The sequence below is a fragment of the Deltaproteobacteria bacterium genome (assembly GCA_016210005.1).
In the GTDB taxonomy this organism is placed as follows: domain Bacteria; phylum Desulfobacterota; class Binatia; order HRBIN30; family JACQVA1; genus JACQVA1.
Window position 1 is genome coordinate 1 of record JACQVA010000216.1, and the last position, 55,438, is coordinate 55,438.

Consider the following 55,438-nt stretch of genomic DNA (forward strand, 5'->3'; position numbering starts at 1 on the left):
CGAAAGCGGGAATCCACGGCGCCGTTCCGTTTGCTGGCCAGGATGTAAACGCAGAACTGCTTGTCCATAGCGCCAAACGCCAAACTGGATTCCCGCTTTCGCGGGAATGACGGCCATAACACCGAACCACGTTACCCACAACTTTGTCGCGCACCCTTGGCATTTGCGGATAATCGCCGCAGCGGACACCGGCACCACCCGGCGCGCTGCTGCTTACGGTTGTGGTACGCTGCCACGGAGTCTAGGCGAGGTGCTCATGCTCCATCTCATATATTGTTTACGCCGTTTGCCCCATCTCTCGCGCGCCGAGTTTCAACGCTATTGGCGCGACACCCATGCCCCGCTGGTCAAGCAGCATGCGGCGACTCTGGCGATCAGACGCTACGTGCAGGCGCACACGGTGGCGCCGGCGCTCTCCCTGGCAATCGCCGCCGCGCGCGACGCCCCGGAGCCGTTCGACGGCGTCGCCGAGCTGTGGTTCGACCTCGAAGAACTGACCGCGGCCGTGCAGACCCCCGCCGGCAGCGAAGCCGGCCGCGCACTGCTCGAAGACGAACGCCGCTTCATCGATTTGGCGCGCTCGCCAATCTTCTTCGCCGCAGACTACCCGGTGATCGACTTGGCGTGAAAGATCGCCGGCGATCAGAACAGCTCAGCCGCCAACGGTCTGTCCGCTGCCGCCACATGCGGTGCCGTCACAAATACAAGCACGCCGGCCGCGGTTAGAAGCAAGCCGATCCATTGTTGAGCAGTTGGCACCTCCCCCAGCAGCAGGAAGCTGGCTGCCAGCGACAGCAGCGGAATGGACGGCACCACGATGGCCGTGGTTCGCGCCAGGTCTAGCCGCGCTATGGCCTGGTACCACGCCAACGTACCGGCATAGCTGAGCACCACTCCCTGCACTGCCAGTAGCGGCAGCTGGCGCAAGAGTTCGGTCGCCGCCGGCAGCGAAGACACCCCGCCACTTGCGAGCCACGCTAGCGCCAGCAGCACGCTGCCGTTGATGTAGCGCGCACCGGTCAGCACCGACGGCGAAACGCCGGCCAGCCCGCGCAACACAACGAGGTGCGAGAGCTGCCAACACAACGGCGTGGCCAGGAGGATCCACACGCCACTGGATGGCGCTGCTCCCACGCCGCCGACCGCCAGGGCGATCCCCAGCAGCAGCATCGCGGTGGCAGCGAGCCGCCGCCGCGACGGCCGGTGCCCCAATGCAAGCCACGCCAACAGCAACGAGTACGCCGGCTCAGTTTGCAAACACAGCACGGTTTCGATCGCGCTGGCTCGGCGCGCACCGAGAAAGAACAACAGGTGCGCCCCGGCAGTCCCTAGCGCCCCGACGAGGAGCAGACGCGGCCCAACCGTGCGCCGTACCAGCACCGTCACCTTGCCCTGCACACTGAGCACAACCACGGCGCACAGGCCGGCGAACGCGCTCGTCATCGCCGCCACGAACAGCGGCTCGGCACGGCCCGTCGTCAGCTTCGCCAGCGCCGGCACAAAGGCGCCGTTGACGGCGCACAACGCCGCGAACAGCAGCCCCAGCTGCTCCTGCTGCCGGGTCATCCGCGCCTAACCTTCTCGGCTTGCACCGCCATTGCCGGCCGGTGTATCGGCTCGGCCCTGGCGCTGCAACCGCCGGCGATTTCACACCCGTCAGCAATGGCTAATGCACTCCTGATTGCTCGGTGCACCCGGCTGAGCTACTGCCTACCCACGGGCGTACAGGCAGCAGGCGGCGATGCAGTTCGATAGCGTTCAAATCGGCGTGCCAGAGCTGACGGTGGCGGCGCGTGACTACGCCTTGCTCCTGGGCGTGACTCCTGAACCCGCCGGGAGTGAAACCCGCCGGTTCCAGCTTGGCCATGGGGCAGTGGAGTTGGAGCTTGGCGAGCCCGCTACGCGCTCGTTGTGCTTTGTGGGCGGGCCGGAGACCAGCTGGCCGAGCGGCCGCGAGTCATTTCACGGGCTGGATGTGCGGGTAGAACCGGCCATCGGAGTCCCACCACCGCGCACATGCGCCGCAGCGGGGGTGGAGGCAATCGATCACCTCGTGATCCATTCGCCGGATCTGGATCGGGCGATTGAGTTGTGGCGCGACCGCTTGGGCATCCGCCTCGCCCGCTCGCGCGAGTTTCCTGAGCGCGGCTTACGAATGGCGTTCTTCCGTAGCGCGGGCGTCACGCTCGAGTTTGTCAGCTCGTTGCCGCCACCAGCCCAACCGGCCGGGCCTGACCGGCTCTACGGCATCGCCTATCGGGTGCCGTCACTGGCAGCGTGCCGGGCGCGGCTTATCGCAGGCGGCGTCGATGTCGGCGCTGTCCGTCCGGGCCACAAGCTCGGCACGCTCGTCGCCAGTGTGCGCTCAGGTACGGCCGGTGTGCCCACCTTGCTGATAGAGGATCCCAGCCGGGTCAGTCACTCACCGTGAGGCAGCGCCGTTACGCGGCCCGCGATCAGCAGTTGCGTTAGCCTGCGGAATGATGTCACCTGGCGTCGATTCGTAACAGCTGCTTCGAGGAGAAGGACGATGCCGATCGACAAGGATCAGTTCCGGCGCGTGCTCGGCCACTTGGCCGTGGGTGTCACGGTGGTCACCACACGCAGTGCGGAAGGTACGCCTCATGGCCTGACGGTAACCTCGTTCACCTCGCTGTCGCTGTCGCCGCCCCTGGTGCTGGTGTGCATCGACAAGACCGCGGAGAGCTATGATCATTTCCGCTCCGGCGTATTTGCGGTGAACTTGCTGGCGGAGGGCCAGGATGTGATCTCGCAACGATTCGCCAAATCCGGTGGTGACAAATTCAGCGAGACCGATTATCGCTGGGGCACAACCGGCGCGCCGATATTGGCGGGCACCCTCGGTTGCCTCGAGTGCCGCATCGCGCACGCATACGAGGGCGGCGACCACACCATTTTTGTCGGTGAGGTGGAAGCGGCTAACGCCAGCACTGGCGAACCGTTACTGTACTTTCGCGGCGCTTATCGGCGACTGGGTTGAGCGCTGGCCGCTATCAGCCGGCGGCCGCAGCAGCGCTCGGGTGTGGGTAGGCCGATAGACAGTCTCACTCCATCTTCTGCATCCACTGGTACGTTGGATGGTTTGTCCAGGCCAATTTGCGCCGCGGGTTGCTAACCACTGACACATCGGCCAGCACTCGGGTCTGGCAGGCCAAGCGATACTCGGGGCCTTCCCAGCCGAGTTTGGCTTCCTCCGCCGGAGTCCGCTCCGACACCGCTCGCAAGTCGTCAACCTTGACACGGCAGGTGCCGCACAGCCCGTTGCCGAAGCAGTTGATCAGGTTGTTGGGGAAGACCTGGAGACCGATCCCGTGCTCGATCGCAATCCGGCGCAAATTCGCACCGGCGGGACAGTGTAGGGACTGGTTCTGCTTGACGAAGTAGACGGTCGGCATTCGGTTGGAGCCCTCCTTGGCGGCGAGGTGCATAGCAAAGGCGGCCTGCCGCTGCAAAACCCCCCATCGCCCTTGGTCCGGCACAGGACCAGGCAGGTGACTGGTAGCGATTGGTAGGCGCCGAGTCGCCGATTCCCGCTTCGGTGTCACGGCTCAGTCGTAGTCGCCCAAAAGCGCTAAACCGTGACGCGGCCTGTGAGCGTATGACACCGCGAAGCTGTGCGTCCTCGCCATCGCCGAAGGGGCATGTGGGTTGCTCCAGGTTAGCAGCGCCATGACAAGGTATGCACGCCTTCGTTCCCGGCCTGGCACCTCGCTGGCCGACTGCTGGGCCAGTCGACTGCGGTGTCAGCGCGGCTTTACGCTTGCCGACTCACTGGTGGGATGCCTGCTGATCATGATCAGCGTGGCGGGCTTGCACACCGTGGGCATGACGGCGCTCAATGGCAACCTGCTCGCCAGACAGAACGACCAGGCCGCTGCTCTGGCCGCGCAAAAGATCGAAAACATCAAGCAGAGCGGGTACGACGCCGCGACCACGGGCACGACTACGGAGTCCAACCTCAATGCTCAAGGAAACACCCCCGGCCCGTTTGCGCGCACTACCGCCATCACCGCCGGGCCCATCGCCAACACCAAGCAGCTACAGGTGAGTGTGACCTGGAACAACCAAGCGGCACGCACGCTGACGCTGACAAGCTTGATCACTTCGGCCGGCTAACGAACTGAGGCAGAGCTGACATGATTCGAAAACGCACCAGGCAACGCGGCAACTCGCTGGTGGAGCTGATGGTCGCCACCGTCCTGCTCACCATGCTGCTGGGAGTGATCTACTCGGCCTTTGCCTCGCAGGGCCACACCTATGCCGCCCAGACGCAGTTGACTGAAACGATGACCGGTGTGCGAGCGGCACTCCAGGTGATGACGGATCAGATCGCCCTGGCGGGCTACGGCGTGCCGTCGGCCAACTCGCCGTCAACGGCAACGAAACTTGTCACCGCTACCTCCTCGACGTTGACCTTCGTGGCCAACATCAATTGCGTGCAGAGCTTCCTGAGCGCCGGCGCCAGCAAGAACGCCGGCAGCATCCAGCTGGTATCGAGCGCCGGCTTCGAAGTGCAAGATGCCATTTACGTCAGCGACGGCTCCAACTGGTACTCCGGCGCCGTCAGCTCGATGAACGGTAACACACTGAACGTTACGCCCGCCCTGACATTCGCCTTTGCCGCGGGTACACCGGTCAACCCGGTCAACAGCGTGACGTTTCGATTTGAGGATGGCCGGCTAAAACGCAACGATCAGAGCGTTGCCGGCAACGTCACCGGGATCACCTTCACCTACGACTCGGCGCAGCTCTCGGCCATCCGCCGCATCGGCGTGACGCTGTCAGCACAGACCCGTTCGCTCGTGGGCAGCAACGGCCAGCCACTGGCGGTGAGCTTGAGCACCGAGGTGGCACCGAAGAACTTGGGGCTCTGATGCGCCCGCGCCACCACCGACAGTGGACCAACCAGCGGGGCTCGGCTACCGCAGTTGCCCTCGGCATCAGCACGGTCTTGTTGGTCGTCGGGGCCGGCACCGCCGGCTACGTGGTCGATCAACTGCGGGCCACCGGCGCCTCGCGACAACGCGCGGCCGCCTTCTATCTGGCCGATGCGGGAATCGCGCAGGCCACCGCTTGGTTCGCCAACCAGAACTACACCCTGCCCGCCACCGGAACGTCTCTCAATAACGTCGTGCCGGTGACCCTTGCCGGCTCAAACACCGCGGTGGTGTTGCCCGCCACCCACCCGAACTCGTACACCGACTACGCCGGGCAGCAGCAGTCAGACGTGGTCACGAGCTACAACAGCACCGTCACCGGCCAGACCCTTGGAGCCGGCAGCTTTTCCGTCACTGCGACGTTGATTTCGTTGCAGCCGGAGCAGTGGGAACTGCTCGCTACCGGCCAGCAGGGAGGGGCACAACAGCGGGTCGGAGCGCTGCTGCGTCGTGACCCGGCCAATCCCTTCAGCAATGCCTTGTTCGGTCGGCAGTCGGTGACATTGAACGGCAATGCCGCCACCGACAGCTACGACTCCACACTCGGCAATTACGGCGGCGCCAACGTGAGCCAGAACGGCCACGTGCGCAGCAACGGCCCGGTAACGCTCAACGGCAATGCGACGGTCAAAGGGAATGCGATGCCGGGGCCAAACAACGTGGTGACGCTCAACGGTAATGCCGCGGTGACCGGCTCGACCACTGCCGCCAAGCAGCCGATGACGCTCGGCGCCGCGCAAGTCCCGGCCGGCACCACCTATCTCGGCAGCATCAATCTTTCGGGCAACAGCGCCATGACGCTCAATCCCGGCACCTACACCGCCGCCAGTATTTCCCTGAGCGGCAATGCCAGCCTGACGATCAACAACGCCGCCGGCCCGGTCTACCTCTACGTCACCGGCACCGTGAGTGCCTCGGGCAACGGTATCGCCACCGGCAGCAACGACAGCACCCGCTTCATTCTCTACCAAATCGGCGGTTCCAGCGTAGCTATCGTCGGCAACGGTCTCTTCCGGGGCGGTGTGTACGCTCCTGACTCCAACCTGGCGGTGAGCGGCAACGGCGATCTCTACGGCTCCTTCGTCGGCAATCAGATCAGCATCAACGGCAATGGCGGCATCCACTACGATCAGAAGCTGCAAAGCATAACCGGCCCGCCGGGCCCGCTGCTGACCGTGTCGTGGTGGCGGCTGCCCGGTTGATCGCCAAGCCCGCCGGCCTGGCCCCGCCGTCGCAGCGCATCAGGCCACGGCGGCGGCTCTCGCCCCGGTTCTTTCCCGGGTAATGCTCGGGCGGTTGACCGTCTTCCGGCTCAGGCTATAAGATTCGCCCACCTTGGATACCAATAGGACACTCGGGGCGATTGTGATGGCCGCCGGCCTGGGAACGCGGATGCGCTCGCGCGTTGCCAAGGTCCTGCATCTACTCGCGGGCACGCCGCTCATCCGCTACCCGCTGATGGCACTCGCGGCGTTGGACGCCGAGCCCGTCGTGGTCGTGGTCGGCCACCAAGCCGAGGAGGTGATGGCGGCCTGCGGCGCACCGAACACCCGCTTTGCCCGCCAGCGCGAGCAACGGGGCACCGGCCATGCAGTGCAATGCGCAGCCGCGCAGTTGCCGGGTTTCGATGGCGACCTGCTGATCCTGCCTTCGGATTTGCCGTTGCTGAAGGCCGAGACGATCGCGTCGCTGGTAGCCGCGCAGCGAACCTCCGGGGCGGCGCTCTCTTTGTTGACCGCCACGGTGGCGGAACCGGCCGGCTTCGGCCGCGTTGTGCGCGACGCCGGCCGAGTGACGCGCGTGGTCGAGGATCGCGACGCAACTGCGAACCAACGCGCCATCCGCGAAGTCAACGTCGGCGTGTACTGCGTCGCTTCTGCTTTTCTGTTCCCGGCCTTGGCGCGCTTGCGGCCGGATAATGCGCAGGGGGAGCTGTACCTCACCGACATCATCGGCGAAGCGGTTGCGGCCGGCCAGGCGATTGCCGGCGTTCCGGTGGCCGAGGCCGAGGTGGCGCAAGTCAGCACGCGTGCCGATTTGGCACGGGTCGAACGGGCGCTGCGCGCGCGGACGGCCGAGCTGTGGATGAACGAGGGAGTAACGCTCGAGGATCCCGACACCACCGCCATCGGGCCGCAGGTGAGCATCGGCCGCGATACCGTGATCGGCCCGAATGTGATCTTGCGGGGCCGCACGCAGATCGGCAACGATTGCCGCCTCGACGGCAGCGCGCGGATTATTGACGCCACCATCGGCAACTCCGTGCACATCAAGTTCGGTGTTGTGATTACCGAGGCGCGCGTCGGCGATCGCAGCTCGGTCGGGCCGTTCGCCCAGTTGCGTCCGGGCACACACCTAGCCGACAACGTCCACATCGGCGACTTCGTCGAGACCAAGAACGCGATCCTGGGCAGCGGCACCAAAGCGCATCATCTCGCCTACCTCGGCGACGCCGAACTCGGCCGCGAGGTCAACGTCGGGGCCGGTACGATCACGTGCAATTACGACGGCTTTCGCAAACACCGCACCGTGGTGGGTGACCGCGTGATGATCGGCAGCGACAGCCAGCTGGTGGCACCGGTCACGCTCGGCGATGACGCTTACGTAGCCACGGGCACTACGGTGATGAAGGACGTTCCCGGCGGCGCACTGGTGTTCAACGACAAGCAACAAAGCACCCGCCCCGGCTGGGTCGCCGCCCGCCGCCGGCGTGAGACGCAAGCGGCGCCGCCGCCGCCGGCTGCCGCCGCCAAGCCCACCCGGCCCGCGCGCAAGCGCGCTGCGGCCAAGCCGAAACGCGCGGGCAAGCAGCCGCGCTAAGCGAGCGATAGGGGACTCAACTATGTGCGGGATCATGGGCTATGTCGGCGACCGCGACGCCAGCTTCATTCTCTTTCAAGGGCTGAAGCGCTTGGAGTACCGCGGCTACGATTCGGCGGGGATCGCGGCCGCCGGCGACGACGGCCGCATCGACGTACGCCGCTGCGTCGGCAAGCTCGACAATCTCGAGCGCCTGTTGCGTGAGTCGCCCGTGCACGGCACCATCGGCATCGGCCATACGCGCTGGGCCACCCACGGCCGGCCTTCAGACCACAACGCCCATCCGCACCGTGCCGGCCACGTGGTGCTGATCCACAACGGCATCATCGAGAACTACCTGGCGCTGCGGGCCACCTTGCTGGCCAAGGGACGTAAGCTGACTTCCGAGACCGATACTGAGATCATCTCGCATCTCATCGATGACTGGATGCAGCAGGGGTTGGATTTCGTCAGCGCGACGCGCCGCACCCTGCAACAGCTCGAAGGCTCCTTCGCCATCGTCGTCATGTGTGACCTCGAACCCGACAAGCTGCTGGCGGCCAAGAGCGCCACGCCGATCGTCATCGGGGTGGGCGAGAACGAGAACCTGATCGCGTCGGATATTCCGGCGCTGCTTGACCATACCCGTAACGTGCTCTTCCTCGACGATGGCGAGATGGCGGAAGTCACCCGCGATCACGTGGCGCTTTCGACCTTTGCCGGCGTGCCGGTGCAACGCGCCACGCGGCGAGTGACCTGGGACCCGGTTACGGCCCAAAAGGGCGGCTATAAGCACTTCCTGGCCAAGGAGATCCACGAACAGCCCCAGGCGGTGATCGACACCATGCGCGGCCGGCTGGAGCTGGAAGCGGGCGACGTCGCGCTGCCCGACCTCGAGCGCGACTGGTGGCGCCGGGTCGAACGCATCACTTTGGTGGCGTGCGGCACCGCCTGGCACGCCTGCCTGGTCGCCAAGTTCTACTTGGAGCAGCTCGCGCGGATTCCGTGTGACGTCGATTATGGCAGTGAGTTCCGCTACCGCGATCCGGTCGTCGACGAGCACACGCTGCTGATCGCAGTATCACAATCCGGTGAGACGCTCGACACCTTGGCCGCGCTCGAAGCCGGGCGCGATCGCGGCGGCCGCACGCTGGCGGTCTGCAACGTGGTCGACTCCTCGATCGCGCGCCGCGCCGGCGCCGTGCTCTACACCCATGCGGGACCCGAGATCAGTGTGGCCTCAACCAAAGCTTTCACCACCCAGCTAACCGCGCTGTTCCTGCTCGCGCTCTACCTTGGCCGGCGGCGGGGCACGGTGACAGCAGCGGCAGGGCGCGAGCTGCTCCAACACCTGGTGGCACTGCCGCACCACCTCGAGAGCATACTCCAGCAGGATACCGCGATCGAACACCTAGCCCGGCGCTACGAACACGCCCGCGATACGCTCTATCTCGGCCGCGGCATCAACTACCCGATCGCCCTTGAAGGAGCGCTCAAGCTCAAGGAGATCTCTTACATCCACGCCGAGGGCTACCCGGCCGGGGAGATGAAGCACGGCCCGATCGCGCTCATCAACGAAGAGGTTCCGGTGGTGTTGCTGCTGCCGCACGACTCGGTGTTCGCCAAGACCGTCGGCAACATGAAGGAAGTCGAGTCGCGCGGGGGCAAGATCATTGCGCTCACCGATGCCCCGGACCGCGACCTCGAAGCGGTAGCCACCGACATCATCCGCCTGCCCACCGTGCATCCGCTGCTGATGCCGTTGGTGCTGACAGTTCCGTTGCAGTTGTTCGCCTACCACGTGGCGGTGCGCCGCGGCACCGACGTCGATCAACCGCGCAATCTCGCCAAGAGCGTGACCGTAGAATAGGGGTAGTGGGGCGGGTGTTCGTCCCCGCCCCCTCCATCGCTTGGCACCGGGTGCGCGACAAATTTGTGGGTAACGTGGTTCGGTGTTATGGCCGTCATTCCCGCGAAAGCGGGAATCCAGTTTGGCGTTTGGCGCTATGGACAAGCAGTTCTGCGTTTACATCCTGGGCCAGCAAACGGAACGGCACGCTGTACATTGGGGTGACCTCACGGCTGGCAACGCGGGTGTGGCAGCATAAGAGCAAGGTAGTGGAGGGTTTTTCGGCCCAGTACGGCGTTGACAAGCTGGTCTACTACGAAGCGCACGGCTGCGCAGAGACCGCAATCGTGCGGGAGAAGCAGCTGAAGAAGTGGCGCCGCGCCTGGAAGACAGATTGCGTCCCTTTCGGCCATGGGCCTCGGCCTGACAGTACACAGTACTGTCAGACTGGTGAGGATTTGCCCAGTCGGCACGTTACCCACGGATTTGTCGCACACCCAGCCGCCGGCGGCGGCTCCCCTGATCCTTGATCTCGGCGCCGGAGTTCGTCATTATGCGCCGTGTTGTGGTGAACAAGCGTTCGTTTGCGGCGAACTCCCGAAAAGGCCGGCGCTGCGAACGTGCGGCCAATCCAGAACCAAGAAGAGGACAAGCACCGTGGCTAGGAATCCATTACACACGAAGCTGTGCGACTCACTCGGCGTCGAGTACCCAATTGTCGCCTTCACCCACTGCAAGGACGTCGCCGCGGCGGTCATCAATGCCGGCGGATTCGCCGTGATCGGCGAGACGCATCACTCGCCGGACGAGATCGAACAAGACATCAGGTGGCTCAAGGAAAAGATCGGCGACAAGAAATACGGGGTCGATCTGGTCTTCCCCGCCTCGGTACCGCCAGCGGGCTCGATCGAGGATCTGGTGAAGCAGATCCCGAAGGCGCAGCGCGATTACACCGACGACATCATCCGGCGCAACAATATCCCGCCGGCCAAGCACCGGCCGGAGTTGTACGACCTGCGCTGGATGACCCAGGACATGCCGCGCAAGCAGCTCGAAGTGGCGCTTGATCTGAAGGTGCCGGTGCTGGCGTCAGGTCTGGGCAACCCCGCCTTCGTGGTCGAGGCGGCGCACGCGCGCGGCATGCAGGTGTGGGGGCTCGTCGGCAAGGTGCGCCAAGCCAAGAAGGAACTCGAAGCCGGCGTGGACGTCATCGTCGCGCAGGGGATCGATGCGGGCGGCCACACGGGTCCGATCGGAACCTTCTCCATTGTGCCGCAAGTTGCGGCGATCGCGGGAGACAAGCCGGTGATCGCCGCGGGCGGCATCACGACGGGCCGGCACTTGGCCGGCGCGATCACCCTGGGCGCGTCGGGCGTGTGGTGCGGGACGTTGTGGCTGCCGTCACGCGAGTCCGACCGCGAGATGGTGATCAAGGAGCTGATTCTCAAGACCACGGCCGACAAGACCGCGTTCTCGGCCTGCATCTCCGGCTTCACCATGCGCACGGTGAAGAGCAAGTGGCACGAGGAATGGGAGCGGCCCGAGGCCCCGCCGCCGGCGCCGGCGCCGTACCAGTTGCTGCTGTTCGCCGAAGTCAAACAAGCCGTGATGGACCACAACCTAGAGCCGTTCATGACCGAAGCGGCGGGCCAGGGCGTCGATTTCGTCACCTCGATGAAGCCGTGCCGGCAGATTGTCTTCGACATGGTCGAGGAAGCTATGGGCGTGTTCGAGGATCTCTTCGGCGCGCCGCTGGGCGATGAGTAACACGGGCCGACGGCGCCCCGGCTGAGGGAATCGCATGGCGCACAACATCGTCGTCGAGCGGGATGTCATGGTGTCGATGCGCGATGGCGTGCGCCTGGCCACCGACGTCTACCGGCCCGACGACGGCGCCCGGCACCCGGTGTTGGTGAACGGGCATCCCTACGACAACGATCACTTCCTCGCCACGCACGAGCTGCTGTTCAGCCCGCTCGTCGGCGCCCAGCGCGGCTACGCAGTCGTCGTCCAGGAAGCCCGCGGCAGAGCCGGGTCCGAGGGGACGTGGCGTCCTTACGGCAGCGAAGGCGAGGACGCCTACGACACGGTGGAATGGGCCGCGGCCCAGCCGTGGTCGGATGGAAACGTCGGCCTGTACGGCGCCTGCGCGCTGGGCTGGACGGCGATCCAGGGGGCGGTCGAGGCCCCGCCTCACCTCAAGGCCGTCTTCGCCTACATGACCGCCACCAATTATCACAACGGGTGGACCTACTCCGGCGGCGCCTTCGAGCTGGGCTTCCAGCTATCCTGGGTCTGGACGATCCTGGCGCGGGACACGATTTCGCGTCTCGGCCTCGATCCGGCTGCCGCGGCGGAGACCGAGCGCAAGCTGGCAGAGGCGGCCCGCGACGTCAGAGGCTCGGCCCGCCATCTGCCGCTGATCGACTTCCCCGCCTATCAGCACGGGGCGGCGCCGTACTGGCGCGAGTGGCTGTCTCACCCGAGCTACGACGACTTTTGGAAGCGGGTAGACGCCGTGGCGCGTGCCCAGCGCATCGAGGTGCCCGTCCTGCACATGACCGCGTGGTACGACACCTGTTTGAAGGGGCATGTCGACCTCTACTCGGCGCTGCGGCACGGCGACGCGCGCGTCCGCGATCAGCACCGGCTGGTGCTCGGCCCGTGGGATCACAGCGCGTATTACAACAAACGACCCACCTGCGCGGGCGAGCGGGACTTCGGCCCGTCGGTGATGACCGGCCCCGACACGCTCGCACCGCTCGCCTTCCAGTGGTTCGACTACTGGCTCATGGGCAAGGGCGAAGCCTTCATGCCGGAGAGCAAGGTCCGCTACTTCCAGATGGGGGAGAATGTCTGGAAGGAGACTAACTCCTGGCCGCCGCCTCACACCGTTGCGCCCTACTACCTCCACAGCGCCGGTCAGGCCAATAGCCGCGCGGGTGACGGCGTGTTGAGCCTGGAACCGCCGCACACCGAGCCGGCCGACAGCTACATTTACGATCCGTTCGATCCGGTTCCCACCGCGGGTGGACGCAGCATGATCGACGTTCTGCCGGGAGTCGAGAACCAGGCGCGAGTCGAGGAGCGGCAAGACGTGCTGGTGTACACCACGCCTCGACTCGCGGAGCCCGTCGCCATCACCGGCCCGGTGTCCGTCACCCTGTACGCCAGCAGCAGCACGCCGGACACCGACTTCACCGCCAAGCTAGTCGATGTCGAGCCCAACGGGTATTGCGCCAACATCGCCGAAGGCATTGTCCGGGCCCGCTACCGCAACGGCTGCGATCGGGAAGAGTTCCTCGAACCGGGAAAGGTAACGGAATTCCGCATCGACCTGTGGGACATGGCCCACACCTTCAAAGTGAATCACCGCATCCGGTTAGAGATCGCCAGCAGCAACTTCCCGCGTTTCGACCGCAACCTGAATTCGCGCGTTACCCCGGCGCTCGGCAGCGCCGCCGACGCGCAAAAGGCGGTACAGCAGGTGTTTCACGACGCGCAGCATCCCTCTCGTCTCAACTTGCCCGTAGCGTCGTAGCCGATGCCGCGGCCGCCGGTGGCTCTGTGGGATCGGAAGCATCCTCATTCCACCACAAGTGCCGCCCTACGATTCCTCCCCCCGCGAGGACGCGGCCCCGGGGTGGCGTCCCGACGGAGGAGATGCGCCCGGCGGCTCGATGTGCCCTCCAAGCGCATCCGCACAATGAGAGCAGCGCTGGGAGCTGGCCTGACCGGCGTGAGTAGACTACGCTGCTTCAAACGCTCAGCAGTGCAGCCGGCATCATCCATGATTCGCGATCTCGGTAACGGACTTGTCTTGCGTCGGGCCACAGCCGCCGACGCGGAGGCGCTGGTCGCGTTCACGGCCGATGTCCTCCGCAATCAAGATGCGGACGAGCCTGATGCGCGCACGGCCGCGTGGACGCGCGACCTCGTCACCGGCCGCCATCCGACCTGCAGTACCGATGACTTCACGGTCGTCGAAGACCTGCGCATCGGTGCGATCGTGTCGGCGCTGTGTCTCATCTCTCAGACATGGTCGTTAGCTGGGCTGCCCTGTCGAGTCGGCCAAGTCGAGCTGGTCGGCACCCACCCCGACTATCGCGGCCGTGGCTTGGTGCGCCAGCAGTTCGAGATCGTGCACGACTGGAGCCGCCGCCGCCGCGAGCACTTCCAGGTCATCGACGGCGTCCCGTGGTTCTACCGCCAGTTCGGCTACGAGCCGGCGCTCGAACTGCGCGGCGGCGGCTCCATCGCCGTGCCGCCGGGCTTGCTCGCCCCCGTTGACGTCGAGCGCTATCGCGTTCGCCCCGCCACGGAAGACGACCTCGGGTTCATTGCACGTATCGGCGCGGCGACGGCGCCACGGTATCTCGTGACCTGTGTGCGCGACGAACCCCTGTGGCGCTACGAACTTCGCAGCCACGATGCGCTGAGCATGTATCGGCCCGAGTTGCGCATCGTCGAAGCCCGTGACGGCACGCCGCTGGGATTCGTGGCGCACTTACCGCGTCTGGTCGCATCCACGTTGTGGGTGCTCGGGTGTGAAATGGTGACCGAAGATCTGTACCGGGCCGCGGCCCCAAGCATCCTGCACGCTCTACAAACCGCGGGAGAGGGTTTTGCCGGGGGGGATGGCGGCGAGCGCTGTGAACGACTCGGCTTCTGGTTCAGCGCGCAGCATCCGTTCTATCAGCCTTTGCCCGCCGTGCGCGTGGAGCCGCCGTACGTGTGGCACATCCGCGTACCCGACTTGCCCGGTTTCCTGCGGCACCTTGCTCCGCTGTTGGAGCGCCGCCTCGCGGCGTCGGTTCATGCCGGCCATACCGGCACTCTGCGCCTGAGCTTCTATCGCGACGGGCTGCAGCTCACCTTCGATCACGGGCGGCTGGCGGCGGTGGCGCACTGGACCCAGCCGCGCGATCTCCTCGGCGTCGAGCGCGGGCAACTCACCGGCGCCCCTCGCGCCCACGGATCGTTTCCCGACCAGACGTTCCTGCAACTGCTGTTCGGCTACCGCTCCCTCGCAGAACTGGAATACGCCTTCCCCGACTGCCTGACCCGCAGCGATGCCGCGCGCAGCCTGCTGGCCGAGTTGTTTCCGAAGTGTCCCTCCAACGTGTGGGCGCTGCTGTAGCAGATGGGCTCACGCGTACATGATGCGCGTGATCCAGTCGGCGACCATGGCGGGCTTGGCCTCGCCCTCGATCTCGACCGTCATCGTGCGCGTCGTCTGGATCCACGGCGCCTTCAGCTCCGCCTTGGCGAGCACGCTGCGGGCGCGGATGCGGCTGCCCACTTTGACGGGGCTGACGAACCGCACCTTCTCGAAGCCGTAGTTGAGGCCCATGACGATGCCGGCGTAGCGCGCCGGATCGCCTTTGGGGATCGAGGTGTCGAGGTACGTCAGCAGCGAGAGCGTGAGAAACCCGTGGGCGATGGTGGTGCCAAACGGCGTTGCCTTGGCGGCCTCGGGATCGACGTGGATGAACTGATGATCAATGGTGACGTCGGCGAACTGATTGATACGCGCCTGATCGACCGTGAACCAGTCTCCGACGCCCTCTTCCTTGCCCACGCCAGCCTGGAACAACACGAAAGCCTTCTCTGCGTTTGTGCTCATGGCGGCGGGAGAGTACAGGCGCGGTGAAGTCCTGTCGAGAGGCTACACCGCGCCGCTCCGCGGCGCTCCAGGGAGCGACGGAAGGCGGGATCGCGCCCAGTGCTCTTCACCGCGGTGGCGTTCGCTTGCTCACTTCGGATCACGCGAACTTGGCCGGCTTGATGAAGACCGGCTTCCACGGCTTGCGGTGCCTGACCTGGGGAGTCTCTCCGCCGCCAGGAGTGCCACCCCTGATACGACATCATTGGAAACCCGCGGCCCCTGTTGTAAACTCAGCGCAACTCAGCGCTGGAATCAACCCGTTCGGCAGGCTCAGAAGCAAGACCAGGCAAGGGAGGGCACGATGATGGGGGGAACAGGGGCGGAGCAGACCACCGGCAATCGGCAAGCGCAGGCTTTGTCCCGGGTGCCAGGGCGAGTCTGGTCGGCTGGCTGCGATCAGAGCACAGCACGGCGTGCCGCCAAACAAGCGCTCGTGATGGTCGCGGTCGCTCTCTCAGCGATACTGCTCGCGCCGCCACCCACGCTGGCTCAGCCGCTGCTCTGCGACGCCGAACCTCCAGCCGGCGTGCCGCGCCCACTCTGGCTGGAGCTGGCGCCGCCCGCCGGCTCGGGTTACCCGGATTATCAGACCGTCTCCAACAACCTCCAGCTCATCCGCTCGATCAAGCTGCTGGCCTCCGTCGCCACCCGCGCGGCGCAGTCGCTGCAAGACCTCACAAGCGAGGTTGAAGACCCCGAGGCCGAAGGCCGCTGCGTCTGCTGCGTCAGCACCGGCTGCATCGTCCCCGAGTTCTACCTGAACCTGAAACGCAAGGACTGCACTGCGGCTCAGTGCACCGCCCTCGAAGGCCCCGACTACCCGATCTGGTTGCCGACCGACCTGTTCAAGAACAGCACCAACACCGCGCGCTTCGCTCTCAAGCAGATCGATTTCCTCGACAAACTGAAAGACGAGCTGAGCCAGATCGCGCAGGCTTTGCAAGCCCTCGGTTCCGACCTCGACAACCTGGCGGACCTAGTCCAGCAGTATCTCGACTACGTCGATCTACTCACCGAAGGTTACCACCTCGGCGGCTACTCCAGCGAGCGCCCGAATCTCCACCTCTGTGTCGGCTACGGTGGCCACGGCGCCTTTGCGGAGATGGCGAATCTGTTTGGCGAAGTCAGCATCGGCAGCCGCTACACCTCGCACAATCTCAGCGCGGAGCACCGCGCGCAGTTCCGCTCGGGCGGCTTCGCGGTCACGGCCTTCGGGCGCGCACTCAGCGTTCTGCCGGGTCTCGAGGCCAACGTGCAGATGGACGGCTTCAAGCTGTGGGATGCCGCCAGGCCCTTCGGGGTCGACCTGGGCGTGGCGGGCGATGTGACCTGCGCCAGCGGCCCGGGTTTCCGCATCGCCGATGTCGATCAGTACGACCTCTTCCACCTGATCGATCCGTCTACCGACCTCACCCCGTTCGACACCTCCGCCGACGGCTGCCTCCAGCCCGGCGAGTTCCTGATCAGAGACTTCTACGAGGCCACCTATCTATCGGCCGCTGCCGGCAGCTCGCACACCTGGCCACGCGCCGCCTTCCCCCATGACTGGGAGAAGCAGAACACAGCGCTGTTCTCGGCCGGTCTCAACCTGCCAATCGAAATGAAACCGATCGAAAAGCTCATCCCAGCGACGGGCATCGTGCTCTTCCCCGGCGCCACCCTGTATCCGAAGCTGACGCTGAAGGCGGGCGCGGCGTGGGAGCACAAGGCCTACGGCCTGCGGGAGCGGTTGCAGGATGCCGTCAACGAGAACCTGCCGCCGTCCGCCCAGCTCGGCCCCGACGACTTCGAGCGGCCGATGCATGCGCTGCAAGCCCCCGACGTGTCGGAAGACAACGGCGCCTCCGCCTACGTCAAGCCGCGAATCGCGGCGGACTTGGTGCTGGGCATCGCCCTCAGTCGCTACTTGACGCTCGGTATCACCGCCAGTGTTGGCACCAGCGTTCGCGTCGAACCGGCCGCACACGGCGGCTTGCACGACCTCAACGTGTCGCTCGCAACGGCGTTGCTCAACAGCAACCCGCCGCCGGACTTGCCGTGCGATCCGATCATCGAAGACGCCCAGACTACGAGCTGCTCGAACGAGCTGTTTCACAAGCCCGACCCCCGAGACCCCTCCCAGTTGATCGACATCTCCACGGGCAACTACAGCTGCGCCACCACTCAGGTGGTGGTGTTCCACTGTAAGGAACCGGAGGATGGCCGCAGCTGTACGCCGGCCAAAGCCAGCGTCGACTGTCCCCTAACCGGGGAATGCGTCGCGGAGTATGGCTGCGCCGCCCATGGGTACTGCACGCGCATACTCGAGGCCGGACCGGATCGGCTCGAAGGGACCGCGGACGACGTGCTCGATGTGCAGCACGACACGACTTACGCGGCATGCATCGGCAGCGCGGTCTGCGACGAGGCGGCGGTGAACGCCGGCAGCGACTGCGATGAGGATGCGGACTGCGTCGGCCCGACGCAATGTCTCGGGGGCGACAACGCCGGCAAGCCGTGCAAGACCGACCGCGATTGCCCGCGCGGCGAGTGCAAACCGTCCACCGCGCCCTGCGTCGTGATCTCGCCGGTGGGCTACTTCACGCCGTACCAATGCCTCGTTCATAGCAATCCGGAAATAGCCGGCTGGCAGGGCCCTGGTTGCCATCCGCTCACGGTCGGTTTCCCCTCGGCCTGCGGTTGCCAGAGCGACGACGATTGCGTGGCGGGCGTCGAGACCTGCGTCGATGGAGCGTGCTCGACCAACAGCCAACCCGTGACCTGCACCTGCGATCCGGGAAATCCCACCTGTGGCAGCGGGCGCCTCTGCCGCGACGGCGGCTGTGTCCTCGATTGCTCCGTCAACGGCGCCGCCGACTGTGCCGCGTACCAGACCTGCACCAACGGCACCTGCGCGAATAGCTACGGCATCCCGTTCGCGGAGCAGATCGTCTGGCAGATCACCAACACGCCCAAGCCGCAGCACGCGGTGACCAGCTACGCGCTGTCGGATGTCTTGACCAGTGCCATCCTCGATGCCGGTCTCTGGATCGGCCTCGATCTGAAGCTGTTCAAGAAGCTCTACCACTTCCCGATCCTCGACATCAGCGACTACTGGACGCTGCTGGCTTTCAACAAGAGCTGGTACCAAGCCGGCCTCGAAGCGCGCTATCAGAACGATTGCGATCCGGTCAGCGGCAGCACGGTATCGAACTGGCAACCGGGGACGTTGCGCGTCAAGCGTTACAACCCGGGCAACGCGACGAGCGGCAGTTATGGCAACGCCGGCACGCTGGCCGACCTGCAGCAGTGGTGTCTCAACGAGCTGCCCAACGAAGTGGCCGATCCCGCCGGGCCGACCACAGGCGACATCAGCAGCTCGGCCACTGATCTGCTCACTTGGGGTGAGAACATCGGCATGGAGGTCTGGGCGCTGGGTGGCCTGTGTGTGACGAACCCTGGGGCGGGGGGCGTCGCGTCGCAGCCTTTTACGCAGTGGCTGAACAGTCTCAACGCCAACCCAGCGGGCTTGCAGTGCCTGTACTCCTACAACATGCTCCGCTACTTGTTCCCTTGCAGCGATCTGCAGAACGAGCTGCTGCTCGTCTGGGGCTGTCTCGATGTCACGGCTAACCCGTGGGGGCCACAGCTGGCGTCGGCCTTCCCCAACACGGTGGTTCCGGCCAGTACGCCGTTCTTCAACGTCCCGGCGATGCTGAGCGATCCGGCCGCCGAGTTCACGCTCGACAACCTGCAGCCGGCGATTCGCAGCCACGGCCTTTTCGCCGGCCACTTCTGGTATCAATCAGTCACGCAGTGTTTCGAGCAGAACTACGCGACGATGGGCCCCGGCGACATCCACCTGCTCGGGGTCGACGTCGGACCCTGTTGCGGCAACCGCGTGCGCGACGTTGGCGGCTGCGAACGCGGCCCGGGCGTGCCGCCGTGCGAGCAGTGCGATGACGGCAACACCACGGCCGGCGACGGCTGCTCGCCGCTGTGTCGCAGCGAGGGGCGGCCGCGCCCGCTCGGCACCTGCGGCAACGGCATCGTCGACCGCCAGGATCTGGAAACCTGCGATGACGGCAATCAAATTCCTGCCGACGGCTGTGAACCCGACTGCACGCGGACGCCGGTGTCATGCGTGGGCGACTGCGACGGCAGCAGCGAGGTAACCGTGGACGAGCTCGTCACCGGTGTTAACATCGCGCTCGGGTCGCTGCCGCTGTCGGCCTGCCGCTCGTTTGACACCGACACTGACGGAGCGGTCACGGTCGACGAATTGGTGCGCGCGGTGAACGATGCGCTGGCCGGTTGCGTTGCCAGTCGTTAGGAGGCCCGCCGGCAGATCGAACTCTCAATTGCGTACACCGGCGAGGAAGTCGAGCACCTCGCGGTTGAATAACTCCGGGGTCTCGAAGTTGAAGCCGTGGCTGCCGCCGGGGATCTTCACCAGCCGCGCGCCGGGAACGCGCTGGGCGATGATGTCGGAGTTGGCCGGGGGTACCAGCCGATCGGCGTCGCCGGTGATGACCAGTGTGGGCGAGCGGATCTGGTGCAGGCGCTCGGTGGCCCGGTGGCTCATAACGGCAGCGACTTGGCCGAGAACCGCGTCCATGCTGAAACCGTACTGCAACGCTCCGCCAAAGAGCTCGATCAGCTTGGGCAGCTCCCTCTCCATGAATTCGGGGTTGAAGACCGCGGGCAACAGAGTTTGGAAGAAACTCATCGGATCGAGCGAGGTGAAGTCGATCTGGATCTCGCCGCTGGCGGTAATCTGACCGCCCAACTCGCTCACCGAGAATTGGCGCTGGCGCTCGATGTCCGCGTCCGGTTCCGGGTAAGTGCAGCCGAGCACCAGCCCGCACACGCGCTGCGGGTGGCGTAGCGCCAACTCCTGCGCGATCATGCCGCCCATCGACACGCCCACCACATGCGTGCGGGCAATGCCCAGCGCGTCGAGCAGACCAGCAGTGTCATCGGCCATCTGACTGATGGTGTACGGCCCCGGCGGCTTCGAGCTACGGCCGACGCCGCGGTTGTCAAAGGTAACGGTGCGGTAATGCTCGGCGAACTCCGGCACCTGAAACAGCCATGCGGTCGAATCCGCCGCCAGCCCCATGATCAGCAGCAGCGGCCCCCCGCTGCCGTGTTCCTCGTAGTACAGCTCCAGCGAGCCAACCTTGGCGATGCTCATAAACCTCCGAACGCGCAGGGCCAAGCTATCAAATGATCACCGCCCATCAAACGGACGTTGTCGAGCTCCAGGCACCATACCTTCCCTTCGGATGGCAGCCGATCCGCAATACGTCGGCGCCGTCGCCTCATGGGCAGCCGGCGAGTGCCGCATTCACGGCCGCAACCAACTCCTCAATGGTGACCTCGCCATCGATGGTGGTATCAAATGCCGGGCACGCCGCGAGTGCAAGATTGCCGAGCGCGATATTCACTCCCGTCACCAGTTCATCGACCGTGACCTCCGCACCGCCATCGCAGTCACCGGCGCACAGGCCCGGTGTCGCGCTCGTCGGCGTGGCGGTCGCCGTTGGCGTTGGAGTCGGGGTGGCAAGCGCGGCGTTGAGAATGGTGATGCTGGCGAAGGCGGCGCGATCACCTTGGGTGCCGCCGGTACCGTCGACCGCGTTGCCCCAGACGTTGACGCTCGCGCCGGAAAAAACCTCCGGTGCGGTCCACAAGAAAGTGAAGGTGGTAACACCATCAGCCATAGCCTTCGGCAGCCGGTGCGTGATCTCTGCGCGGCCGCCGGTGCCGGGCAGCGCACGCGTGCCCTCGGCGGCGCTCCCGCCGGTGGCGAGTGTGCCCAGCTCGGACGAGGCATTAAAGCCCGCCTTGTTCTGCGCGCCAACGGCGAAAACGCGCACCGTGTACTCCCCGGTGGACGCCGGCATGAGCGCCGCCGGTCCCGACAGCTCCACCGTTGGCACCGTGCCACCGCTGTGGCACTGGTCGCAGCCGGTCGGCCCAAAAGCGAGTGTCGTAACGCCTTCCTGGCGAGCGTGGGCTTCGGGCAGCCACATGAACGCGAAGACCGTCACTAACAGCAAGGCGCAACACCAGGTCTGCGCCAAGCGATCTTTGCACGCGTTTTGGTACAAGGTGCCTCCTTTGCGTGGCGCCACTCTTGCGGCGTGGGCACAGCTGAGTCAACTGGGGCGATGCCCGCCACCACTGTGGTGTGGTAATGAACGGTGCATGCTGCGCCGATTCCGCTGGCTGCTGATGGCGATAGGATTGCTGGCCCTGGGCAGCGGCGGGGCCTCGATCTTCTCGCGGCCCGCGCACGAAGTGCTGTACAGCCCGCGCCCCCCGTTGCGGACCTGCTTGAGCAGCGGCTGCTTGGCCATCTACATCATCGAGGTCGGCAACACCGGCAGCGAGGGGCAGGAGGATGTTCGCATTCGCCTGCGGGCGGATGTGGTGCGAGCCGCGCTGCTGCCGGTGACCGTGCGCAACTTCGGCAAGGTCGATCGACCGGTCACTGTCAGTGAAGCGGGTGGGGTGCGCACGTTCGCGTTCGGGCGGGTCAAGCCGGGCGATCGGGTCGAGCTGAGCTTTACGCTGCGTCACGGCGAGCGCTTTCAGGCGCCGGGTTGGGAGCAGATATTGGTCGCGGTCGAAGCCGCCCAGGGCCCGGCCCAGCCCGGCGATCCGGCGGCGGTAGCATTGGGCCGGATGCTTTACGCCGTGTTCGGGCAGGGCTGGTGGTGACGTTGGCGAACGCCGCCGGCGAGCGCGCGGCCTTTGCCTACGCCCGCGCTTGGATCTCACGCATCGGAAAGCGCGGAGTGTGCGGCACGCGCAGGTCGTGCACCGCGACCGCCTCGACGGTAAAGCCGGCGGCGCGAATAGCGGCGACGGTGTCGCGGTTAAGGTTGCAGCCGTCCATCAGCCAGCGCCACAACGGATTGGCCACGTCCTGTACCAGCGCGACGGCGGCGTGTTCACTCCGCACGTGCTCGAAAAAGCGCACCGGGGCGCCGGGTTTGACCACCCGGCGCAGCTCCCGTAGCCCCTTGGCCGCGTCGGGTACGGAGCAGAAGGCGAGGGTCTCGATGCCGGCGTCGAAGCTGTGATCGGGAAACGCCAGTGCCTGAGCATCGCCCTCGGCCACGGTGATCCGCGCCGCCGCTGTCTTGGCACGCTCGGCCGCAAACAAGCGGTAGTCCTCCATGGGCTCGATCGCCACCACCTCCGCATCAGCCGTGTAATGGGGAAAGTTCAACCCCGTGCCACAGCCGATCTCGATGATGCGACCGTACAGGGTGCCCGCCAGCCTTGCCCGGATCGCCGCCAGGCCCGCCCGTTCCAGCGGCGCGGTGAATTTCTCGAAAGCCACGGCCATGCCGCCGTTGCGCCGCGCCACCCACTGCGTCAAGAAGCTCATGCCGGTTCCGTAGCAGAGAAGTTCGGGGCTTTGAAGCACCCTGATTGCACGGGGCGGGGGTATGTAGTGTCCGAGGTCAAGTCCGTACGGGGCGCCCAAGAGCGGCAAGGGACTGAGCCGCCCATTCATTCTTGCCACCCCGACGGCCCCCGGTCATACGCCCAAGCTGGCGGAATCAGGCGTCTTACGGGGCACCCGACGGCTCGGTCGCCTGCCCGGTCGTGATCGGCGGCGTGCGCTACGAATACTGTCGCCTCGATCGTCGCCCGCGCTGCTGGGCAAGCCGGGCACGGGGGGCTGTGTTGCACACCGCCGCCAATGCAGGTAGGAATGCGGCCGTGCCCCGCGAGGAAGAGATTCGGCGCATGGCCCAGCTGATAGCGCGGGGCCTCTTGGGGCAGGAGATCGTCCGGATCAAGGCAGACGAGGCCAAGATTGCCGCCCGAGTGAGCGAGGTCCTGGAGAAGAACTTCGCCGGTGAAACGGCGCTGGAGGCCGAGGCCGAGCGGCTGGCGGCGGCTCATGCGCGCAGCATGACCGGGATGGATCAACGGCGGATCGTGCGCGGGATCATGGAGCGGCTGGCGCGCGAGCGGAATTTTCCTCTCTAGTAGATGAAGAAACTGTCCGAAGCGCGGGTATCGTTTTTGGCCCACGAAATCCTGCGTGTCTTGCGCAGTGAGGGCCTCGTGGAGGTGGTCAACGAACGCTTGGCTCTGGCCGAACTCAAGCGCCTCCTGAACCAAGAGGACGAAGCCATGGGCCGAATCGACACCGCGGTGCGCAATAAGATCGCCTCCTTGTCGCGCAAGGTACCGCCGGGCAGCCGTGAGTGGGACGTGCTCTACCGGCAGTATTTCGACCAAGAACTGCGCAAGACCCGGGCCTAGGCCCCTTGACAAAGGGGGGCCGGTGGTTAACGTTTCGCCGGTTTTCTGACCGTAGCGTTGCAGCGGTCGCAAATCATCGGCTCAAATTCGGACATTAGGAATGTCGTAGGAGGAAAGGAGAGGAACATGAAAATTCGGCCACTGCAGGATCGCGTCATCGTGAAGCGCATCGCCGAGGAAGAGAAGACGAAGGGTGGCATCATCATCCCCGACACGGCGAAGGAAAAGCCGCAGGAGGGGAAGGTCATCGCGGTGGGCAAAGGCAAGGTCTCCGATGATGGCAAAATCATCGCCCCGGAAGTGAAGGTTGGCGACAAGATCTTGTTCGGCAAGTATTCCGGCAGCGAGATCAAGCTCAACGGGGAAGAGCACCTGATCATGCGCGAGGACGACATCCTCGGCATCGTCGAGGGCTGAACCCGCGAGCGCGCACCCGCAATTAATCGAGAGGAGAACGACCAATGCCTGCAAAAATGTTGAAATTCGGCCAGGACGCTCGCGATCGAATTCTGCGCGGCGTCAACATCCTCGCCGACGCGGTCACGGTGACCCTGGGCCCCAAGGGCCGCAACGTGGTCCTGGAGAAATCCTTCGGCGCCCCCAATATCACCAAGGACGGAGTGACGGTCGCCAAGGAAATCGAACTCGAAGACAAGTTCGAGAACATGGGCGCCCAGATGGTGAAAGAGGTCGCCAGCAAGACCTCCGACGTCGCCGGCGACGGCACCACCACGGCTACCGTCCTCGCCCGGGCGATCTATGCCGAAGGCGCCAAAATGGTCGCCGCCGGTCATGATCCAATGAGCATCAAGCGCGGCATCGACAAGGCCGTCGAGGCCATCATCGGTGAGCTCAAGGGCCTCTCCAAGCCCACCCGCGACCAGAAGGAAATCGCTCAGGTCGGCACCATCTCCGCCAACAACGACACTGCTATCGGCGAGATCATCGCTGAGGCCATGAGCAAGGTCGGCAAGGAAGGCGTGATCACGGTCGAGGAGGCCAAGAGCCTGGAGACGGCGCTGGATGTCGTCGAGGGCATGCAGTTCGATCGCGGCTACCTCTCGCCCTACTTCGTCACCGACCCCGAGAAGATGGAGGCGGTGCTCGAAGACGCCTACATCCTCATCAATGAGAAGAAGATCTCCGCGATGAAAGATCTGCTGCCGGTACTCGAAGCGATTGCCCGCACCGGCAAGCCGTTCCTGCTCGTTGCCGAGGACGTCGAGGGCGAGGCGCTCGCCACACTGGTGGTGAACAAGATTCGCGGCACACTGCACTGCGTCGCCGTCAAGGCCCCTGGCTTCGGCGACCGCCGCAAGGCCATGCTGGAAGACATCGCCATCCTCAGCGGCGGGCGCGTGATCGCCGAGGAACTGGGCATCAAGTTGGAGAACGTCACCCTCAATGACCTCGGCCGCGCCAAGCGTATCGTCGTCGACAAGGACAACTCCACCATCGTCGACGGCGCCGGCAAGCGCGCCGACATCGAAGGCCGCATCAAGCAGATCCGCGCTCAGATCGAGGAGACCACCTCGGATTATGACCGCGAGAAGCTGCAAGAACGGCTCGCCAAGCTGGTCGGGGGCGTCGCCGTCATCCGCGTCGGTGCGGCCACCGAGGTCGAGATGAAGGAAAAGAAGGCCCGCGTCGAAGACGCCTTGCACGCCACACGCGCGGCCGTCGAAGAGGGTATCGTACCCGGCGGCGGTGTGGCCCTGGTGCGCAGCATGCAAGCCCTCGACAAGGTAAAGGTGGCCGACGAGGAGCAAGTGGGCGTCAACATCGTCCGCCGCGCGCTCGAAGACCCGCTGCGCTGGATTGCCAACAACGCCGGTTGGGAAGGCTCGATCGTGCTCGACAAAGTTCGCAACAACAAGGGCGCCTTCGGCTTCAACGCTGCAACCGAGGAGTTCGAAGACCTGATGAAAGCCGGCATTGTCGATCCCACCAAGGTGGTTCGTACGGCGTTGCAGAACGCCGCCTCAGTGGCCGGCCTGCTGCTCACTACCGAGGCCATGGTGGCCGAGAAGCCCGAGGAGAAGTCCGCAGCCCCGGGCATGCCGCCGGGCGGCGGTATGGGGGGCATGGGCGGCATGATGTAGCCGCACCGCCAAGACTCCGAATAAAACTCAAGGGGCTTCCTTTCCGAGCGGGAGGAAGCCCCTTTTTTTCGGCCAAGTTCTGCTCGCGCCGTTCGCCGTCAGCTCGACGGCGCCGCGATGGATATAAGAGTATGCCGGTGGGCCTATTGCAGCCCGCGCACCTCGTCCGGGCCCAAGAGTCGATTGTAAGCGGTAAACCGACTGATTGTGCCACGTGCACCCGGTTGCCCGCCGGGATGATCGGAGCCGATGTAGAGCGGACCGGATGGGGGCACGAAGTTGCCGTTGTACGGACTTTGCCCGACCAGCCGGCCATCGATGTAGAGTCGGGTCAGTCTTTGGCCGGTTTCCGGGTCCTCGCCCCAGGTCGTCGCAATGTTGTGGGTTTCGCCCGGCTGCCAATTGATGGGCACACCAACGCCGCTCTCCATCCCGGTGTCGTCGGTGAACAGAAAGCGCATCCACTGGCCGTTCTTGGTGACCTGGATGCGGTTGTTCCATTCATTGGGTGTGCGCAGCTGCACGAAGGACGCATCGGTATTGTCATTGCCCGGCCATTCGCCCTGAATCGTGAACGCGAAAGTGCCGGCTTCGCCGGTGATCCCGCCGGCATTCGGAACCGCGAACTGGGCATCGGTGGAGAACTTGGCCCCGTCTTCACTCTCAAAGCTGACACCTTCCGCTACCACCGGGGCATCGCCCTTATCCGGCTCGGTGGTTCCTTGGAGCGACAACGACAACACCGGCCCGTTGGGGTCCTCTTCCTTACCCTCTTCGGCCGCGTCTTGAGGTAGCGGCTGGCCGCGCACAACGCTCTCGCCCGGCCTATCGCCGCCGAGGCCGCCTGGCCTTTCGAAACGGACCCCGGGCTCGCGCGGCCGCGCGATCTGAATCGCTCCTTCCTCGGACGCCGTGCTGCCGCTGGCGCCCAAGGCATCACCAGCGCGGCGGCCGCCGGTGATAACCGTGGCAGCGCCACCGCCCGACTCCGCGGCGCCGGGGCCACTGCCTCGCTCACCCTGGGCTCCGCCGCGCGCCGCTACTGCGCCGCTGGTTTGGCCCGCCTCCCCGGTGTTCTGACGCGTGCTCCAGCCGCCCGCTCGCTCTGCGAGCGCGCCGCCGGCCGGAACCGCGATCGGCACCCGCGCCCGGCCCGGTTCATCACCTCCGCCAGTTCGAAAATGGCGCGCCGCGATCGCGAGGGTGATCACGACGCACACGCCAACAATGATGCCTACCCAGGTCTTGGTCATCGTCCGTCTCAACGGTCCGCACGATCGTGATATGCCCGAGCACGGGAGTCAACACCCGGCCACTACCTGGGCAACCTGGCCACGAGCCCTTGGCCGCCCCGGCCGGCGTGCTATCGTCCCGGCGTGCACGCGGTTCACGATGCCGTCCTCCGTTTCATCTCTGGGCAGGAGGGCAATTTTGAGACCTTGGCGCTGGCCGTCTTCCGCCACCAATTCGAGGGCATCGCCCCATACCGGCGCTACTGCGAACAGCGCGGCACCGGCATCGCGGCGGTTCGCTCATGGCGCGAGATCCCGCCGGTGCCGGTGCTGGCGTTCAAGGAGACGGAGCTCGCCTGCGCCGCGCCGCAGCGTGTGTTTCTAACCACCGGAACCAGCCGCGGCCACCAGCGCCGCGGGCGGCACGCCCTGCCGGACGTGCGCCTATACCACGCCTCGGCCGTCGGCGGACTGCGCCGCTTCTTGTGGCCCGATCTCGAGCGGGTGCCGATCGTCTCATTGATCGCGCCACCTGCGGCGATGCCGGATTCGTCGCTGTCACAAATGGTGGCGTGGGCGATGGAGGAGTACCCGGCCGACGGCAGCATTTACGCCGCCTCAGCGGCCGGGATTGACTACACCGCCTGCGCTGCTGCCTTACGTGCGGCTGAGCGCAGCGGCAACCCGATCTGCCTGCTGGCCACCACCGCCGCGTTGATTTACTTGCTTGACCACTGCGCCGTCGGCGGAGTCAGCTTTCGCCTGCCCCACGGCTCGCGTCTGATGGACACCGGCGGCCACAAGGGGGCACCGCGGCCGCTGTCGCGCCGCGGCCTGCTGCGGGCGTGCTGGAACACCTTCGCCATCCCCGGCTATTTCTGCGTCAACGAATACGGCATGGCGGAGTTGTCGTCCCAGTTCTATGAAAACGTCATCAGCAATCGTTGGCGCGGGCATTTCGCGCCGCGGTATTTGGTGGCACCGCCGTGGGCGCGCGTGCGGCTGCTCGATCCGGCCACGCTGGATGATGTGCCGGCGGGTGAACGTGGCCTGGTTTGCGTCTACGACCTCGCCAATGCCGGTACCGCGCTGGCCGTGCTGACGGAAGACATTGGCCGCCAGGCCGGCGACGGCTTTGTGATCGTGGGTCGAGCCACCGGCGCCGCAACCCGCGGCTGCTCCCTTAGCGCCGCCGAGTGGGACGCAGCGGCGGAGTCCCGGCAATGAATCCCACGCACACCACGACAGAAGCGGCAGCGCCCAGCCCGATCGCCTCTGCGGCGACCGTGAGGCAAGTGGCCGAACGGCTGAGAGCCACCGGCCTGCGATGCCTGGCACCACGGCCGATTGCGGATATCTTACGGGTGTTGGCCGAGACCGTCGAAGCGTGGTTGCACCCGGACTCCCCTTGGCGGCGGCGGGCGGAAGCGGCGCTGCCCGCAGCCACCGGTTTTTCGGCGCCGATGATTCGCCATGGCTTGAGGCTGTTGCTCGAACCTCTGCGCGGCGACGCTATCGGCCGACTGCTCGACACCGAACTCGCAGAGCGGACGGTGCTAGATCGTATCAGCGGCCCGCCGCTCATGCTGCACATCGTGTCCGGCAATATCCCAGCCCTGGCGGCGGTGCCGATCGCGCTCTCGCTGGCGGTCAAGTCGGCGGCTTTGGTGAAGGAAAGCCGCGGAGATCGCGTGTTTCCGCCGCTGTTCATCGAATCGCTGCGTGCGATCGACGGTGAGCTGGGCAGTTGTGCGGCGTCGTTGTACTGGATGGGCGGCCGTGTCGATGTCGAAGTCGCGGCCTTTGCCGCGGCCGACCTGGTGGTGGCGGCGGGCGATGACGCAACCATTGCCGACATCACCCGGCGAGTCCCTGGTAGGTTCATCGGGCATGGGCACCGCATCAGCTTTGCGGTAATCGCCCGGGAAGCGCGGCAAGAGGCTGAAGCGATCGCGGCTCGCCTGGCCTATGATGTCGCCGTGTGGGACCAACAGGGCTGTCTCTCGCCACAGCTCGTCTACGTCGAGCGTGGCGGTGCACTCGGGGTGGAGCGCTTTGCTGCGGAACTCTGCCGGCAGCTGGAGCTTGCCGCGATCGAGCTGCCGCCGCGGCAACTGAGCGTTGAGGATGCTGCAGGCGTGCTGCGCTTTCGCCAGGAGGCCGAGTGGCGCGCCGTGCGTGGCGAAGAAGTGCTGGTGCTCGTGTCACCGGGTGGGACGGGCGGGACCGTCGTCTACGACGCCAAGCCGGCCTTTGTGCCCACACCGCTGAACCGAACCGTCTGGGTCAAACCGGTGGATACGCTTGCCGAGCTGCCGCCGCTGCTGGCACCCGCGCGGCCGTACCTCGAGGCGGCGGGCCTGGCGGCGCCGCCGGCGCGCCAGGCCGATCTCAGCGCCTTGCTGACACGGGCGGGTGTTCATCGCCTCTGCCCGCTCGGTGAGATGCAGCGGCCCGACCTCACCTGGCGCCCCGGCGGCCGGCCGCGCGTGGCGCAGTGGGTCGGCGCGCCGTTTTCCGGCATCGGGCAGGCGTGAGGGTGCAATGGCCGATGACCTAACGACCGGTGAGGAGTTGCGCGCGGCTTTCTTGCGCCACGTTTGCCAGACCTCGCCCGAGCCCCTCGCTATCACTGTCAACCGCGCCGCGGCGGCCACCGTCTGGGACACGCGCGGGCGTGCTTACCTCGATCTGCTCTCCGGCATCGGCGTCGCCAACGTCGGCCACGCCCATCCCGAAGTCGTCCGCGCCGTGCAGGAGCAGGCTGCGCGCTACTTGCACGTCATGGTATACGGCGAGGCCATCATCGCACCGCAGGTGGCACTGGCCCAGCGCCTGGCCGAAGTCACGCCAGGTGATCTAGAGGTTACGTACTTCACCAACAGCGGCACCGAAGCGGTGGAAGGCGCGCTCAAGACGGCGCGCAAGTTCACCGGACGCGCGAACTTGGCGGCCTTCGACGGCAGCTTTCACGGCGACACCTTCGGATCGCTGTCCGTCGGCGGCAATCCGATTTACCGGCAACCATTCGAGCCGCTGCTGCCGGGCGTTCGTTTGCTCCCCTTCGACGACCTCGAAGGCTTGCGCCGCATCGACGAATCGGTGGCCGCGGTGATCGTCGAGCCGATTCAAGGTGAGGGCGGGGTGCGCGTGCCGCAGGAGGCTTTCTTGCCTGCATTGCGGCACCGCTGCACCGAGGTCGGGGCGCTGCTGATTTTTGACGAAGTGATCACCGGCTTTGGGCGCACGGGGGCGCTGTTTGCCTGTACCCACTGGGGAGTGACGCCCGATCTGCTGGTGCTAGCCAAAGCGCTCGGCGGGGGCATGCCGCTGGGGGCATTCATCGGAAGGCGCGAAGTCATGGCCACGCTGTCACACGATCCGCCGCTGGCGCATGTCACCACTTTCGGCGGCCACCCGCTGTCGTGCGCTGCCGGGCTCGCCGCGCTCTCCGTGCTGCTGCGCGAACAACTACCGGCGCGCGCCGCTGATCTCGGCGAATACTGGCGCGCGCGCCTCGCCGCTCACGCGGGTGGCGTGCTGCGCGCCGTGCGCGGCAGGGGGCTGTTGCTGGGCCTCGAATTCCGCAACGCCGGCGCCACCCAGCGCTTCGCCCGTGCCTGTTTCCACCGCGGCCTGATCGTGAACTGGACGCTGCACCGCGACAGCGTGATTCGGCTGGCACCGCCGTTGATCATCACCGAGGAGGAATGCGAGCGAGCACTGAGCCTACTGGAGGAGGCGCTCGGGGAAACCGCAACCAGTTGATCGCCGCCGCTCGCGCCCGGCTACGGCTTGATGATCATCCCGGCCAGCCGGCGCACCAGACTGCGGGGGGCGGCGTTGGCGGCGGCGGCCAGCACCTGATTGCCTAGGCCGGGGATGCAAATCAGGCTGCCGCGCTGCAACGCCGCCAATGAGGCTGCCACCACCGCATCCGGCGTCATCCACACGAACGATGGGACATGCGAGGTGTCGATGCCGGCGCGCTCTTGGAACTCCGTGCGGGTGAAGCCCGGGCACAGCGCCTGCACTTGCACCCCGGTGCCGCGTAGTTCCTCGTGCAGCGCTTCGGTGAAGCTGTTCACAAATGCCTTGGTCGCAGCGTAAGTCGCGTTGAAGGGGGTCGGCTGCAACGCGGCCAGCGATGAGACGTTGATAATGGCGCCACGGTGCCGTGCCACCATGCCGGGTAACGCCGCCCGAGTCAGCCGGGTCAACGCCAGCACATTGAGTTTCACCTCGGCCTCCTCGCGGTCGGGATCGAGGCGTACGAACGGCCCGACGGTGCCAAAGCCGGCGTTGTTGACCAGCAGCTCGAGCTGCTGGTCGCCGGCGATGACCTGCTCCACGACACGCAGCTCGCTGCTGTCGGTGAGGTCTGCCGAGAGCGGCTCAGCCGCGATCCCGTGGCGCTGGCGCAGCCCCTGGGCGAGCGCCGCGAGGCGCTCGGCGTTGCGCGCCACCAAAATCAAGTCGTAGTGTTCGCGCGCCAGCCGCTCGGCAAAGGCCAGCCCGATGCCAGCTGACGCGCCCGTCACCAGCGCCCGGCGGGCGCCGGACGGTCTTGCCACTGCTCGTTTCGCCACCATGCCCTCCCGGCAGAGTGCGCCTATCGCACGGCCGCTTGGCGTTCAAGCACCAGCCAAAGATCAGCAGAGGATCACCCAGGCCGCGCCGTGCAAGCTTTTCGGCGCGCTCGCGGTCTGCATATAATGGATCATGAGCGCCGAACAGAAGCCCAAGATCATTCACGTAGTCAGCCACGGCCCGCACTGCCTTGACGGGGTAGCTGCGGCGGTAGCCGTCGCCCGCTATTACCGCAACGCCGAGGTCATCCCCTGTTTCGCCAGCAATCAGAAGGTCGACGAGACGATTCTCGCGCTTGGTTGTGAACCCGCAGAAGCTGCCCACGAGATCTGGATTACCGACATCTCGTGGACCAAAGCCGAGGTCGATGCCCACCTGCGGAACTTGGCCGAACGCGGGGTGAAGATCTACTGGATCGATCACCACCGCACCGCCATCGAACGAGTCGCCGCGGGCGAAGTGCGGGTCCCCTTTGCCGGCTCCGTGGTACGCGACGAGTTCGCCGCCTCACGGCTCACTTACGAGTATCTGCGCGCGCGGCTGGAGGGAGATGGCCAACGAAACCAGCTGTTTGAGGACTTCGCCCCGATAGTCGCAATGGCAGACGACAACGACCGCTGGCTGCATCGCGTTGCGGGTTCGCGTGAATTGGCTTTGACTGTTCGCGCCATCGGGGGCATGGCGGCATATGAAGATCTGCTGACCATCGATCGCGCGGCAACTTACACTCCCCGCATGCAGGAGGCGGCCGCCCGTCTCGACAAAGAACTCCGCCACAGCTTTGCGGTGGCGGAGGGAAGCCGCGTGAGCCAAGCGATCGCCGGGCGCGACATTACCCTCGTCACCGCTCTGTGTGATGGTTACCCCAGCGAGGTTGCCGACGCCTGGGGCAAGCAGACCCGGCGCACGGTCTTCGCCCTGTTTGATGCCCGCAGCCTTTCGGTCAGCCTGCGGCGCTCGCCGGATTGTGAAATCGACTTGTCGCATCTCGCCCGAGCCTTTGCGGGCGGTGGCCACGCCGCGGCGGCAGGCTGCGAGCTAGCGGAACTGCGCCGCTGGCTCGCCGAGCAACTGGCCCAGGTGCTCGGGGCTGCCCTCGCGGCCGGTAAGGATCTCTAGCGTCCCACCGCACGGCATATCGGGAGAGCCACGTACTAGCTAGCGCTCGTATCATCTGTCCTCGGGTCTCCCCGAGGTCGTACTTTTTTGCCTGGCCGTTAACGAAACTGAACGCCGGCACAGCATCTCCCAATTCACTCACGGTCGTGGGCGGCAAGTTGCGGCGCTGTCGCTCGTGGCATTGTCATTGCTGTCCGCCTCTCTTGGAGTGATGAAAGGATGGGACCATGGGTCGAATCAAACCCCTGACGCCGGAAACCGCGGGACGCACGTTGCAAGCGGAAGAGCTGTTGATGTTGGCCGTGCTGGAGCAAGCCATCGCCGACTTGGCGCACAACTGCCCGGCGGTGCGCGCCGACGCGGAAGCTTATTTCTTCAATTACAGCCCGGATTCCAGTGCGTTCAGCTTCGACCACGTCTGCAGCCAGTTCGGACTGTCCCCGTCTGCCATTCGGCGGCGGCTGCGCCGGCGTGACGGGGTCCGCCGCGTCCTGGCATCGCTGGAGGCCAAGGCGGCCTAGCCCAATGTGAGAGAGTCTGCGAGTTAGTGAGTTAAGGACCACGAGGAAACGGACACCCCCTTCGAGCTAATTCAGAACGTGCTTCGAGACGGCCGCTTACAAGACGCGGCCTCCTACCAAGCGCTTCATTTGTTCCGCAACAGCAAGCGCCACCCAACCGAGATCGGCGCAGCAGAGATGGTCGCCAGGCACGTAAGTGCCTCCACCAAGAACCGCGCGCTGGCGGACGCAGGAACTAGAGCCGAATGACCGTTGGCAAGATCGCATGCTTCGAGACGGTGCCTTTGCCTTCAACAGACGGCGCCGCCTCAGCATGCCCGGGAAGCGTTGCAGCGATTCAAATCACCGTCCCAGTCAGCCCCTGGGAGTCTCGCACGCTGGGCCTCGGCCGTTACCTCTTTTTGCGCCTGCGAGGACTCATGAACCGGTGCACTTAGCCCTCCCGCGGGGCCGCGTCGCACTCTTTATCCACAATCGCCCTTGCGGCAAGGGAATTCGGCTATAAATTGATCAAGCCTGCCGCTCGATGCGAACAATCAGAAGCAGGCCCATGATTTCATGAATGATTTGCCAGACCTCTCGGTGATCATAATGAAGGCAATGCAGCCGGGGCCTAATTAGAGAAGCCCTCCGCGCACTTGCTCCACAGGTTACCCACAGCGGCCGTGAAGTTCGTCCGCTCAAGCGACCGCTTGGGCAGCAGCTACGGCCTTTCGCGCCGCATCGGCCATATCGTTGGCCGCGATGATGTTGAGGCCGGACTCGGCCAGGATGCGCTTGCCGATGTCGACGTTGGTGCCTTCCAAGCGCACCACTAGTGGCACGGACAGATGCACCTGCCGAGCAGCTTCTACCACACCACTTGCGAGTACATCGCAGCGCATGATGCCGCCGAAGATGTTGATCAGCACCGCGCGCACGTTCTGGTCGGAGAGCAGGATCTTGAACGCCTCGGCTACCTTCTCGGTGGTCGCGCCGCCGCCAACGTCAAGGAAGTTGGCCGGCGCGCCGCCTGAGTGCTTGATGATGTCCATGGTCGCCATTGCCAGACCGGCACCGTTGACCATGCAGCCGATGTTGCCGTCGAGCGAGATGTAGCTGAGGTCGTGCTCGGCCGCGCGGGTCTCTTTGGGATCTTCCTCGTTGAGATCGCGTAGCTCGCGGATAGCGGCGTGGCGATAGAGCGCGTTGTCATCGAAGCCCATCTTGGCGTCGAGCGCGATCACCTCGCCGGCCTTGGTGATGACCAGAGGGTTGATCTCGGCCATCGAGGCATCGCAGTCGATGAAGGCGCGATAGAGCCCGTTCATGAAGGCGACCGCCTTGTTCACCGATGGTCCCTCGAGTTTGAGGCCGAAAGCGAGCTTGCGCGCTTGAAACGGCTGCAAGCCGACGGCGGGGTCGATGGACTCGCGCAGGATCTTCTCGGGCGAGCGGGCGGCCACCTCCTCGATCTCGACGCCGCCCTCGGCGCTGGCCATCATGGCGGGCCGGCCAGTGGCGCGGTCGATGACCATGCCCAGGTACAGCTCCCGGGCGATCTCGCTGCCCTGCTCCACTAGCACGCGGCGCACGACGCGGCCGGCCGGTCCCGTCTGGTGGGTCACCAGGGTGCTGCCGATCAGCTTGCTGGCGAAGTCGTGGACCTCCGGCGGCGTCCGGCACAGCTTGACGCCGCCGGCTTTGCCGCGGCCACCGGCATGGATCTGTGCCTTGACGACGCAGACGCCGCCGAACTCACGCGCGATCGCCGCCGCCTCTTCGCCGCTGGCTGCTGGCTTCCCGTTTGGGACCGCTACGCCGTATTTTCGCAGAATGTCTTTCGCCTGAAACTCGTGAATGTTCATACCAATCCTTGCCCGCCGTCGGCGCGATTAAGTGCTCGCCCCGGCGGGAGGCTCGGGGCGGGGTAAGTAGCTCGCACGACCGGCGTCTAGCGCCAGAGCAGGTCCTTAATCGACTTGATCGTCACCTGGCGCCCCAGTTCCCCGATCGCGGTAGTGAGCGGAATTTCCTTCGGGCACACCTGGACGCAGTTCTGCGCGTTGCCGCAGTCGCTGACACCGCCCTCGCCCATCGCCGCCGCCAGCCGATCGTCCTTGTTCATTGCTCCGGTCGGGTGGAGGTTGAAGAGCACCACCTGCGCCATGGCGGCCGGGCCCATGAACTGCGAGCGCTCGTTCACTTGCGGGCAGGCTTCTAGGCAGCAACCGCAGGTCATGCAGCGCGACAGCAGGTAGGCAAACTCCTGCTGGGCCGAGGAGATCCGCGGCCCGGGGCCGAGATCGTAGGTGCCATCAATCGGGATCCATGCTTGCACCCGTTTGAGCGCCTCGAACATCCGGCTGCGATCGACCATCAGGTCGCGCACGACCTGAAACTTGGTCATCGGCTCGACCCGGATGGGTTGTTCGAGCTGATCGACCAGGGCGGTGCAGCCCTGGCGCACGCGGCCGTTGATGACCATGGTGCAAGCGCCGCACACCTCTTCGAGGCAGCTCGACTCCCACACCACCGGCGTGGTCGGCTTGCCGTCGCGGGTGACCGGGTTGCGGCGAATCTCCATCAGCACCGACAGCACGTTGTGCTGCGGCTTGTAGGGGACTTCGAATTCCTGCCAGTAGGGCGCGGCGTCGGCTGCGTCCTGCCGCTTGACTCGTAAAACGATTGCGCGCGTTTCCATCCACCCCTCACGCGGCTTGCTTGTCGACGTCGTACTTGCGCGCGCGCGGCTTGATCAGCGACGTGTCGACCGGATCGTAGCTGAACTGCGGGCCATCGGAGCTCCACCGCGCCATCGTGGTCTTCAAGAAGTTAACGTCATCGCGTTCGGGAAACGCCGGTTTGTAGTGCGCGCCGCGGGATTCGTCGCGCCGCAGGGCGCCGAGGGTGATCACCCGCGCCAGCTCGAGCATGCCCCACATCTGCTTGACGAAGGAAATCTCCTGGTTGGCCCACTTGCCCTTGTCGTTGAGCCCGATGCGACCCCAGCGGTCTTTGAGCTCGAGCAGCTTGTTGTCGGTCTCGCGCAGCTTGGCGTTGTCGCGAATGACTGTAACGTTGGCCGTCATCCACTCGCCGAGCTCCTTGGCGATGCTGTAAACGTTTTCTTTGCCGTTCATGCCGGCGAGCTTGGCAAAAGCTTCCTCTTGCCGTTTCTTCTCCAGATCGAGCGTGCGCTCGGCGCCGTCGCCGGAGTGAGCGTGGGCGTAGCGCACCATCGCCGGGCCGGCGACCTGGCCGCTGAACAGGCAAGAGAGCAGCGAGTTGGCGCCGAGGCGGTTGGCGCCATGGTACTGATAGTCGCACTCGCCGGCGGCAAACAGGCCCGGGATCTTGGTCATGTGGTCGTAGTCGACCCACAGTCCGCCCATCGAGTAGTGCATGCCGGGGAAGATCTTCATCGGCACTTTGCGCGGGTCATCGCCGACGAACTTCTCGTAGATTTCCAGCACGCCGCCAAGCTTGCGGTCGAGGGTGCGGGCGTCGATATGGGTGACGTCGAGGAAGACCTGCGGCTCGCCGTCGACGCCGAGGCCCATTTCGAACACGACCTTGAAGATAGCGCGGGTAGCGATATCGCGCGGCACCAGGTTGCCGTAGGCCGGGTACATGTCTTCGAGGAAGTACCACGGCTTGCCGTCGCGGTAGGTCCACACCCGGCCGCCTTCGCCGCGCACCGACTCGGAGATCAACCGCAGCTTGTCATTGCCCGGGATCGCCGTCGGGTGGACCTGGATGAACTCGCCGTTGGCATAGGTAGCGCCCTGCTGGTAGGCAACAGCCACCGCTGCGCCGGTGTTCACCATCGAGTTCGTGCTCTTACCGAAGATGATGCCGGGCCCGCCGGTAGCCAGCATCACGGCCGCAGCTGGGAACGCCTGCACCGCCATGGTGCGCTGATTCATGGCGATGATCCCGCGGCAGCGCCCGCTCTCGTCGAGCACCGCGGAGAGGAACTCCCAGGTTTCGAACTTGCGGACCAAGCCCGCCACCTCGTGGCGGCGCACCTGCTCATCGAGCGCATAGAGCAGCTGCTGCCCGGTGGTGGCGCCGGCAAAGGCGGTGCGGTTGTACTTGGTGCCGCCGAAGCGCCGGAAATCGAGAAAGCCCTCCGGCGTGCGATTGAAAGTCACGCCCATGCGATCGAGCAAGAAGACGATGCCGGGCCCGGCCTCGCACATGGCCTTGACCGGCGGTTGGTTGGCGAGGAAGTCGCCGCCGTAAATCGAATCGTCGAAGTGTTCCCAAGGCGTGTCGCCCTCGCCCTTCCAGTTCACCGCGGCGTTGATGCCGCCCTGCGCGCAAACCGAATGCGAGCGTTTGACCGGCACCACCGAAAAGAGGTCGACCGGCACGCCCAGCTCCGCGATCTTGACCGTAGTCATCAACCCCGCCAAGCCGCCACCGACGACGATGAGACGTTCATCCGCCATAGCTTCAATCCTTTGCCCGCCGCCGTACGCGATCAGCGGAATGCCGCCACGATCATCAGGCTCGATGCGCCCAGGGCCACGAACGCCAGCGTACACGCCGCCTGCACCGCCCGCTGCGCCCGCACGCCGACGGTGATGCCCCAGGTGATGCAGAAGGTCGAGATGCCGTTGGTCAAATGGAAGACGCAGGACAACACCCCCACCAGATACACGGCGAACACCAGCGGGTTGCTGACCCAGTCGTGCATCGTGGCGTAATTGATCGGGACGCCGAAGAAGTAGTTGTAGAAGCGGGTGGTGTACATGTGAAACACCAGGAACAACAGCGCGATCACGCCGGTCACCCGCTGCATGGTGTAGAACACGTTGCGCGCGTACGGGTAGTCGCTGAAGTTGGGCTGAGCTTCCACCACAATGAAAGCACCATAGATGCCGTGGAAAGCGATCGGGATCCACAAGACGAAGATCTCGATCAGCAGCAACAGGAACCACGGAGCTGACTCCAGCGACTCGGCCACCGCATCGAAGCGCTGCGGCCCGGCCAACACCGCCGCGTTGGCCAGGAACACATGGAACAGCATATAGAAGCCGATCGGCAGCAAACCCGACAGGCTGTGTAAACGTCGCAAGAGGAAATGTCTTCGATCCCGATCCATCGCCATCAGGGTCCCTTCTCGGCACTCCTTAGTGAGCCCCCTCGCAAACTTCAAGAACAGCGCAATGAAATCTCGTTGCCAAGAGCAGAAGAGTGCCTGCTCGAAATCCGGCGGCGGCAACCACTCTTCGGCCTGGCCGCTAGACTTGGGGCAAGAACTTCTCCGTGGCTTCCACCAGCTCGCGCACGTGATTGACCGAAACCGCCAGCGCCTGACGCTCGCTCGCCGTCAGCTCGATCTCGACCACGCGCTCGACCCCGCCGCCACCGATGACCACCGGCACGCCGACGTAGAAGCCGTCGACGCCGTACTCGCCTTCGAGCAGTGCCGCGCAGGGTAGCACCTGTTTGCGATCGAACAGGTAGGCCTCCGCCATCTGAATGGCCGCGTGTGCCGGCGAATAGAAGGCCGAGGTCTTGAGCAAGTTGACGATCTCGCCGCCGGCTTGGCGCACGCGCTGCTCGATGGCATCGAGCCGTGCCGCCGAAATCAACTTCTCGACCGGCACGCCGCCGACCTGGCAGTAGCTGCGCACCGGGACCATATCGTCGCCATGGCCGCCGAGCACAATCGCGGTCACGCTTTGCACCGAGACCCCCAGTTCCATCGCCACGAAGGTGCGATAGCGCGCCGAGTCGAGCACGCCCGCCTGCCCCACCACGCGCTGCTTGGGGAAGCCGCTGATGCGCTTCATTGCCGTCACCATCGCGTCGAGCGGGTTAGTGATTACGATCACGAACGCGTTCGGGGCGCGGTTACGGATGTTGGTGGCCACGTCGTTCATGATCTTGGAGTTCACCGACAGCAGATCATCGCGGCTCATGCCGGGCTTGCGCGGCAAGCCGGCGGTCACGATGCAGACGTCGGCGCCCTCGATGTCGTCGTACTTGTTGGTGCCCACGATCGCGGCATCGAAACCTTCGATCGGCCCGGCTTCGAGCAGGTCGAGCGCCTTGCCCTGCGGCAGCCCCTCGACGACATCGAACAGCACCACGTCCCCGAGGCGTTTGAGCACACTCAGATGTGCCAGGGTGCCACCGATCATGCCCGCCCCGATCAGGGCGATCTTCTTGCGTGCCATGATTCCACCTTCCTTACGGGTCCGCTCGCTCTCACCGCTCCCCTCTAGGAGAGGGCGTCGGTGGACGGCATACCACGCGCCACCGCGCTGCGGAACCCCTGGCGCGGCGACGCGCGCATGCAACGGCCGCCTTATGCATCAGTAGCACAGTGCTAATGCACCCCAGCCGCATGGCGCAAAGATCGCGTGTGGTACTGGGCCCAACCCTTGACGGCACCAAGGGTAGCAAGCCACCGGCGCCAACGTCGGCTACGAAGCCGAGTTGTGGCAGATGGCCGACGCGCTGCGCGGCAGCATGGACGCCGCGGAGTGTGGCGCAGCTGGTCTACGACGTCACGGTGCGGTTCTGCGATCGCTACATCTCGCTGCGCAGCCGCACCCACGATCAGATGGTGCAGGCGGCGCGCTCCGGCGTGCAGAACATCGCCGAGGGCAGCCAGGCCAGCGGCACCTCGAAGAAAATGGAGCTGAAGCTGACCAACGTGGCGCGTGCCAGCCTGGAAGAGCTGCGCCTCGACTACGAGGATTTCCTCCGGCAACACGGCCACCCGATCTGGCCGCGCGATGACCCGCGCCGCGCGGAGCTGATCCGGAGGCGGCCCGCCACCGCGGATGCGGTGGCGGAGTGGGCGAGAGAACTACATGGACTACGTGGACGGCATGGACAAAGTGGACAGGCCCGAGATCCGCTTGGGTCCACTGGGTCCATTTCGTCCACAGCGTCCACCCCGAGCTACCCAGAACTCGCCGCCAACGCGGCGCTCGTCCTCATCGCGGTGGCGTGCGGCCTGCTCGATCGGCAGCTCGCAGCGCAGGCCACCGCGTTCGAGAAAGAAGGCGGCTTCACCGAGCGCCTTTACAACCGGCGCCACAGCACACGGAGAGGTGCATGAGCCGCTTCTCCGAATCCGTCGTCGAGGACGCCGCGCTCGATTGGTTGAAGCGCCTCGGCTTCACCATCAAGCACAGCCCGCACATCGCGCCCGGCGAGTTGGCGGCTGTCGGAGCAGTGGGCGGCGTGAACAACGCCGCCGCGTCGCCTCAGTGGATCTGGGCCGCTTGGCGGCGCACGGTGAAGAGGTCTTCGCGGATGGCCTCGGCAGTCTCGTGGTCCGGCGCCAGGCGCAGGAAGCGCTCGAGATCGGCCAGCGCCGCCCCGTAGCACTCCAACCGCTGGTAGATCAGACCGCGATCGCGCAGATCTTCGGCCGCCTCCGGCAGCAGCAGCAGAATGCGATCGGAGCACGACAACGCGGCCTCGAACTCCTCGGCGTTGATGTAAACCTGCTTGAGGTTGCGCAGCATGCGCACCAGGATCTCACGCGCGCCGGCCGGCTGCAGGTAGCTGCGATCGAACGGCGCATCGGGGCCGAGGACGCTTTGCAAGCGTTCGGCGCAGTCGCGCTCGGTGAGCACCTGCCCGTGGAATGCGTCGATGATGATCTCCTGGTCGCCGACGTACTTGGCGAGGAAGTGGCCCGGAAAGCCGACACCGTGCACCGGCAATCCGAGCCGCCGCGCCACCTCGATGTACACCAGCGCCAGGGTGATCGGGATGCCGGTGTGGCGGTCGAGCACTTCATTGAGAAAGCTGTTGCGCCGGTCGTAGTAGCGCCGGCGGTTGCCGACGAAGCGCTTCTCGACGAACAGGAAGTGGTTGAGCCGTTCGATGCGCTCGGGGTCGGAGCGCGCCGGTGTCACGAAGCGGCGGGCCTCATCGGCCAGGGCATCGAGCCGGCGCAGATAGGCGGCGATATCGAGATCGGGGTAAGCCTCGGCGGCTATCACCAGCGCGGCCTCCGCCAGGTCTATGTCTTCCTCCGGTTTGCGCGCCAACTCGGCGAAGCGCTCCCGCGGGTTCTTGCCCACCATGTCGTACCTCTACGCCCCCGCATAGCGTGTGCTTGCAGCCGAATGCAAGACACGGCCGGCGATTTTTCTCGGCCGCGTGACAGCTTGCGTTGATCGGCCCAACTGGTAGACGATGGCGAGGAGAGCCGATGGACATCAACGGCAAGGTCGCAGTGGTTACCGGCGGCGGTTCGGGTATCGGACGCGCCACGGCAATCCGCCTGGCTCAAGCGGGCGCGCGGGTTGTCGTCGTCGATCTTGACGAGCGCGGTGCCGGCGAGACGGCGGCGCGAATCGCGCAAGCCGGCGCCGCTGCCGCCGCCTTCGGTGCCGACGTTGCGCGCCCGGCGGAGGTGGCCGCGATGCTGGATTTCGCCGGCGGCCGCTTCGGCGGGTTGGACATCTTACACAACAACGCCGGCATCACTACGGGTGATCCAGGCTACCCGGAAGCGGGCTTGGAGCAGTGGCAGCGCGTCATTGACATCAACCTGCGAGCGGTAATTCTCGCCACTCAGCTGGCCTTGCCGCTGCTACGCCGCCGCGGCGGCGGCGCCGTCGTCCACACCTCGTCGCTGGCCGGCCTGGTCGGTTGGGCACCGGATCCGATTTACGCCGCCACCAAGGCGGCAGTGGTGTTGTTCACGCAATCGCTGGCGCCGCTGGCGGCCGAGAACATCCGCATCAACTGCATCTGCCCCGGCGGCGTCAATACCCCAATGCTGCAGCGGGCGCGGCAGAGCGCCAGGGAGAAGCCGCCCGCCGAGCTGCCGCTGCTCGAGCCCGAGGAGGTCGCCGATGGGGTGCTCCAATTGATATCGGATGACACGCTGGCCGGGCGCACGCTGGTGATTGCGCCCGGGCTGCGTGATTTCGCCCCCCTGCCGCCATTGCCAAGCTAGGGGCTGGCCGCCGCTCTTTTCGCGCAGAGTTTGCCGTTCAATTGTAAGCCGTAAGGAGGAAGCACAGTGCACGATCAAGACAATCGGCCGCCGGCACAGGGTGGCGAGGTGGCTCGGCCGCAGGCATCGCGGCGTGACCTTGCCGATCTCAAGCACCGAATGGAGAGCTGGTTGGCCAGCAAGTTGCCGCCCGGGTCCGCGCCGCAGGTGTCGGCGCTGGAGGTGCCCTCCTCCAACGGCATGTCGAGCGAAACGGTGCTGTTCGGCGCCAACTGGCGCGAGCAAGGTCGCACACGCACCGAATCGTTGGTGGCTCGCGTGGCGCCGGATGCCGCGGCCGTGCCGGTCTTCCCGGTCTACGACCTCGAGTGCCAGTTCCAGGTGATGCGGCTGGTCGGCGCCAATACCACGGTGCCGGTACCACACGTGTACTGGTCCGAGCCCGACAGCGGGCCGCTCGGCGCCCCCTTCTTCGTCATGAAGCGGGTCGAAGGTCAGGTGCCGCCCGACATCATGCCCTACAACTTCGGCAGTTGGGTGAGTGAAGCAACGGCGGAGGAGCAGGCCCGGTTGCAGAAATCCAGCGTCAACGTGCTCGCCCGGCTGCATGAGATCGCGCAGCCGGAGCGCACCTTTGCCTTCTTGCAATCCAAGCAGCCAGAGCCGACCGCGTTGCGACGCCAGGTCGCAGAGCTGTGGGCCTATTACGAATGGGTTAGGGAAGACTTGCGCGTGCCCCTGATCGAGCGCTGCTTCACCTGGCTGCAAGAGCACTGGCCGAAGGACGAGGGGGAGACGGTGTTGAGTTGGGGCGACGCCCGGATCGGCAACATCATGTACCGGCAGTTCGAGCCGGTGGCGGTGTTCGACTGGGAGATGGCTGCGCTCGGCCCCCGGGAGCTGGATCTCGGGTGGATGATCTTCATGCACCGCTTCTTCGAGGACATCGCCGCGAAGATGGGCTTGCCGGGGATGCCGCACTTCTTGCGGCGCGATGACGTCGCCGCCACCTACGAGTCGTTGAGCGGCCACACCCCCCGTGATCTCGACTTCTACACCATGTATGCGGCCCTGCGGCACGGCATCATCATGAGCCGCATCCAACGCCGCGCCATCCACTTCGGGGAAGCCACGATGCCTGAGGACGTTGACGACCTCATCATGCACCGGGCCACGCTCGAGGCGATGCTGGCCGGTACTTACTGGAAGTGATCACGGCGGCGCTCAACTGCCGATGTAGCGCTGGCGATAGTCGGCGAACTCACGCCGGATTTCGGCTTCGGTGAATCCGAACTTCTCCAGCGAGTACTCGTGCGGAGCGCGCTTGTCGCGGCGGTTCTCCTCCACCCACCACTGCATCTCCTTGACCACCTCGGCCGTGAGTTTGCGCTCGAGGAAGTCGTAGATGCGGCCGACCTCGGCGATCGGGTCGCGCACCACTGCCCGGTAGTCAACGTCGATGAAAGGAGCGTGCGTCATCGGGTCGCGCACCTGCATGCAGTGATGCAGCGCGCGGCTCCAGTGCTCGAGACAGTACCGGCCCACCACCAGCGGGTCGACGTCGTCGCAAGCCAGCTGCCACAGCGAGTAGTACATGCTGGTGATCGACGGGATGGTCTGGAGCGGGTCGCGGTGAGTCTGGATGACGCGGGCGTCGGGGAAGACCTTGAACAGGTACTCGACGAAGCCGAGGTGGTGGGGTGTCTTGAGCACCCATTGCCGCCCGACTCTGCCGGCTTGGCGCTTCTGCCACTGGAGAAATTGCAGCATGAGCTTGAGGTACTCGTAAGCGCCGGTGTTGTCCTGCTGCTTGGACCAGGAATCATAGGTTGGCACATGGGCCATCGATCCCGGCACGGTGCTGTAGAAGGAGTGCTCCAAGAGCAGGATCTCCTCGTCGGGTCCTTCGGGGTCCCAGGGATGGATGGCGGCCAGCGCGGGCACGGCCTCGAGAATGGCGCGCACTTGCTGGTGGGCGGCGGCGATGCGCGGGTCGGGCTCGCCCCACTTGCTGCCGGGGAACGGCGCCGGATTGCGGTTCTCCCACCAGGCCACGGCGTTGGTGTTGGGGTCGCACGACAGCAGGCGGTGCAGCATGGTGGTGCCGGTCCGGGCCAGACCGACGATGACGAAAGGAGCGCGGATTTCTTCGTCGCGAATCTCGGGATGGCGTTCGAGGTGCTCCTCCAAGCGGAAGCGGTTGACCAGCAGATCGACGATCCGCGCGCGCATCGAGAATCGGCCGGCGGCGTTGAGGTGCGCTTCCTCTACCAGTGAGCGCAGCAGTACGCGCATGGGGGCGAGGAACGAATCGTCAGTCCAGCGCGCGCGGCTCGCTTGACGCAACGCCTCGTCGAGAATGGCTTGCTCGTCCAAGCCGATGGTTGCGCCCGCTGTATCTGTCTGTGACATCGTGTCCTCCGTGCGCCCGCCGGCGCTCCTGGCTCAACTCCAGCGAATTTCGGCGGGGTCGCGGTCGTAAGGCTTGAACATGTCCTTCCACCAGTAGGCAATCAAGGTGTCGAGCAGCTCCGATTTGCCGCCTTCTCGCACCTTCCTCATCTCGCCTTGCAGCGTCGCCAAAGCGCGGCGCACCTGGGAGCCGAACAGTTTTTCGAGATACTCGGTCGGAATCCGTGGGGTGCCTTCATCGAAGTTCCCGTCCCTATCCAGCGGGGCTGGGCCGATGGGCGGGATGTAGTACACGTTCGGGCCGGTGCCGTACTCGGGATGCAGTGGCAGCGCCACTTCCCATTTGCCCACCAACCTGGCCACCGGACCGTCCGCGTCATCGAGCATGCCGAACCACACCGCCCGGCCGGGGCACTGGCGGGCACAGGCCGGCGCCACCATCTGTTCCACGCGCGGGAAGCACATGATGCAGTGCTGGCTGACCTTGGTGACGTGGTTGAAATAGATTTTCTTGTACGGGCAGGCCGCCGCGCAGGCCTGGTGCCCGCGACAGCGGGTTTCGTCACGCAGCACGATGCCGTCTTCGGCGCGTTTGTACATCGCGCCCTCGGGACAGACCTCGACGCAGGCCGGCTTGGTGCAGTGATTGCACAGCCGCGGCATATAGAAGGAGTACGAGTTGGGGAACTCGCCCGCGCCCTGATCCTCTTCCCAATTCGGACCCCACTTCGGCTCCTCGCCCAGCTGGTGCAAGAAGGTGTCGCGGCCCTTGCCGCCGAACATCGCCTCCTCGTGGTTGAACTTCCAGCCGCCGCCCCACTGCTCGCGTTCGGGCACGCGCCCCGGCGCCAGCTGGCCGTCTTTGTAACCGCCGCCCATGCTTTCCCAATCGCGCGGGTGCCCGCGCCCGGGCAGGGTGTTCACGGTGCACCACCACTGGTACTCCATGCCCTCGTCGCGGGTCCAGAGCATCTTGCAGGCGACCGAGCAGGTCTGGCAGCCCATGCACTTGTTGAGATCGAATACCATCGCCGCTTGCCGGGCGGAGTTGCTGCTTGTGGTCATCGTTGGTCTCGCTTACTTCCGAGCGCGCCGGGTGGGCTTGCCTACGCGATCTTGCTCACGTCGACGCGGGTGGCGCGATCGACGTGCGTCGGCTGCCACATGAACGGCCAGTAACGCAGGTGGCCGTAGCCGCCGACGAGGTGGAGCCACTTCACCATGGCGCCCTCGACGTCGCTCGGCCCGCGCAGGCCGCGGAACTGCACCGGATCCCAGCCGGTGTAGCAGATCACTTGTCCCGGCTGCACTGACGGTGACAGCTTGACCCGCACCAAGAAGGCGCCCATGTCGTTGTGCACCCGCACCTCCTCGTTGTCGGCCACGCCGCGGGCCGCGGCATCGTGCGGGCTCATCACCAGATGGGGCCGGCCGCGGTGGGTTTCGAGCATCACCTGGTTGACGATGTTGGTGCTGTGCACGCTCCAGCGGTTGTGGCCGCTGGTGAGCAGCAGCGGGTAGTTGCCGCCCATCTTGGGCGGGTCCTTGTGACACGGCAACGCCTCGCCGGCTTCGAGGAACCACTCGTGGTCGATGTAGAACTGCGCCCGGCGGGTCAGTGTCGGGTAGGGGACTTTCTTCTCGAGGTGGTTGCGTAGGGGTGACATCGTCTCGTCGGGCTTGATGTCGGTCTGATAGCTGAGCGCGTTGGGGAACATGCCGAAGTCGGTGAAGCGCACCGCGCCCTGCTGGCGCAGGCTCTCGATGGTGGTACCCTGCGGCACCACACCCATCATGGCGCTGGTCTGCACGCCCTCGGCCGTGATCACGGCCTCGTCCACCATCGTGCCACCGCCGGTGAAGGTGTCCTCGAGCGTTGCCAGGGTGACGCTCTGGCCGTGACTGTTGGTGTACTCCGTCATACCGCGGGCCTGAGCGCGCTCGCCCAGCTGGCGGCAGAGCTGGCGGAAGATTTGCCACTCCGGCAGTGACTCGCCGCCCGGTTCCACCGCTTTGTCCAGCGGAGTGAGAAAGAGGGTGGCGGCGTAGCCGTTGGCGTGTGGCCGTTCGTAGTTCTGCGCCGCCGGCAACACGTAGTCGGAGAACAGCCCGGTGGCGGTCATCTTGACGTCGATGCTGACGATGGTCTTGAGCTTGGGCCAGAGGTGCGTCAGGAACATGCTCTGGCCGCCGCGGGTGCGCCGCAGCAGGTTGCCGCCGCATTCGATCATCACCCGCGGCGGCTGGTCGGCGCGCGGAACGTCGACGCCGTTCCACCAACCTTTGTCCATGGCCTCGCGGAAGTAGTCATCGAACTCGCGCCGCATGCTGGGGTCGTTCCAGTCGCGGCGATTCCAGAGTTCGCGGAAGCCGCAGTGGTGGTACCACCACCAGGCCACCGGCACGTAGGTGCCCGTCATCGCGCTGCGCATCTGCATGACGTCGATCATGGCGATCTCGTCGGTTTTGCTCGGGTCGTCGGCCTTGATGCCCTCGACCGTGGCGCGCAGCATCATCAGGATCTGTTCCGCCTCTTCGATGCCGCTCTTGGTGCGGGGTTCGTTGAGGTGCATGCCGGTGGACGGGCCGGTGTTCCAGTAATCGGGCCCGGCGCCCTTCTTGCCCCAGTTGCCGGTGAGCGCCAGCAGCAGATACATCGAGCGGCCCATCAGGTCGCCGTGATAGAACTTGCCCGTGCCCAGGCCTTCGTGCACGCGGGTTTTCTTGCGGGCCACCTTGCGCGCCAGCGTGCGGATGACCTCGGGGTTAACGCCGCACATGGCCGCTGCCTTCTCCGGGGTGTAGTCGCGCAGCCGGTCCTGGAGCAGCGAGAAGACAGGGCTGACCTGCACCTGCGCGCCGCTTTTCAAGGTGGCGGTGTAGGTGCCGTCCAGCGCCGGGTCGAGTTCACCGAGCGCCAGGTTGCCGCGGGCTGCCTCCACGATCCGTCCCGAGCGCGCATCGTAGCAATAGAACTGGTCGTCGCGCCCGCCGTCGTTGAGGTCGGAAGCGCGCAAGAACCTGTGGTCGTCGAGCCGCACCAGCAGCGGCAGATCGGTCTGTTCTTGCACGAAGGTGCGGTTCAGCAAGCCTTCGTCGATGACCACCTGGCTCATGCCGAGGCAGAGGGCGGCATCGCTGCCGACTTTGACCGGTACGTGGTAGTCGGTGTGCATCGCCGAGGGGTTGACGTCGGGGGCGATGATCACCACTTCGGCGCCCTTGTAACGCGCCTCCGTCAGGTAGTGGTAGACCGGGATGCGCGTGTACGCCGGGTTGCAATGCCAGATGAAGATCAATTCGGCGTGAACGTGATCATCGGAACTGGGAGTGATGTACTTGCCCCAGGTGAGGTGCATGCCGGGCACGCAGTCGCCGATGTCGGAGTCGAAGTCGCCCAGCGGGATGCCGGTGACCGAGCAGAAGCGGCGCTGGGCCATCATGCCCCAGGCCAGCGCATTGGCGCCGTTGGGTGAGAAGACGGCTTCCGGGCCGACTTCTTGGATGGCGTCGAGGATGCCGTCGGCGATTTCCGATAATGCTTGGTCCCACGAGACCCGCTGCCACTTGCCCTCGCCGCGTTCTCCGGCGCGCTTGAGCGGGTAGAGCACGCGCTCCTTGGCGGTCAAGAACTGATGCCAGCATGAGCCCTTCTGGCAGCCGAGCGGGTTGAAGTCGGGCACGCCCTCTTCGACCCGCGGCAGGTTGCCGGCCTGCTCCTCGAACATGATCTTGCCGTCTTTGAGGAAGACCCAATACGGGCAAGAGCCGACGGTGGGGTAGCAATCGACGGCGTGGCTGCTGTTGACGACCTTGTCCCACTTCCACTTGCCCCGGTAGGTATCTTCGGAGCCGCGGGCAGCCGCTGATTTCCCTGCCTGCTGGCGTTGCGCGGTGGTAGCCATTGATACTCCTGCGTAGACAAACGTCCGTTTGGCCGGCGCGCGCTTGTAGTCCATCGCCCCAGGAGCAGTCAAGCTGAAGATCGCGCCACGCAATTCTGGCGGGCATGATCCACCCAGCCCGATCATCCTGGCCGCTTGGTTTCCCCGATGATCACTCGCTCCACTGGGTTCGGCACCTCATCCGGGTTCCACAACGCGGAGCGGAAATACTCGTAGCGGGACCACGGCACGGTCAGATTGGCGAAGAACGGCGAGCTGATGTCGCCGCTTGGACCGGAGGAGTGCGCGAAAAGCGCCTCCTCAGGTTTGGCGAGATCGCAGATGAAGCGACTGCTGGCGCCGACGAAGGCGCGCAGTCCGTTACTGGCCGGAATCGGGACGCACGGGCTGACGGTGTACAGATCGCCCGGGAACGGTGCGTCGAGCGCGAGAAAGTAGCTGCCGATCAGCGGCAGCTCCGCGAGGATCGTGCCGAGGCGAATGCGCTGGAACTGATCCCAGCGCCACCGCTCCGGTTGTGCGCCGCACTGCTTTACAACACGCGTGACCGCTGCCTCGAAGGCCTCGCCTGCCAGCGCCGCGAACGACTTGCCGCTGGCCCGCTCGAGGTCCGGATGCAGCGGATCGCTGCGGTCGCGCAACAGCTGCTGCACCCGCAGCACGGCGCGCCGGCCATTGAGATAGCGGCGGCCGGTCTCTTTGCCGAGCAACGGCGCGAACACCCGCCGCGCCAATTCCTGCTGCGTAAATGCCAGCAGCGGCGCGGCGGCCGAGTCGCACGTGAAGTCGCCGTTCCATGCCGCGAGCACGCGATAGGCATGCCCGACCGCGTCGGAGCGTTCGGCGAAGGCGGAGCAAAGCCCGAGCAGCGCATCGCGCAGCGGCACGCCGTAATCGGAGCCCAGATCACGCTGCAGGGCCGCGAACGTCTCGCATGAGTGGGCGGCGTTGCCCGCCAGGAACGACTCGATGCGCAGCTGTCGATGACGTGGCTCGACATGCACCCGCGTCGTGGCGATGCGGAATTTGTCCGGATCAACGATGGAGTTGGCCGAGGCCACGAAGCCGCGGGCGGGGTTGAGCATCTTCGGCATCTGCGCAAACGGCACGAAGCCGTCCCACTGCGCTGCCGGATCATGCGCGTCGCGCACGAACAGCCCGTCTCCTTGCCGGCGCGGCAGCCGGCCGAAGGGCTCCCAACCGATGTGGCCGTCCTTGTGGCCGTATACATGGTTGAAGTCGAACGGCCCGTCGTTGATGCGCGCCAGGGCGTGCTGGTGTTCCTCGACCGTCTTCGACTCGGCCAAGGCGAGGTAGCCGTCAAAATACGCGGCAAGATCCGACGGCACCACGCGCAGCGCCAGATCGGCGCCGTCATGATGCGTCCAGCCGGGATAGATGATGCCGTGCTCGCACTGCTCCCATTCGATGGTGATAGCGCGGCCGAACCGTGCGCGCTGGGCCTCGCGGTGCTTGGTGATGGCGCCGGTGCCACTGACGGTCCGATAGCGGCTGGCATCGCCGGGCAGCCGCTGGACGCGATAGAGGTCCCAGCCGTCGCGGTACGCGGTGGTGCAACCCCAGGCGAGGTAGCCGTTGTGCCCGAAGCCGAAGATCGGACAGCCGAGCATCATGCCGCCCTGGACGCGATAGCGCGGGCAATCGAGGTGGGCGTGGTACCAGAACGTCGGCAGCGGCAGCAGCGGTACGTGCGGATCGTTGGCGACGATCGGGGCGCCGGAGGCCGAGCGCTCGGCGCTCACCGCCCAGTTATTGCTGCCACCGGCGGTGAGATGCAGCGGCGGCTCGGGCTCCGGGCCCGGCACCACCGGATAGCTCGCCGGCACATTCTCCCACGGCGCCTCAGGATAGAAGCGCCGGGCGGCATCATCGCCGAGCTGGCCGCGTACCGCGTCGAAGATCAGCTCGACATCGAGCGGCGCCAGCGCGATGGCGAAGGCGCAGGCGCGCGCGGCGAGCAGGGCGTCGCTCGGGCGCCACGGGCGCACCGCGCCGAGCAGCAAGTACTCCGGCGGATAGACGCCACGCATGGCATGCAACGCGGCATTGATGCCGGCGGCAAACCCCTCCAGGCACTGCCGGCCGCGCTCGCCGAGGCGCTCGTAGTCGCGCTCGCACTGGGGCTCGAATCCGAGCGGCTGGATGAAGGCGTCGAGATCACCGACGCGCTTGCCGGCAAACATCTCGCTGTCTTTCGGCACCGCGATATTGCCCACCAGCTCGCAGAGCCGGCCGGCGCCGAAGTGGCGCACTATATCGAGCAGCACGAAGCGGTCGGCGGCCTGGAGAAAACCGAGCGCTGCGAACAGATCGGGTTCCTGCTCGGCGTAGATGTGCGGAACACCGTTGGCGTCGCGGATAATCTCGACGCGGCCGCGCAGCGGCGGAAAGTGCTGCGCCGCGAGTGCTGGAACCGTGCCCGCATTTCGCGCGCCGGCGAGCGCACGCACGGTGCGCGCCAGCATTGCCACCCGGCGCTTGCGCGGCAACCGATATTGGGAAAGCACCGGTTCGAACCTGCCGCCCTCAGCGCGCTGACCGGCCGCTCCGGTTCTTGTCCCAGACGGCAGCAAGGATCAGGCAGAAACCCAGCAGACGAATCAAATACGGGACCGGCGCACCTTCGCTGGCGTCGGCGCCGAACGACAAGGCTACCCGACCCAGGGCCAGCACCCAGAAGGCAAGGGCAAAGATGAGGAACAGCCGGTCGGCGGTCTCTTTCCAGAAGCGCAGAAAGAACAATCCCACCACCGCCCATGCCATCGCGGTTGCTCCGAACATGAACAAGTTCATACGCGCCTCACCTGACATCCCAGATCAAGCCGTAAAGCAGGATCGCAGAGGCAGCCAGTGCCATAGCGTGGCGCAGGTGGCTGAGGTCAGCCTCGGGAATTACCACCAGGTCGATGAAAACCAGCAGGTTGTTCAGCGTCAAACCCGCGAAGCACAGCCCGCTCCACAACAGCAGCCGCGAGCCACCGCTGAAGTAGCCGCGCAGTAGCAGCCAGGCGCAAACGCAGGCCGTGAGGGCGCACAAGGCGTACACCAACGGGGCCATCTCACTTCTCCTTTCTGACCACGAACGCATCGGCAAAGCGTTGCACGGCAGGTGGGCTCTTGGCGTGGATCAGGTTGGTAACCTCGACCAGCTGGTCCCTGTACGCCGCGTCGAGAAGATCCGCCGCCCGCGCCAGCCTTTCGTCTTCCGGGCGGTAGCGATAGCGGGGGCTCGGCCGTGCCGAGGCGGTCAGAAACCCCCGCGTGCTCAGCTCGGCCAGCACGGTCATAGCGACGCTGGCGGCGATGTAGAGTCGTTCTGCCACCGCGCCGGCGTCCCATTCCCGCGCCGGGTCGCTGCGCAGCAACAGCAAGGCTTCCAACTGAGCCACCGAATCGATGTGCGCAGCAATCACCCGCCGGACGTCCTCGGGAATCGCATCAGTGCCCATGCAACCTCCGACCGAGACAGCGCGTAGGATACGCCTTCCTCAAAAGCCCGTCCATAACCTAAAATCCTTGGGCCTGCTTTCGGGTGAGCGGCCCTGGACCAAGCTCTATCTGGCCGATCTCTTCGAAGCCAAGTGGACCAAGCTGCCGGCGGCGAGCGGCGGCGTTAAGCTCGATTTCGTGCGCTGGGTAGCGGGCAAGTCGCGGATCGCCGCCGCCATCGTCGGCCGCGCCCGGCACGGGTTTCCGCTTGCGCTGGACCTCCGGGCGACGCCCGTGGCGGAGATGGAGTGAGGCACGCGGCCGGTCAACACGCGTACGGCGGGCGGCACACGCGCGCCGGCGGAGGTCGGCTCGTGGCCCGCATGAGCACAATCGCGATTGCTTGGTCGTTTACGCACGCAGTTCGATCGCCGCGTTGCTGAGCACCGGAGTGTCGCGCTCCTTGGTCTTCGCGTCCACCAGCAGCCGGCCGCCTTCCCGCCACACCGACGTCACGATCGTTTCGCCCGGAAACACCACGCCCGCGAAGCGCACCTGGTAGCGGGCGACCTTAGTGACATCGCCGTCGAGAACGTGGTCGACAACCGCCTTGCACACGACGCCGAAGGTCGACAGCCCGTGCAGGATCGGCTTGTCAAAGCCGCCCATCGCGGCGAACTGCGGATCCGCGTGCAACGGGTTCTTGTCACCCGAGAGGCGGTAGATCAGGGCCTGGTTGGGCATCGTCTTGCTCTCCGCGGTGACATCGGGAGCGCGCTCGGGGGCCTGGTTGCCTGCCGGCGGACCGGATTCGCCGCCGAACCCGCCCTCGCCGCGGGCGTAGATGCCGAAGCGGTTCGTGAACAACGGGCCGTCCTTATCGCCCGACACCGTTTCCACGATGATCAGCGCAGCCTTGCCCTTATCCCAGATGTGCGCGACGCGGCGCTGGGTTTCCACCGCGCCGGCAACCGGAATCGGCCGGTGGATGACCAGGTCCTGCTCGCCGTGCAGCACCATCATGAAGTTGATCTCAACCCCCGGCATCTCGCCAAGCCCGGAGAGCGCACCGAAGACCGGGATCACGCCGTAACTGGGAAGCACCTTGAGATTTCTCTCGTAGGTGTACTCGAGCTCCTTCTCATCGGTGGGCTTCTCGAAGCCCGCCCCGAGGCCGAGGTGGTAGAGTACGATGTCGTCCGGCCCCCACTCTGCACGCTGAGCGGGAAACTTCGCGGCGAGCGCCCTGCTTGGATCGATAGGCATAGTGTCCTCCACAGCGCGGGCTTTGCCCGCGGTCCAAAGTCGAAAGTCTCAACCCCAAAGCCAAATTACCAATCTGATTTCATTGCGTCACGCAAGAGTCATTCCCGGGGACGGCGGCTAGCGCTATTGCGGCAGCCCCAAGATGGTAACGGCACAGACCGAGCCTGGTCCTCCCAGATTGTGCGCCAGCCCGAGGCGCGCGTTTTTCACCTGTGCCCCATCGGCCCGGCCTTGGAGCTGTTTGGTGATCTCGCAGAGCATGCGGCAGCCGGTGGCGCCGATGGGATGACCGAAGCACTTCAAGCCGCCGCTGGCGTTGACGGCGATCTTCCCGCCCACATCCGCATGCCCTTCGCGCACGAACTTCGCGGCCTGGCCGCGCTCGCAGAAGCCGAGGTCCTGGATGTTGAGCAGTTCGGTGATGGTGAAGCAGTCGTGCACCTCGGCCAGGTCGATCTCCGCGACCGGGTTCTTGATCCCTGCCTCCGCGTACGCCAACTTCGCCGAGGCCTGCGTTGCCGGAAAACCCAACCAGTCGAAGGACGCCCGATACATCGGCAGAAAGGCGTGCATGGTCAGCGCGTTTGCCTTGGTGAGGGCGTAATCGTGCTTGTGCTTGCTCTTCTTGGCGATCTCCGGCCGAGTGATCACCACCGCGGCGGCGCCGTCGGACATGGCGCAGCTGTCGAAGCGCCCCAGGGGCCAGGCGATCATCGGTGCGTTCAGGGCCGTATCCAGGCTGATGGCCCGCCGGAAGTGCGCCTTCGGGTGATGGGCGCCGTTCTTGTGATTCTTGACCGCGACTTGCGCTAGGTCCTCCCGCGTCCAGCCGTACTCGTGGAAGCAGCGCGTGGCGGTCAGGGCGAACATAGCCGGAGCGCTGGCGCCGCGCATCACCGGATGCCCCATGTCTACCGGCAGGCCGGAACCGCCGACATCCATGAGCTTCTCGACTCCACAGGCGAGCACGACATCGTAGACTCCGGATGCGACCGCAAAGCAGGCGTTGCGGAAGGCATCCATGCCCGAGGCACAGAAGTTCTCCACGCGTGTGGTGGGCTTGCCGAACAGCTTGAGAGGTTCGGCGGCGACGCTACCGCTCAGGCCGGTGAAGTCGTAGAGGTTGCCCACCCAGGTCGCCTCGATGTCGTCCGGGGTAACCCCGGCGTCATCCATCGCCTCGAACGCGGCCTCCACGATCAGGTCTTCCGCGTCCTTCTCCCAGAGCTCGCCGAACTTGGTGCAGCCGACACCGATGATGGCCGTCTTGTCCTTGATGCTTCCCATGAGATTCTCCTCTTGCGCCTCGGCTGAACTTGCTCAGCGCTATGCGCGTAACGACATAAGCAATTCCGCTTTTCCTCCTCCAGCACGAATACCACGAAACTCACGAAGATGATGGGAAACCCTTGTCGTCGCCTGGAGCGGCTCGGCCTGTGCTATCCTGCTACCCCTGGAAATCATCGAAGCCGAGTTCGAGAACGGTGTACTTCGTCCCATGCGCCCCAGTGGGGGTCTTGGGCAGTGGACGTCACAGCACGAGCGCTCCGACCGGATGCTCCGGTCCCAACGGAAGTAGCTGCAGCGTCTTGATCCCATTACTCCCTCCTCGTGAGGGGCGCGGTCTCTGGGTCCTTCGACCCGCCGACAATATCGCCGGTCTCGATGTCCTCGACCCAAGCGGGGTATTGAGAAGGCGCTCCAGGAATATCGACAGCGCGCCCGTCGACGCGATAGCGATGTCCCGGCTGGCCCGTGAACTCGACCAGCCGCACTTGCACGGGCCGAGTGATGCTCGCAAAAGATGAGCCCGGGCCGAGAAAGAGATGGTTGACCCAGTATGCGGTAGTAACCGCATGAGGCCCGGGAAGAACCGCCCACTCGTCGGCGGACGGGTCCACGGAGTGACCGTCGACGGAGATGACGGTGATACGTGTGGTGCGGTTGTAGACGACCCATATCTTGCGGTGGGTCGATCCCGAAAGCACGGCCACCTGCTGATTTGGTAGTGCAGGACCGTCATACAGTTGCACTCTATGCGTGGAACACGCGGCTACGATGAAGGCGATGAACAGAAGTGGCAAAGTGGCGCGAGCATGTGTCATGAGACACTCCGGTGGTGGTGTCTAACGCCCTGCGCGGCCAGACCGCGCCCTCGACCAGCGCCTCGACAGGCGACCCTCATCCGGCGAAGTGAACATGACGGGGCTACCCAGCCCAGCTGTTCCGTGTCCTTCCGGTGAGCATGCATGCGCGCTGACGTCGCGTTCGACTAACCTCCCCGGCCATCTCGACGAGAGGAGGATGGTCGAATGGCAAGGGAGAACAGCGCAACGCAGGGACTGGCACGACTGAGTGAGCTGCGGC

49 protein-coding genes and 2 pseudogenes are annotated in these 55,438 nt (G+C 65.5%); 27 read left to right on the top strand and 24 right to left on the bottom strand.

Annotated features, from left to right (window positions below):
• Positions 1-256: 256 nt before the first annotated feature.
• Positions 257-628 carry an EthD domain-containing protein gene (locus tag HY699_20805; protein MBI4518248.1) on the top strand — a complete coding sequence of 124 codons (372 nt, stop codon included), beginning with the start codon at positions 257-259 and terminating at the stop codon, positions 626-628.
• 14 nt (positions 629-642) lie between these two features.
• On the opposite strand, the gene HY699_20810 is transcribed toward HY699_20805, so the two are convergent.
• The gene (locus HY699_20810) at positions 643-1,566 is read right to left on the bottom strand and encodes a DMT family transporter (protein MBI4518249.1); all 924 of its coding nucleotides are present in this window, start codon (positions 1,564-1,566) and stop codon (positions 643-645) included.
• 175 nt (positions 1,567-1,741) lie between these two features.
• On the opposite strand from HY699_20810, the gene HY699_20815 reads away from it, so the two are divergent.
• The gene (locus HY699_20815; protein ID MBI4518250.1) at positions 1,742-2,431 is read left to right on the top strand and encodes a VOC family protein; all 690 of its coding nucleotides are present in this window, start codon (positions 1,742-1,744) and stop codon (positions 2,429-2,431) included.
• 99 nt (positions 2,432-2,530) lie between these two features.
• Positions 2,531-3,001 carry a flavin reductase family protein gene (locus HY699_20820; GenBank protein MBI4518251.1) on the top strand — a complete coding sequence of 157 codons (471 nt, stop codon included), beginning with the start codon at positions 2,531-2,533 and terminating at the stop codon, positions 2,999-3,001.
• A 64-nt stretch (positions 3,002-3,065) separates the two neighbouring features.
• Here HY699_20820 and HY699_20825 read toward each other — a convergent pair whose 3' ends face one another.
• The gene (locus HY699_20825) at positions 3,066-3,416 is read right to left on the bottom strand and encodes a (2Fe-2S)-binding protein (GenBank protein ID MBI4518252.1); all 351 of its coding nucleotides are present in this window, start codon (positions 3,414-3,416) and stop codon (positions 3,066-3,068) included.
• A 397-nt stretch (positions 3,417-3,813) separates the two neighbouring features.
• On the opposite strand from HY699_20825, the gene HY699_20830 reads away from it, so the two are divergent.
• The 9 genes and pseudogenes from HY699_20830 (at position 3,814) to HY699_20870 (ending at position 14,746) form a co-directional block, all read left to right on the top strand.
• Positions 3,814-4,137 carry a hypothetical protein gene (locus HY699_20830; protein ID MBI4518253.1) on the top strand — a complete coding sequence of 108 codons (324 nt, stop codon included), beginning with the start codon at positions 3,814-3,816 and terminating at the stop codon, positions 4,135-4,137.
• Positions 4,138-4,157: 20 nt separating this feature from the next.
• Positions 4,158-4,895, top strand: a complete 738-nt coding sequence (locus HY699_20835) for a prepilin-type N-terminal cleavage/methylation domain-containing protein (GenBank protein MBI4518254.1) — start codon at positions 4,158-4,160, stop codon at positions 4,893-4,895.
• Complete coding sequence (locus HY699_20840; protein ID MBI4518255.1) at positions 4,895-6,160, top strand: hypothetical protein; 1,266 nt, start codon at positions 4,895-4,897, stop codon at positions 6,158-6,160. The genes HY699_20835 and HY699_20840 overlap by 1 nt, the downstream gene beginning before the upstream one ends.
• 133 nt (positions 6,161-6,293) lie before the next feature.
• Complete coding sequence (gene glmU / locus HY699_20845) at positions 6,294-7,778, top strand: bifunctional UDP-N-acetylglucosamine diphosphorylase/glucosamine-1-phosphate N-acetyltransferase GlmU (GenBank protein MBI4518256.1); 1,485 nt, start codon at positions 6,294-6,296, stop codon at positions 7,776-7,778.
• Positions 7,779-7,800: 22 nt separating this feature from the next.
• Positions 7,801-9,627, top strand: coding sequence for a glutamine--fructose-6-phosphate transaminase (isomerizing) (gene glmS, locus HY699_20850; GenBank protein MBI4518257.1), 1,827 nt, complete (start codon positions 7,801-7,803; stop codon positions 9,625-9,627).
• Positions 9,628-9,763: 136 nt separating this feature from the next.
• A pseudogene (locus HY699_20855) lies at positions 9,764-10,136 on the top strand (GIY-YIG nuclease family protein).
• Between the two features lie 127 nt (positions 10,137-10,263).
• A complete protein-coding gene (locus HY699_20860) occupies positions 10,264-11,373 on the top strand; it encodes a nitronate monooxygenase (GenBank protein ID MBI4518258.1) in 1,110 nt (369 codons plus the stop codon).
• 34 nt (positions 11,374-11,407) lie between these two features.
• Complete coding sequence (locus HY699_20865) at positions 11,408-13,147, top strand: CocE/NonD family hydrolase (protein ID MBI4518259.1); 1,740 nt, start codon at positions 11,408-11,410, stop codon at positions 13,145-13,147.
• Positions 13,148-13,426: 279 nt separating this feature from the next.
• Positions 13,427-14,746 carry a GNAT family N-acetyltransferase gene (locus tag HY699_20870; GenBank protein MBI4518260.1) on the top strand — a complete coding sequence of 440 codons (1,320 nt, stop codon included), beginning with the start codon at positions 13,427-13,429 and terminating at the stop codon, positions 14,744-14,746.
• Positions 14,747-14,755: 9 nt separating this feature from the next.
• Here the strand turns inward: HY699_20870 and HY699_20875 are convergent, their stop codons facing one another.
• Complete coding sequence (locus HY699_20875) at positions 14,756-15,232, bottom strand: MaoC family dehydratase (protein MBI4518261.1); 477 nt, start codon at positions 15,230-15,232, stop codon at positions 14,756-14,758.
• A 3,733-nt stretch (positions 15,233-18,965) separates the two neighbouring features.
• On the opposite strand from HY699_20875, the gene HY699_20880 reads away from it, so the two are divergent.
• On the top strand, positions 18,966-19,586 hold the full coding sequence (locus tag HY699_20880) for a hypothetical protein (GenBank protein ID MBI4518262.1): 621 nt from the start codon (positions 18,966-18,968) through the stop codon (positions 19,584-19,586).
• A gap of 24 nt (positions 19,587-19,610) precedes the next feature.
• On the opposite strand, the gene HY699_20885 is transcribed toward HY699_20880, so the two are convergent.
• Positions 19,611-20,450, bottom strand: coding sequence for an alpha/beta fold hydrolase (locus HY699_20885; GenBank protein ID MBI4518263.1), 840 nt, complete (start codon positions 20,448-20,450; stop codon positions 19,611-19,613).
• Between the two features lie 127 nt (positions 20,451-20,577).
• Positions 20,578-21,369 (bottom strand): hypothetical protein, encoded by a 792-nt coding sequence (locus HY699_20890; protein ID MBI4518264.1) that lies wholly within the window; start codon positions 21,367-21,369, stop codon positions 20,578-20,580.
• Positions 21,370-21,466: 97 nt separating this feature from the next.
• Here HY699_20890 and HY699_20895 point away from each other — a divergent pair, with 97 nt between their 5' ends.
• A complete protein-coding gene (locus HY699_20895) occupies positions 21,467-21,982 on the top strand; it encodes a hypothetical protein (protein MBI4518265.1) in 516 nt (171 codons plus the stop codon).
• A 37-nt stretch (positions 21,983-22,019) separates the two neighbouring features.
• Here the strand turns inward: HY699_20895 and HY699_20900 are convergent, their stop codons facing one another.
• Positions 22,020-22,658 carry a class I SAM-dependent methyltransferase gene (locus HY699_20900; GenBank protein ID MBI4518266.1) on the bottom strand — a complete coding sequence of 213 codons (639 nt, stop codon included), beginning with the start codon at positions 22,656-22,658 and terminating at the stop codon, positions 22,020-22,022.
• 365 nt (positions 22,659-23,023) lie between these two features.
• On the opposite strand from HY699_20900, the gene HY699_20905 reads away from it, so the two are divergent.
• The 4 genes from HY699_20905 (at position 23,024) to groL (ending at position 25,650) form a co-directional block, all read left to right on the top strand.
• Positions 23,024-23,269 (top strand): DUF507 family protein, encoded by a 246-nt coding sequence (locus tag HY699_20905; protein MBI4518267.1) that lies wholly within the window; start codon positions 23,024-23,026, stop codon positions 23,267-23,269.
• 3 nt (positions 23,270-23,272) lie between these two features.
• Positions 23,273-23,548, top strand: a complete 276-nt coding sequence (locus HY699_20910) for a DUF507 family protein (protein MBI4518268.1) — start codon at positions 23,273-23,275, stop codon at positions 23,546-23,548.
• A 126-nt stretch (positions 23,549-23,674) separates the two neighbouring features.
• Entirely contained in the window at positions 23,675-23,965 is a 291-nt protein-coding gene (gene groES / locus HY699_20915) for a co-chaperone GroES (GenBank protein MBI4518269.1), read from the top strand.
• Between the two features lie 44 nt (positions 23,966-24,009).
• Positions 24,010-25,650: a chaperonin GroEL gene (groL, locus tag HY699_20920; GenBank protein MBI4518270.1), complete on the top strand. Its 1,641-nt coding sequence runs from the start codon at positions 24,010-24,012 to the stop codon at positions 25,648-25,650.
• Between the two features lie 143 nt (positions 25,651-25,793).
• On the opposite strand, the gene HY699_20925 is transcribed toward groL, so the two are convergent.
• Entirely contained in the window at positions 25,794-26,903 is a 1,110-nt protein-coding gene (locus HY699_20925; GenBank protein ID MBI4518271.1) for a LamG domain-containing protein, read from the bottom strand.
• A 123-nt stretch (positions 26,904-27,026) separates the two neighbouring features.
• Between HY699_20925 and HY699_20930 the strand changes: the two genes are divergently transcribed.
• Genes HY699_20930 through HY699_20940 form a run of 3 tightly spaced genes read left to right on the top strand, consistent with a single transcriptional unit; the run spans position 27,027 to position 30,650 of the window.
• Positions 27,027-28,109 (top strand): long-chain fatty acid--CoA ligase, encoded by a 1,083-nt coding sequence (locus HY699_20930; GenBank protein ID MBI4518272.1) that lies wholly within the window; start codon positions 27,027-27,029, stop codon positions 28,107-28,109.
• The gene (locus HY699_20935) at positions 28,106-29,419 is read left to right on the top strand and encodes a hypothetical protein (GenBank protein MBI4518273.1); all 1,314 of its coding nucleotides are present in this window, start codon (positions 28,106-28,108) and stop codon (positions 29,417-29,419) included. The genes HY699_20930 and HY699_20935 overlap by 4 nt, the downstream gene beginning before the upstream one ends.
• 7 nt (positions 29,420-29,426) lie before the next feature.
• The gene (locus HY699_20940; GenBank protein MBI4518274.1) at positions 29,427-30,650 is read left to right on the top strand and encodes an aspartate aminotransferase family protein; all 1,224 of its coding nucleotides are present in this window, start codon (positions 29,427-29,429) and stop codon (positions 30,648-30,650) included.
• 20 nt (positions 30,651-30,670) lie between these two features.
• Here the strand turns inward: HY699_20940 and HY699_20945 are convergent, their stop codons facing one another.
• Positions 30,671-31,474: an SDR family oxidoreductase gene (locus tag HY699_20945; protein MBI4518275.1), complete on the bottom strand. Its 804-nt coding sequence runs from the start codon at positions 31,472-31,474 to the stop codon at positions 30,671-30,673.
• A gap of 130 nt (positions 31,475-31,604) precedes the next feature.
• On the opposite strand from HY699_20945, the gene HY699_20950 reads away from it, so the two are divergent.
• Entirely contained in the window at positions 31,605-32,591 is a 987-nt protein-coding gene (locus HY699_20950; protein ID MBI4518276.1) for a hypothetical protein, read from the top strand.
• Positions 32,592-32,818: 227 nt separating this feature from the next.
• On the top strand, positions 32,819-33,112 hold the full coding sequence (locus HY699_20955; protein MBI4518277.1) for a hypothetical protein: 294 nt from the start codon (positions 32,819-32,821) through the stop codon (positions 33,110-33,112).
• Positions 33,113-33,792: 680 nt separating this feature from the next.
• Here the strand turns inward: HY699_20955 and sucC are convergent.
• The 5 genes from sucC to mdh all read right to left on the bottom strand — a co-directional run bounded on the left by sucC (position 33,793) and on the right by mdh (position 39,285).
• Positions 33,793-34,959 (bottom strand): ADP-forming succinate--CoA ligase subunit beta, encoded by a 1,167-nt coding sequence (gene sucC / locus HY699_20960; protein ID MBI4518278.1) that lies wholly within the window; start codon positions 34,957-34,959, stop codon positions 33,793-33,795.
• A gap of 86 nt (positions 34,960-35,045) precedes the next feature.
• Positions 35,046-35,795: a succinate dehydrogenase iron-sulfur subunit gene (gene sdhB / locus HY699_20965; GenBank protein ID MBI4518279.1), complete on the bottom strand. Its 750-nt coding sequence runs from the start codon at positions 35,793-35,795 to the stop codon at positions 35,046-35,048.
• Between the two features lie 7 nt (positions 35,796-35,802).
• Complete coding sequence (sdhA, locus tag HY699_20970; protein MBI4518280.1) at positions 35,803-37,548, bottom strand: succinate dehydrogenase flavoprotein subunit; 1,746 nt, start codon at positions 37,546-37,548, stop codon at positions 35,803-35,805.
• Positions 37,549-37,580: 32 nt separating this feature from the next.
• On the bottom strand, positions 37,581-38,210 hold the full coding sequence (locus tag HY699_20975) for a succinate dehydrogenase (protein MBI4518281.1): 630 nt from the start codon (positions 38,208-38,210) through the stop codon (positions 37,581-37,583).
• 133 nt (positions 38,211-38,343) lie between these two features.
• Positions 38,344-39,285, bottom strand: coding sequence for a malate dehydrogenase (gene mdh, locus HY699_20980; GenBank protein MBI4518282.1), 942 nt, complete (start codon positions 39,283-39,285; stop codon positions 38,344-38,346).
• A gap of 311 nt (positions 39,286-39,596) precedes the next feature.
• On the opposite strand from mdh, the pseudogene HY699_20985 reads away from it, so the two are divergent.
• Positions 39,597-40,178, top strand: a pseudogene (locus HY699_20985) (four helix bundle protein).
• A gap of 148 nt (positions 40,179-40,326) precedes the next feature.
• Here the strand turns inward: HY699_20985 and HY699_20990 are convergent.
• On the bottom strand, positions 40,327-41,157 hold the full coding sequence (locus tag HY699_20990) for a tetratricopeptide repeat protein (protein MBI4518283.1): 831 nt from the start codon (positions 41,155-41,157) through the stop codon (positions 40,327-40,329).
• 128 nt (positions 41,158-41,285) lie between these two features.
• Here HY699_20990 and HY699_20995 point away from each other — a divergent pair, with 128 nt between their 5' ends.
• Both HY699_20995 and HY699_21000 read left to right on the top strand, forming a co-directional pair.
• On the top strand, positions 41,286-42,038 hold the full coding sequence (locus HY699_20995) for an SDR family oxidoreductase (protein MBI4518284.1): 753 nt from the start codon (positions 41,286-41,288) through the stop codon (positions 42,036-42,038).
• Between the two features lie 159 nt (positions 42,039-42,197).
• The gene (locus HY699_21000) at positions 42,198-43,250 is read left to right on the top strand and encodes a phosphotransferase family protein (protein MBI4518285.1); all 1,053 of its coding nucleotides are present in this window, start codon (positions 42,198-42,200) and stop codon (positions 43,248-43,250) included.
• Positions 43,251-43,262: 12 nt separating this feature from the next.
• Here the strand turns inward: HY699_21000 and HY699_21005 are convergent, their stop codons facing one another.
• From HY699_21005 to HY699_21035, 7 genes are all read right to left on the bottom strand, one after another.
• Positions 43,263-44,450, bottom strand: coding sequence for a sulfotransferase (locus HY699_21005; protein MBI4518286.1), 1,188 nt, complete (start codon positions 44,448-44,450; stop codon positions 43,263-43,265).
• A gap of 33 nt (positions 44,451-44,483) precedes the next feature.
• Positions 44,484-45,515, bottom strand: a complete 1,032-nt coding sequence (locus HY699_21010) for a respiratory nitrate reductase subunit beta (protein MBI4518287.1) — start codon at positions 45,513-45,515, stop codon at positions 44,484-44,486.
• A 41-nt stretch (positions 45,516-45,556) separates the two neighbouring features.
• Positions 45,557-48,355, bottom strand: coding sequence for a molybdopterin-dependent oxidoreductase (locus HY699_21015; protein MBI4518288.1), 2,799 nt, complete (start codon positions 48,353-48,355; stop codon positions 45,557-45,559).
• 122 nt (positions 48,356-48,477) lie between these two features.
• Complete coding sequence (locus HY699_21020; GenBank protein ID MBI4518289.1) at positions 48,478-50,883, bottom strand: penicillin acylase family protein; 2,406 nt, start codon at positions 50,881-50,883, stop codon at positions 48,478-48,480.
• A 19-nt stretch (positions 50,884-50,902) separates the two neighbouring features.
• Positions 50,903-51,169, bottom strand: a complete 267-nt coding sequence (locus HY699_21025; protein ID MBI4518290.1) for a hypothetical protein — start codon at positions 51,167-51,169, stop codon at positions 50,903-50,905.
• Between the two features lie 7 nt (positions 51,170-51,176).
• Complete coding sequence (locus tag HY699_21030) at positions 51,177-51,434, bottom strand: hypothetical protein (protein ID MBI4518291.1); 258 nt, start codon at positions 51,432-51,434, stop codon at positions 51,177-51,179.
• A gap of 1 nt (position 51,435) precedes the next feature.
• Positions 51,436-51,825 (bottom strand): hypothetical protein, encoded by a 390-nt coding sequence (locus HY699_21035; protein MBI4518292.1) that lies wholly within the window; start codon positions 51,823-51,825, stop codon positions 51,436-51,438.
• 67 nt (positions 51,826-51,892) lie between these two features.
• On the opposite strand from HY699_21035, the gene HY699_21040 reads away from it, so the two are divergent.
• On the top strand, positions 51,893-52,117 hold the full coding sequence (locus tag HY699_21040) for a hypothetical protein (protein MBI4518293.1): 225 nt from the start codon (positions 51,893-51,895) through the stop codon (positions 52,115-52,117).
• A 99-nt stretch (positions 52,118-52,216) separates the two neighbouring features.
• Here HY699_21040 and HY699_21045 read toward each other — a convergent pair whose 3' ends face one another.
• The 3 genes from HY699_21045 to HY699_21055 all read right to left on the bottom strand — a co-directional run bounded on the left by HY699_21045 (position 52,217) and on the right by HY699_21055 (position 55,059).
• Positions 52,217-53,071: a MaoC family dehydratase N-terminal domain-containing protein gene (locus HY699_21045; protein ID MBI4518294.1), complete on the bottom strand. Its 855-nt coding sequence runs from the start codon at positions 53,069-53,071 to the stop codon at positions 52,217-52,219.
• A gap of 123 nt (positions 53,072-53,194) precedes the next feature.
• Positions 53,195-54,358 carry an acetyl-CoA acetyltransferase gene (locus HY699_21050; GenBank protein ID MBI4518295.1) on the bottom strand — a complete coding sequence of 388 codons (1,164 nt, stop codon included), beginning with the start codon at positions 54,356-54,358 and terminating at the stop codon, positions 53,195-53,197.
• A gap of 311 nt (positions 54,359-54,669) precedes the next feature.
• Complete coding sequence (locus HY699_21055) at positions 54,670-55,059, bottom strand: hypothetical protein (GenBank protein ID MBI4518296.1); 390 nt, start codon at positions 55,057-55,059, stop codon at positions 54,670-54,672.
• Positions 55,060-55,438: the final 379 nt, after the last annotated feature.

Coding starts and splice junctions, on each gene's coding strand:
- HY699_21045 (MBI4518294.1), bottom strand. CDS start 53,071: ATGCCTATCGATCCAAGCAGGGCGCTCGCCGCGAAGTTTCCCGCTCAG.
- HY699_20825 (MBI4518252.1), bottom strand. CDS start 3,416: ATGCCGACCGTCTACTTCGTCAAGCAGAACCAGTCCCTACACTGTCCC.
- HY699_20865 (MBI4518259.1), top strand. CDS start 11,408: ATGGCGCACAACATCGTCGTCGAGCGGGATGTCATGGTGTCGATGCGC.
- HY699_20840 (MBI4518255.1), top strand. CDS start 4,895: ATGCGCCCGCGCCACCACCGACAGTGGACCAACCAGCGGGGCTCGGCT.
- HY699_21000 (MBI4518285.1), top strand. CDS start 42,198: ATGGAGAGCTGGTTGGCCAGCAAGTTGCCGCCCGGGTCCGCGCCGCAG.
- HY699_21005 (MBI4518286.1), bottom strand. CDS start 44,450: ATGTCACAGACAGATACAGCGGGCGCAACCATCGGCTTGGACGAGCAA.
- HY699_20885 (MBI4518263.1), bottom strand. CDS start 20,450: ATGAGCATCGCCAAGGTTGGCTCGCTGGAGCTGTACTACGAGGAACAC.
- HY699_21025 (MBI4518290.1), bottom strand. CDS start 51,169: ATGAACTTGTTCATGTTCGGAGCAACCGCGATGGCATGGGCGGTGGTG.
- HY699_20990 (MBI4518283.1), bottom strand. CDS start 41,157: ATGGTGGGCAAGAACCCGCGGGAGCGCTTCGCCGAGTTGGCGCGCAAA.
- HY699_20925 (MBI4518271.1), bottom strand. CDS start 26,903: ATGACCAAGACCTGGGTAGGCATCATTGTTGGCGTGTGCGTCGTGATC.
- HY699_20910 (MBI4518268.1), top strand. CDS start 23,273: ATGAAGAAACTGTCCGAAGCGCGGGTATCGTTTTTGGCCCACGAAATC.
- sdhB (MBI4518279.1), bottom strand. CDS start 35,795: ATGGAAACGCGCGCAATCGTTTTACGAGTCAAGCGGCAGGACGCAGCC.
- HY699_20950 (MBI4518276.1), top strand. CDS start 31,605: ATGAGCGCCGAACAGAAGCCCAAGATCATTCACGTAGTCAGCCACGGC.
- HY699_20940 (MBI4518274.1), top strand. CDS start 29,427: ATGGCCGATGACCTAACGACCGGTGAGGAGTTGCGCGCGGCTTTCTTG.
- mdh (MBI4518282.1), bottom strand. CDS start 39,285: ATGGCACGCAAGAAGATCGCCCTGATCGGGGCGGGCATGATCGGTGGC.
- HY699_20830 (MBI4518253.1), top strand. CDS start 3,814: ATGATCAGCGTGGCGGGCTTGCACACCGTGGGCATGACGGCGCTCAAT.
- sdhA (MBI4518280.1), bottom strand. CDS start 37,548: ATGGCGGATGAACGTCTCATCGTCGTCGGTGGCGGCTTGGCGGGGTTG.
- HY699_20810 (MBI4518249.1), bottom strand. CDS start 1,566: ATGACCCGGCAGCAGGAGCAGCTGGGGCTGCTGTTCGCGGCGTTGTGC.
- HY699_20995 (MBI4518284.1), top strand. CDS start 41,286: ATGGACATCAACGGCAAGGTCGCAGTGGTTACCGGCGGCGGTTCGGGT.
- groL (MBI4518270.1), top strand. CDS start 24,010: ATGCCTGCAAAAATGTTGAAATTCGGCCAGGACGCTCGCGATCGAATT.
- HY699_21035 (MBI4518292.1), bottom strand. CDS start 51,825: ATGGGCACTGATGCGATTCCCGAGGACGTCCGGCGGGTGATTGCTGCG.
- HY699_20895 (MBI4518265.1), top strand. CDS start 21,467: ATGCTGCGCCGATTCCGCTGGCTGCTGATGGCGATAGGATTGCTGGCC.
- HY699_21010 (MBI4518287.1), bottom strand. CDS start 45,515: ATGACCACAAGCAGCAACTCCGCCCGGCAAGCGGCGATGGTATTCGAT.
- HY699_20935 (MBI4518273.1), top strand. CDS start 28,106: ATGAATCCCACGCACACCACGACAGAAGCGGCAGCGCCCAGCCCGATC.
- HY699_21050 (MBI4518295.1), bottom strand. CDS start 54,358: ATGGGAAGCATCAAGGACAAGACGGCCATCATCGGTGTCGGCTGCACC.
- HY699_20945 (MBI4518275.1), bottom strand. CDS start 31,474: ATGGTGGCGAAACGAGCAGTGGCAAGACCGTCCGGCGCCCGCCGGGCG.
- HY699_20820 (MBI4518251.1), top strand. CDS start 2,531: ATGCCGATCGACAAGGATCAGTTCCGGCGCGTGCTCGGCCACTTGGCC.
- HY699_20900 (MBI4518266.1), bottom strand. CDS start 22,658: ATGAGCTTCTTGACGCAGTGGGTGGCGCGGCGCAACGGCGGCATGGCC.
- HY699_21030 (MBI4518291.1), bottom strand. CDS start 51,434: ATGGCCCCGTTGGTGTACGCCTTGTGCGCCCTCACGGCCTGCGTTTGC.
- HY699_20835 (MBI4518254.1), top strand. CDS start 4,158: ATGATTCGAAAACGCACCAGGCAACGCGGCAACTCGCTGGTGGAGCTG.
- groES (MBI4518269.1), top strand. CDS start 23,675: ATGAAAATTCGGCCACTGCAGGATCGCGTCATCGTGAAGCGCATCGCC.
- HY699_20905 (MBI4518267.1), top strand. CDS start 23,024: ATGGCCCAGCTGATAGCGCGGGGCCTCTTGGGGCAGGAGATCGTCCGG.
- HY699_20880 (MBI4518262.1), top strand. CDS start 18,966: ATGCTGAGCGATCCGGCCGCCGAGTTCACGCTCGACAACCTGCAGCCG.
- HY699_20815 (MBI4518250.1), top strand. CDS start 1,742: ATGCAGTTCGATAGCGTTCAAATCGGCGTGCCAGAGCTGACGGTGGCG.
- sucC (MBI4518278.1), bottom strand. CDS start 34,959: ATGAACATTCACGAGTTTCAGGCGAAAGACATTCTGCGAAAATACGGC.
- HY699_20975 (MBI4518281.1), bottom strand. CDS start 38,210: ATGGCGATGGATCGGGATCGAAGACATTTCCTCTTGCGACGTTTACAC.
- glmS (MBI4518257.1), top strand. CDS start 7,801: ATGTGCGGGATCATGGGCTATGTCGGCGACCGCGACGCCAGCTTCATT.
- HY699_20805 (MBI4518248.1), top strand. CDS start 257: ATGCTCCATCTCATATATTGTTTACGCCGTTTGCCCCATCTCTCGCGC.
- HY699_20955 (MBI4518277.1), top strand. CDS start 32,819: ATGGGTCGAATCAAACCCCTGACGCCGGAAACCGCGGGACGCACGTTG.
- HY699_20875 (MBI4518261.1), bottom strand. CDS start 15,232: ATGAGCACAAACGCAGAGAAGGCTTTCGTGTTGTTCCAGGCTGGCGTG.
- HY699_21015 (MBI4518288.1), bottom strand. CDS start 48,355: ATGGCTACCACCGCGCAACGCCAGCAGGCAGGGAAATCAGCGGCTGCC.